The organism is Paraburkholderia xenovorans LB400, from assembly GCF_000013645.1.
GTDB classification, from domain to species: domain Bacteria; phylum Pseudomonadota; class Gammaproteobacteria; order Burkholderiales; family Burkholderiaceae; genus Paraburkholderia; species Paraburkholderia xenovorans.
Window position 1 is genome coordinate 3,215,196 of sequence record NC_007951.1, and the last position, 57,671, is coordinate 3,272,866.

At 64.1% G+C, this 57,671-nt stretch carries 47 protein-coding genes, 1 tRNA gene and 1 pseudogene (1 of these 49 only partly in view); 18 read left to right on the forward strand and 31 right to left on the reverse strand.

What is annotated here, in order from left to right; all coding sequences use genetic code 11:
• The first annotated feature begins 350 nt into the window (after positions 1-350).
• The 3 genes from BXE_RS14305 to folD all read left to right on the forward strand — a co-directional run bounded on the left by BXE_RS14305 (position 351) and on the right by folD (position 3,859).
• Positions 351-1,796 carry a DUF3300 domain-containing protein gene (locus BXE_RS14305; protein ID WP_038458694.1) on the forward strand — a complete coding sequence of 482 codons (1,446 nt, stop codon included), beginning with the start codon at positions 351-353 and terminating at the stop codon, positions 1,794-1,796.
• 20 nt (positions 1,797-1,816) lie between these two features.
• Positions 1,817-2,758 carry a DUF2950 domain-containing protein gene (locus BXE_RS14310; RefSeq protein ID WP_011488994.1) on the forward strand — a complete coding sequence of 314 codons (942 nt, stop codon included), beginning with the start codon at positions 1,817-1,819 and terminating at the stop codon, positions 2,756-2,758.
• 240 nt (positions 2,759-2,998) lie between these two features.
• Positions 2,999-3,859 carry a bifunctional methylenetetrahydrofolate dehydrogenase/methenyltetrahydrofolate cyclohydrolase FolD gene (gene folD, locus BXE_RS14315; protein WP_011488995.1) on the forward strand — a complete coding sequence of 287 codons (861 nt, stop codon included), beginning with the start codon at positions 2,999-3,001 and terminating at the stop codon, positions 3,857-3,859.
• Between the two features lie 184 nt (positions 3,860-4,043).
• On the opposite strand, the gene BXE_RS14320 is transcribed toward folD, so the two are convergent.
• Positions 4,044-5,159 (reverse strand): acyltransferase family protein, encoded by a 1,116-nt coding sequence (locus BXE_RS14320; protein WP_011488996.1) that lies wholly within the window; start codon positions 5,157-5,159, stop codon positions 4,044-4,046.
• A 323-nt stretch (positions 5,160-5,482) separates the two neighbouring features.
• Here BXE_RS14320 and BXE_RS14325 point away from each other — a divergent pair, with 323 nt between their 5' ends.
• Positions 5,483-7,591 (forward strand): M3 family metallopeptidase, encoded by a 2,109-nt coding sequence (locus tag BXE_RS14325; protein ID WP_038457679.1) that lies wholly within the window; start codon positions 5,483-5,485, stop codon positions 7,589-7,591.
• Positions 7,592-7,710: 119 nt separating this feature from the next.
• On the opposite strand, the gene BXE_RS14330 is transcribed toward BXE_RS14325, so the two are convergent.
• Positions 7,711-9,003, reverse strand: coding sequence for an amidohydrolase family protein (locus BXE_RS14330; RefSeq protein WP_011488998.1), 1,293 nt, complete (start codon positions 9,001-9,003; stop codon positions 7,711-7,713).
• A gap of 203 nt (positions 9,004-9,206) precedes the next feature.
• Between BXE_RS14330 and BXE_RS47240 the strand changes: the two are divergent.
• A pseudogene (locus BXE_RS47240) lies at positions 9,207-9,311 on the forward strand (aspartate racemase); the annotation flags it as partial.
• Between the two features lie 108 nt (positions 9,312-9,419).
• Here BXE_RS47240 and BXE_RS14335 read toward each other — a convergent pair.
• Positions 9,420-10,799 carry a hypothetical protein gene (locus BXE_RS14335; protein WP_011488999.1) on the reverse strand — a complete coding sequence of 460 codons (1,380 nt, stop codon included), beginning with the start codon at positions 10,797-10,799 and terminating at the stop codon, positions 9,420-9,422.
• Between the two features lie 393 nt (positions 10,800-11,192).
• Here BXE_RS14335 and BXE_RS14340 point away from each other — a divergent pair, with 393 nt between their 5' ends.
• The 3 genes from BXE_RS14340 (at position 11,193) to BXE_RS45860 (ending at position 12,918) form a co-directional block, all read left to right on the forward strand.
• Positions 11,193-11,891 carry an aspartate/glutamate racemase family protein gene (locus BXE_RS14340; protein WP_011489000.1) on the forward strand — a complete coding sequence of 233 codons (699 nt, stop codon included), beginning with the start codon at positions 11,193-11,195 and terminating at the stop codon, positions 11,889-11,891.
• A gap of 85 nt (positions 11,892-11,976) precedes the next feature.
• A complete protein-coding gene (locus tag BXE_RS47245) occupies positions 11,977-12,435 on the forward strand; it encodes a hypothetical protein (RefSeq protein ID WP_233518775.1) in 459 nt (152 codons plus the stop codon).
• A gap of 3 nt (positions 12,436-12,438) precedes the next feature.
• The gene (locus BXE_RS45860) at positions 12,439-12,918 is read left to right on the forward strand and encodes a hypothetical protein (RefSeq protein WP_011489002.1); all 480 of its coding nucleotides are present in this window, start codon (positions 12,439-12,441) and stop codon (positions 12,916-12,918) included.
• A gap of 79 nt (positions 12,919-12,997) precedes the next feature.
• Here the strand turns inward: BXE_RS45860 and BXE_RS14350 are convergent.
• Positions 12,998-13,074, reverse strand: a tRNA-Met gene (locus BXE_RS14350).
• 78 nt (positions 13,075-13,152) lie between these two features.
• Positions 13,153-13,440, reverse strand: a complete 288-nt coding sequence (locus BXE_RS14355) for a hypothetical protein (RefSeq protein ID WP_007181258.1) — start codon at positions 13,438-13,440, stop codon at positions 13,153-13,155.
• A 169-nt stretch (positions 13,441-13,609) separates the two neighbouring features.
• Between BXE_RS14355 and xth the strand changes: the two genes are divergently transcribed.
• Complete coding sequence (gene xth / locus BXE_RS14360) at positions 13,610-14,386, forward strand: exodeoxyribonuclease III (RefSeq protein ID WP_011489003.1); 777 nt, start codon at positions 13,610-13,612, stop codon at positions 14,384-14,386.
• 21 nt (positions 14,387-14,407) lie between these two features.
• Here xth and BXE_RS14365 read toward each other — a convergent pair whose 3' ends face one another.
• The 4 genes from BXE_RS14365 to glnA form a co-directional block, all read right to left on the reverse strand.
• Complete coding sequence (locus tag BXE_RS14365; RefSeq protein WP_011489004.1) at positions 14,408-16,492, reverse strand: prolyl oligopeptidase family serine peptidase; 2,085 nt, start codon at positions 16,490-16,492, stop codon at positions 14,408-14,410.
• Between the two features lie 153 nt (positions 16,493-16,645).
• Positions 16,646-18,163: a nitrogen regulation protein NR(I) gene (gene ntrC / locus BXE_RS14370; RefSeq protein WP_011489005.1), complete on the reverse strand. Its 1,518-nt coding sequence runs from the start codon at positions 18,161-18,163 to the stop codon at positions 16,646-16,648.
• A gap of 35 nt (positions 18,164-18,198) precedes the next feature.
• Entirely contained in the window at positions 18,199-19,341 is a 1,143-nt protein-coding gene (glnL, locus tag BXE_RS14375; RefSeq protein WP_011489006.1) for a nitrogen regulation protein NR(II), read from the reverse strand.
• 195 nt (positions 19,342-19,536) lie between these two features.
• Positions 19,537-20,952, reverse strand: coding sequence for a type I glutamate--ammonia ligase (glnA, locus tag BXE_RS14380; protein ID WP_011489007.1), 1,416 nt, complete (start codon positions 20,950-20,952; stop codon positions 19,537-19,539).
• A 441-nt stretch (positions 20,953-21,393) separates the two neighbouring features.
• Between glnA and BXE_RS14385 the strand changes: the two genes are divergently transcribed.
• Positions 21,394-21,858, forward strand: a complete 465-nt coding sequence (locus BXE_RS14385) for a rhodanese-like domain-containing protein (RefSeq protein ID WP_011489009.1) — start codon at positions 21,394-21,396, stop codon at positions 21,856-21,858.
• A gap of 397 nt (positions 21,859-22,255) precedes the next feature.
• On the opposite strand, the gene BXE_RS14390 is transcribed toward BXE_RS14385, so the two are convergent.
• The 4 genes from BXE_RS14390 to BXE_RS14405 all read right to left on the reverse strand — a co-directional run bounded on the left by BXE_RS14390 (position 22,256) and on the right by BXE_RS14405 (position 26,210).
• On the reverse strand, positions 22,256-23,095 hold the full coding sequence (locus tag BXE_RS14390; protein ID WP_011489010.1) for a competence/damage-inducible protein A: 840 nt from the start codon (positions 23,093-23,095) through the stop codon (positions 22,256-22,258).
• 30 nt (positions 23,096-23,125) lie between these two features.
• Positions 23,126-23,959, reverse strand: coding sequence for an EI24 domain-containing protein (locus BXE_RS14395; protein ID WP_007181250.1), 834 nt, complete (start codon positions 23,957-23,959; stop codon positions 23,126-23,128).
• A gap of 174 nt (positions 23,960-24,133) precedes the next feature.
• The gene (locus BXE_RS14400) at positions 24,134-25,132 is read right to left on the reverse strand and encodes a sterol desaturase family protein (protein ID WP_011489011.1); all 999 of its coding nucleotides are present in this window, start codon (positions 25,130-25,132) and stop codon (positions 24,134-24,136) included.
• 58 nt (positions 25,133-25,190) lie between these two features.
• Positions 25,191-26,210 (reverse strand): beta-propeller fold lactonase family protein, encoded by a 1,020-nt coding sequence (locus tag BXE_RS14405; protein WP_011489012.1) that lies wholly within the window; start codon positions 26,208-26,210, stop codon positions 25,191-25,193.
• 593 nt (positions 26,211-26,803) lie between these two features.
• On the opposite strand from BXE_RS14405, the gene BXE_RS14410 reads away from it, so the two are divergent.
• The gene (locus BXE_RS14410) at positions 26,804-29,236 is read left to right on the forward strand and encodes a YadA family autotransporter adhesin (protein ID WP_011489014.1); all 2,433 of its coding nucleotides are present in this window, start codon (positions 26,804-26,806) and stop codon (positions 29,234-29,236) included.
• A 232-nt stretch (positions 29,237-29,468) separates the two neighbouring features.
• On the opposite strand, the gene hrpA is transcribed toward BXE_RS14410, so the two are convergent.
• A complete protein-coding gene (gene hrpA / locus BXE_RS14415; protein ID WP_011489015.1) occupies positions 29,469-33,755 on the reverse strand; it encodes an ATP-dependent RNA helicase HrpA in 4,287 nt (1,428 codons plus the stop codon).
• Between the two features lie 23 nt (positions 33,756-33,778).
• On the opposite strand from hrpA, the gene argA reads away from it, so the two are divergent.
• The 3 genes from argA (at position 33,779) to proP (ending at position 37,772) form a co-directional block, all read left to right on the forward strand.
• Positions 33,779-35,167, forward strand: coding sequence for an amino-acid N-acetyltransferase (gene argA / locus BXE_RS14420; protein ID WP_011489016.1), 1,389 nt, complete (start codon positions 33,779-33,781; stop codon positions 35,165-35,167).
• A gap of 110 nt (positions 35,168-35,277) precedes the next feature.
• Complete coding sequence (locus tag BXE_RS14425) at positions 35,278-35,550, forward strand: oxidative damage protection protein (RefSeq protein WP_007181244.1); 273 nt, start codon at positions 35,278-35,280, stop codon at positions 35,548-35,550.
• Positions 35,551-36,269: 719 nt separating this feature from the next.
• Positions 36,270-37,772: a glycine betaine/L-proline transporter ProP gene (proP, locus tag BXE_RS14430; RefSeq protein ID WP_233518858.1), complete on the forward strand. Its 1,503-nt coding sequence runs from the start codon at positions 36,270-36,272 to the stop codon at positions 37,770-37,772.
• A gap of 79 nt (positions 37,773-37,851) precedes the next feature.
• Here the strand turns inward: proP and BXE_RS14435 are convergent, their stop codons facing one another.
• From BXE_RS14435 to BXE_RS14445, 3 genes are read right to left on the reverse strand one after another with little or no spacing between them, the layout of a single operon-like run.
• On the reverse strand, positions 37,852-38,340 hold the full coding sequence (locus tag BXE_RS14435) for a metallophosphoesterase family protein (protein ID WP_011489019.1): 489 nt from the start codon (positions 38,338-38,340) through the stop codon (positions 37,852-37,854).
• A gap of 27 nt (positions 38,341-38,367) precedes the next feature.
• Positions 38,368-38,784: a VOC family protein gene (locus BXE_RS14440; RefSeq protein ID WP_011489020.1), complete on the reverse strand. Its 417-nt coding sequence runs from the start codon at positions 38,782-38,784 to the stop codon at positions 38,368-38,370.
• Positions 38,781-39,329 carry a helix-turn-helix domain-containing protein gene (locus tag BXE_RS14445; protein ID WP_011489021.1) on the reverse strand — a complete coding sequence of 183 codons (549 nt, stop codon included), beginning with the start codon at positions 39,327-39,329 and terminating at the stop codon, positions 38,781-38,783. Before BXE_RS14445 ends, BXE_RS14440 begins: the two co-directional genes overlap by 4 nt.
• Positions 39,330-39,629: 300 nt before the next feature.
• On the opposite strand from BXE_RS14445, the gene BXE_RS14450 reads away from it, so the two are divergent.
• The gene (locus BXE_RS14450) at positions 39,630-42,059 is read left to right on the forward strand and encodes a glucose/quinate/shikimate family membrane-bound PQQ-dependent dehydrogenase (protein WP_011489022.1); all 2,430 of its coding nucleotides are present in this window, start codon (positions 39,630-39,632) and stop codon (positions 42,057-42,059) included.
• A 240-nt stretch (positions 42,060-42,299) separates the two neighbouring features.
• Here the strand turns inward: BXE_RS14450 and BXE_RS14455 are convergent, their stop codons facing one another.
• Genes BXE_RS14455 through BXE_RS14470 form a run of 4 tightly spaced genes read right to left on the reverse strand, consistent with a single transcriptional unit; the run spans position 42,300 to position 45,793 of the window.
• Complete coding sequence (locus BXE_RS14455; RefSeq protein WP_011489024.1) at positions 42,300-43,592, reverse strand: NAD(P)/FAD-dependent oxidoreductase; 1,293 nt, start codon at positions 43,590-43,592, stop codon at positions 42,300-42,302.
• Between the two features lie 7 nt (positions 43,593-43,599).
• Entirely contained in the window at positions 43,600-44,346 is a 747-nt protein-coding gene (locus BXE_RS14460) for an amino acid ABC transporter ATP-binding protein (RefSeq protein WP_011489025.1), read from the reverse strand.
• Positions 44,343-44,999 carry an amino acid ABC transporter permease gene (locus tag BXE_RS14465; RefSeq protein ID WP_011489026.1) on the reverse strand — a complete coding sequence of 219 codons (657 nt, stop codon included), beginning with the start codon at positions 44,997-44,999 and terminating at the stop codon, positions 44,343-44,345. The genes BXE_RS14460 and BXE_RS14465 overlap by 4 nt, the downstream gene beginning before the upstream one ends.
• Before the next feature lie 29 nt (positions 45,000-45,028).
• On the reverse strand, positions 45,029-45,793 hold the full coding sequence (locus BXE_RS14470) for a substrate-binding periplasmic protein (RefSeq protein ID WP_038458688.1): 765 nt from the start codon (positions 45,791-45,793) through the stop codon (positions 45,029-45,031).
• Between the two features lie 153 nt (positions 45,794-45,946).
• On the opposite strand from BXE_RS14470, the gene BXE_RS14475 reads away from it, so the two are divergent.
• The gene (locus tag BXE_RS14475) at positions 45,947-46,771 is read left to right on the forward strand and encodes an IclR family transcriptional regulator (RefSeq protein WP_011489028.1); all 825 of its coding nucleotides are present in this window, start codon (positions 45,947-45,949) and stop codon (positions 46,769-46,771) included.
• A gap of 48 nt (positions 46,772-46,819) precedes the next feature.
• Here BXE_RS14475 and BXE_RS14480 read toward each other — a convergent pair whose 3' ends face one another.
• The 6 genes from BXE_RS14480 to BXE_RS14505 form a co-directional block, all read right to left on the reverse strand.
• Positions 46,820-47,395 carry a TMEM175 family protein gene (locus tag BXE_RS14480; RefSeq protein ID WP_011489029.1) on the reverse strand — a complete coding sequence of 192 codons (576 nt, stop codon included), beginning with the start codon at positions 47,393-47,395 and terminating at the stop codon, positions 46,820-46,822.
• A gap of 134 nt (positions 47,396-47,529) precedes the next feature.
• A complete protein-coding gene (locus BXE_RS14485; RefSeq protein WP_011489030.1) occupies positions 47,530-47,880 on the reverse strand; it encodes a cupin domain-containing protein in 351 nt (116 codons plus the stop codon).
• A gap of 27 nt (positions 47,881-47,907) precedes the next feature.
• Positions 47,908-49,308 (reverse strand): FAD-containing oxidoreductase, encoded by a 1,401-nt coding sequence (locus tag BXE_RS14490; protein ID WP_011489031.1) that lies wholly within the window; start codon positions 49,306-49,308, stop codon positions 47,908-47,910.
• Positions 49,309-49,414: 106 nt separating this feature from the next.
• Entirely contained in the window at positions 49,415-49,603 is a 189-nt protein-coding gene (locus tag BXE_RS14495; protein WP_007181228.1) for a hypothetical protein, read from the reverse strand.
• A 235-nt stretch (positions 49,604-49,838) separates the two neighbouring features.
• Positions 49,839-52,148, reverse strand: a complete 2,310-nt coding sequence (locus tag BXE_RS14500) for a putative bifunctional diguanylate cyclase/phosphodiesterase (protein ID WP_011489033.1) — start codon at positions 52,146-52,148, stop codon at positions 49,839-49,841.
• A 263-nt stretch (positions 52,149-52,411) separates the two neighbouring features.
• Complete coding sequence (locus BXE_RS14505; RefSeq protein ID WP_011489034.1) at positions 52,412-53,347, reverse strand: SH3 domain-containing protein; 936 nt, start codon at positions 53,345-53,347, stop codon at positions 52,412-52,414.
• A 312-nt stretch (positions 53,348-53,659) separates the two neighbouring features.
• Here BXE_RS14505 and BXE_RS14510 point away from each other — a divergent pair, with 312 nt between their 5' ends.
• Positions 53,660-54,247, forward strand: coding sequence for a lysozyme inhibitor LprI family protein (locus BXE_RS14510; RefSeq protein WP_038458687.1), 588 nt, complete (start codon positions 53,660-53,662; stop codon positions 54,245-54,247).
• Between the two features lie 137 nt (positions 54,248-54,384).
• Here the strand turns inward: BXE_RS14510 and BXE_RS14515 are convergent, their stop codons facing one another.
• Positions 54,385-54,927 (reverse strand): nucleoside deaminase, encoded by a 543-nt coding sequence (locus BXE_RS14515; RefSeq protein ID WP_011489036.1) that lies wholly within the window; start codon positions 54,925-54,927, stop codon positions 54,385-54,387.
• A gap of 42 nt (positions 54,928-54,969) precedes the next feature.
• A complete protein-coding gene (locus tag BXE_RS14520; RefSeq protein ID WP_011489037.1) occupies positions 54,970-56,100 on the reverse strand; it encodes a BMP family ABC transporter substrate-binding protein in 1,131 nt (376 codons plus the stop codon).
• Positions 56,101-56,365: 265 nt separating this feature from the next.
• Here BXE_RS14520 and BXE_RS14525 point away from each other — a divergent pair, with 265 nt between their 5' ends.
• The gene (locus BXE_RS14525) at positions 56,366-57,115 is read left to right on the forward strand and encodes an SDR family oxidoreductase (RefSeq protein WP_011489038.1); all 750 of its coding nucleotides are present in this window, start codon (positions 56,366-56,368) and stop codon (positions 57,113-57,115) included.
• Positions 57,116-57,194: 79 nt separating this feature from the next.
• Here the strand turns inward: BXE_RS14525 and BXE_RS14530 are convergent, their stop codons facing one another.
• Positions 57,195-57,503, reverse strand: a complete 309-nt coding sequence (locus BXE_RS14530; protein WP_011489039.1) for a helix-turn-helix domain-containing protein — start codon at positions 57,501-57,503, stop codon at positions 57,195-57,197.
• A 19-nt stretch (positions 57,504-57,522) separates the two neighbouring features.
• A protein-coding gene (locus BXE_RS14535) for a PLP-dependent aminotransferase family protein (protein WP_011489040.1) crosses the window boundary here: on the reverse strand, positions 57,523-57,671 show its 3' end. Its footprint extends 1,285 nt past the window's final position; the window shows 149 of its 1,434 coding nt (coding positions 1,286-1,434); the start codon falls outside the window, past its right edge — the gene reads right to left on this strand; the stop codon is at positions 57,523-57,525.

A 57,671-nucleotide genomic window follows, 5' to 3' on the forward strand; every position in this document is an offset into this window, starting at 1 on the left:
CAAATGCTTACACTATTGCGCAACAATTTCTTTCCTCAGACAAGATTGACGGACTGATGCGCGCCCTTTAATTTACACAGAACTCCTTAGCGCATATCGCAGACGGCGATCAACGCGGGAATGACGTGCTGCGAAAATCAGCACGCGGTATCGCCTGGTGGTGCGAAACAATCGGATCGGCTCGAACGTTTCTCTCTCGCAGCATCGTGTCCGCCGGGGCGTTTGACTGCCAGCCGGACACCTGCTCGTCACTTCCCTGCCACTTCCTTGCCATCAACCGCGGCGGACCGACGCAGCCCGTGCTGCGCACGCACGTCGCGTCTTATAAACATTACCGGGAGGAAATCATCGTGAAACGATCCGGAGCACACCGCGCGCGTGTGTGGTTTGTCTGCGCCGCTCTTGCGGGAACGCCAATCTTCACCGGGCTGGCCACGCCGGGCGTCGTTCATGCGCAAGGCGTCTCGAAAATGTCGAACCAGCAACTCGATTCGCTGGCCGCGCCCATTGCACTTTATCCGGACGCCCTGCTCGCGCAGGTACTGATGGCCGCGACTTTTCCGCAAGACGTGCGGGCCGCCGCCGCATGGTCCAGATCGAACTCCAGACTGCAAGGCGACGACGCGGTCAGAGCGGTCGCGTCCGAACCGTGGGACCCGAGCGTGCAGTCGCTCGTCGCCTTCCCGCAGGTGCTCGCCACGATGGCTTCGAAATCCGACTGGGTCGCGCAACTCGGCTCCGCGTTCCTCGCCCAACCGGGCGACGTGATGGACTCCGTGCAGCGTCTGCGCCGGCAGGCCCAAGCCGCCGGCAATCTGAAAACGAGTGCGCAGCAAACGGTCGTGGTCGAGCAGAGCACGATCCAGATCGTGCCGGCCAATCCGCAGGTGGTGTACGTGCCGACCTACAACCCCACGGTGGTCTACGGCGTGTGGCCCTATCCCGCGTATCCGCCGGTGTATGTGCCGCCGCCGCCCGGTTACACCATCGCCACCAGTTTCATGGCCGGCCTCGCGTTCGGCACCGGCATCGCCGTGGCGAACGCGTTGTGGGGCGGCTTCAACTGGAACTCGCACGACGTCAATATCAACGTGAACCGGTACAACACGATCAATGTGAACAACCGCCTCAACGTAAATGGCAGCACGACGAACTGGAACCGCAACACTGACGTCAATCGAAATTTCAACCATGCAAATTTCGATCGCAACCTGAACAACGTCGGCGGCGTACAGCGCGATGCGTATCGCGGCCGCGACAACGCCCGCGCTCAGGCGCAGCAAACCCTGCAGAACCGCACGGGCCAGAATCTTGGCGGCACCGCGAGCCAGCGCGTGCAAGGGATCCACCAGGGCGGCACGGCAAACCCCGATTTGCAGCACCGCGCGCAGAACGTCAATCGCGACAATGCGCTGCGCGGCGCCGGCGACGGCAACACCGCGCGTCGGGACACGCAGCGCGGTCAGGCAAGCCGCGACGCATTCGCGAACCGCCGGACCCAGCAACACACGGGAAGAGATTACGGAACGAATGCCGGTGGCCAGCCACGCACACATGGCGGCCTTGGTGCAGACGGCGGCGGCCAGCAGCGGGCGATGGGCGGTATCGGCGCAAACGGCGGCGGTCAGCAGCGAGTGCCCGGCGGTATCGGCGCAGACGGCGGCGCCCAGCAGCGTGCGCCCGGCGGTATCGGCGCAAACGGCGGCGGTCAGCATGGCGGCGGTGCCGGCAATTGGGGCGGCGGCGCGTTGGGCGGTGGCGGCGCCGGTGAGCGCCACTTCGGCCGCAATCGTTGAACAATGACAAGGAGTCTCTGATGATGCGTTTACTTTCACTGCGCACGCTGCGCGCCCACGCCCTGACAGTCGCCGTGGCTCTCGGCACCACCGCCACGCTGCTCCTTGCGCCGGTGCTGCTCATCAGCACGATCCCGGCGCACGCCCAGGCGGTCTATCCCAGCGCGGACGACGCCGCCAATGCATTCGTCGAAGCCCTCGCCCGCAACGACAAGGACGCACTCAAACGCGTGCTCGGCAGCGATTTTCAACGCTTCATTCCCACCGATGGCATCGGCGAGGACGACATCTATCAGTTCCTCGGCGAATGGTCGAAGAACCACCAGATCGTCGAGGACCCAACCGCGGGCAGAGGGCGCGTCACCGCGCATCTGACAGTCGGCTACAGCGGCTGGAGCCTGCCGATTCCGCTCGTGCAGGCGGGCAATGGCTGGCGTTTCGATCTGCCGGGGGCGCGCGACGAGATGCTGACGCGCCGCATCGGCCGCAACGAGCGCGCTGCGATCCTGACCTCGCTCGCCTATCTGGATGCTCAATACGACTATCGCAACCTGACCCAGCGCTACGCGCAACGCTTCGTCAGCACGCCGGGACAGCATGACGGCCTGTATTGGGCCACGGCGCCCGGCCAGGCGGAAAGCCCGCTCGGCCCGCTCGCCGCCACCATGCCCAGCGGCACGCAGCCTCAGGATGCCTATCACGGCTATCACTATCGCATTCTCACTGCACAAGGGCCGCACGCGAAGGGTGGCGCGCAGAACTACCTCGAAAACGGCGTGCTGACCAAAGGGTTCGGGCTGATCGCCTCGCCGGCCGAATATGGCAAGACCGGCGTGATGAGCTTCATCGTCAATCAGGAGGGGCAGGTGTACCAGAAAAACCTCGGGCGGCAGACCACGCAGGCGGCGGCGGAGATCAGGTCGTTCGATCCGGACGCGGGTTGGCATGCGGTCCAGCCCTAGCGAGATAGGCCGATAACCGCGGCGGCAGTCAGCCGGGCTGGTCGGGCGAGCCGGGAATCAACACGCGGCGCGCGAGACAGGGCCGGTATAATGTCGCACTTTGCAGCGCTGCTTAACCCCGATTCGCGCCGCGCGCTTTTCACGTGCCGACCCATCCCCGCTGAAAAGCGCCATCGCGCGTGGCCTGCACGAGCGCCTGCGCGCTGCCCCGCTTTCCAAACTGCCCATCTCGACCCGACCATGACTGCCAAACTGATCGACGGCCTTGCCCTTTCCAAGACCCTGCGCGCCGACGTCGCCGCGCGCGCTGCCGCCCTCACCGCCCGCGGCCATCAGCCGGGCCTCGCCGTGGTGCTGGTCGGCGACAATCCGGCCAGCGAAGTGTACGTGCGCAACAAGGTCAAGGCGTGCCACGACAATGGCCTCGGCTCGTCGTTCGACCGCTATCCGGCCGACCTGCCGGAAGCCGAACTGCTCGCGCGCATCGACGAACTGAACCGCGATCCGCGCATTCACGGCATTCTGGTGCAACTGCCGCTGCCGCCGCATATCGACAGCCACAAGGTGATCGAGGCGATCGCTCCGGAAAAGGACGTGGACGGCTTTCACGTCGCCAACGCCGGCGCTTTGATGACCGGCCAGCCGCTGTTCCGTCCGTGCACGCCGTACGGCGTGATGAAAATGCTCGCCGCTTACGAGATTCCGCTGCAAGGCGCGAACGCGGTGGTAATCGGCCGCTCGAACATCGTCGGCAAACCGATGGCGCTGCTGCTGCTCGAAGCCGGCGCGACCGTGACGATCTGCCACAGCAAGACGCGCGATCTGGCTGCCCACACTCGCAACGCCGACGTGGTGGTGGCCGCCACCGGCTTGCGCAACATTCTCACGGCGGACATGGTAAAGCCGGGCGCGGCCGTGATCGACGTCGGCATGAATCGCGACGAAGCCGGCAAGCTGTGCGGCGACGTCGACTTCGCGGGCGTCAAGGAAGTGGCCGGCTACATCACGCCGGTGCCGGGCGGCGTCGGCCCGATGACCATCACCATGCTGCTCGTCAATACGATCGAAGCCGCCGAGCGTGAAGCGGCGGCGAACGCGTAAAACGGAGAACGCGTAAGTGTGGAAACCGTTGGGCGAAAGGCCGGTGGAGCGCGGAGCCATGCCGCCGGCATCAAAACCTTTCAGCCCCGGCGTCGCGCCAGGGCATCGACCCTGATCGGCGCCACATCGCGCCACCTACCCGCCACCTACCCGCCGCACACGCGCCGCACACGCGCCGTCTTTCTCAGCGCACGGCCTGATCGCTTGCCGGCATGCCTGCGGCTAGCGGCGTCGACCGGCGCGCGAGACGCCCGCGGCACCACTTCAGCACGGGCCGCTCCACGAAGTGCCACGACAGCGCCGCGCACAGCAGGATAAACGGCGCGGCGACCAAAACCGCCGCCACGTGGTTCAACTGCGGCGCGATATTCGCCACGCATTGCTGCACCATGAAGCCATACAGATAGATGCCGTACGAGTAATCGTGACGCGGCACGAAGCGCCGCAACAGCGGCGTCGTCCCGACCCACAGCACGCCGTACACGAAGGCCAGATAGAACAGCGGCTGCGCACCGGCCGTATCGCGGAACACCAGAAATACCATAGTGAGCGCCAGCGCCGTCAGGCCGTTGATATCGATCCGCTCACGCCAGCCGTACAACAGCATGCCCAGCATGAAAAACGGCTCCGGCCAGAACGAATAACCACCGGGCGTTTCGCTGAAATCGCGCAAGCCGACCTGCCAGTGCGACAGATTCACGCGCAGCATGAACGCAGCGCACCCGAGCGCGGCCGCAAGCGCCACGCCGCGCGAACTGGACAGCAATCCCACCATGCCGGTCGCGAGCACGATCAGATAGCAACGCACTTCGAGCGGCAGCGTCCAGAGCGGCGCGCAGATGTCGACGGGAAAGCGGTTGTGCTCGAACACGCCGGGCAGCGCCCAGCCGGTTTTCAGCACGATGGTCGAGAAGTTGTCGAGATTGCCCCACGTCATGCCGGAGGCGAAATACTCGCGCAGCGGCAGCGTCGTGAACAGCGGGCCGATGATGAACACCGTCACCAGCGAACCGGCCGCCACCGCCGGCCACAGGCGCGCAATGCGCAAGACGGCAAAGCGCGGCACCGAGCGTTGCCGGTCGAAGCTGGCGGTCACCAGCATGCCACTCAACAGAAAAAAGGCGTAGACGCCCAAGGCGCCGAAACCGTCGAAACCGAGCGCGTTCTGAACCCAGTCCGTGCTGCCGTCGGGCGCCTGGAGCAGATACGAATGGCCGTAGACCACGGCGACGGCGGCCAGCAACCGCACCAGATCGAAGTTGTTGCCCTTGCGCGATAGCGCATCCGAAAGCGGGTTCATCGATACCTCTTACGAAAAACGCCGCTGACCAACAGCGACGCTCCACATTGCCGCATAGCAGCAATCCGAACCGTTCGCTTTCGCACAAAGCACAACGGCGATTTTTTCGCTCGCGCGGCAGCGCCGCGCCCGCCTCACAGCGCGCACTATGCGGCGACATCTGATAATTTGTCTGTCGACGGATTGGAATCGGCACGTCCTGCCCCAATAATGTCCCTATCGGTTGCGACAGGGTGGCGCCGCGCGCGCCCGAAGACGTCCTCTCAAGGGACCGCCCGTCCATGCACCGATTACCCGTTCACCCGCGTCAGACAGGAAGCCTCATGTCCACCACCGCCTCGAATCACGACAATCCGCTCCTCGATTTCTCCGACCTGCCGCGCTTTGGCCAAATCCGCCCCGAACACGTCACGCCCGCCCTCGATGTGCTGCTCGCCGATGCGTCCGCCGCCGTCGAGCGCGCCGCCCAGCCCATCACGCCCGCTTCATGGGCCGACGTGGTCGAGCCGGTCGAGCGCGCCACCGAACCGCTGTCGCGCGCATGGAGCGTGGTCGGCCATCTGAACGCGGTGGCCGATACACCCGAGCTGCGCGCCGTGTATGGCGAGAATCTGCCGCGCGTCACCGAATTCTGGTCGAGCGTCGGACAGAACCTCGCGCTGTACGAGAAGTACAAGGCATTGCACGCCAGCAGCGATTTCGAATCGCTGACCGGCGAGCGCAAGAAGATCCTCGGCAATGCGCTCCGCGATTTCCGCCTGTCCGGCGCGGAATTGCCGGAAGACCAGAAGCCGCATTTCGCCGAATTGCAGGAACGCCAGGCGGCGCTCTCGAAAGCGTTTTCGGATCACGTGCTCGACGCGACCAACGCGTATGCGTATATCGTCGAAGCCGGCGCTGAAGCGCAACTGGCCGGCCTGCCCGAAGACGTGATCGAAGCCGCCAGGGAAGCGACCGAGCGCGAAGGCAAGACCGGCTACAAATTCACGCTGCACTTCCCGTCGTATTTCCCGGTGATGCAGTACTCGGAAAATCGTCCGATGCGCGAGGCGATGTATCGCGCCTATGTCACGCGCGCCTCGGAACTCGGCCCGCAATACGGCAATGGCAAGCCCGAGTGGGACAACACCGCGGTGCTCGCCGAGCAGTTGAAACTGCGCGCCGAAGAAGCGCACATGCTCGGCTACAACAACTTCGCCGAAGTCTCGCTCGCGCCGAAAATGGCCGAGTCGCCCGCCCAGGTGATGAGCTTTCTCGAAGATCTCGCCACGCGTGCGCGTCCGCATGCCGAGCAGGACTGGAAGGAACTGCGCGAATTCGCCGCGAACGAACTCGGCATGAGCGAACTGCAGCCGTGGGACATGACCTTTGCCGCGGAGCGTCTGCGTCAGAAGCGCTATTCGTTCTCCGAGAACGAGGTCAAACAGTACTTTCCGGAAGACACCGTGTTCAAGGGTCTTTTCAAGGTCACTGAAACGCTGTTCGGCGTGCGCATCCGTCGCGACAAAGCGGACGTGTGGCATCCGGACGTACGCTTTTTCCGTGTCGAGAATCAGGACGGCGGCCTCGTCGCGCAGTTCTACCTCGATCTGTATGCGCGCGAAGGCAAACGCGGCGGCGCCTGGATGGACGACGCGCGCGGCCGCCACAGGCACACGCACGGCGGCGTGCAAACGCCGGTCGCGTATCTGACCTGCAACTTCTCCGCGCCGGTCGGCGGCAAGCCCGCCTGCTTTACGCACGACGAAGTCATCACGCTGTTCCACGAGTTCGGCCACGGCCTGCACCACATGCTCACGCGCGTGGACGAGCTGGGCGTGTCGGGCATCAACGGCGTGGAGTGGGACGCGGTCGAACTGCCGTCGCAATTCATGGAGAACTTCTGCTGGGAGTGGGACGTGCTGAGCGACATGACCTCGCACGTCGAAACGGCCAGGCCGTTGCCGCGCGAACTGTTCGACAAGATGCTCGCGGCGAAGAACTTCCAGAGCGGTCTCGGCACGCTGCGCCAGATCGTCTTCTCGATGTTCGACATGCAACTGCATACCGACTTCGACGCGTCCGGCACGAAGAGCGTCACCGAACTCGCGAGCGAAATCAACGAGCGCTTCCACGTCGTGCCGCAAGCACCGTTCTCACGCTGGCCGAACACGTTCAGCCATATTTTCGCGGGCGGTTATGCGGCGGGCTACTACAGCTACAAGTGGGCCGAAGTGCTGTCCGCCGACGCCTACGCGGCGTTCGAAGAAGCCGCGCAATCGGCTAGCGGCAGCGTGCTCGATCAGGCGACCGGCATGCGTTACCGCAAGGAGATTCTGGAGGTGGGCGGCAGCCGTCCGGCGATGGAATCGTTCAAGGCATTCCGCGGCCGCGAGCCGAATATCGACGCCTTGCTGCGGCACAACGGCATGACGCCGGGCGCTGCGCATTGACCGTGAGCGGTAGAGGTTGATATACGCGTCGGCGCCTTGCATGGGCCGATGAAAGCCGGTGACCTGCTCGACGCAGGCACCGGCTTTTTTTGTTCTTGAGCGCTGACTGCGCTGCGCAATCAGCCGCGATGCAGCTTGAAATCCACCTCCGAAGGCCGCCCTTCGAGCGACAGCGCCGCGCGCGCCGCCGGCGCGCGGCTGACCACCTTGCCGCGGCTCACCACCGCGAGACGCGCGGCGCGCAGGCGGATCGCTTCCACCGGATCGCGCGCGTCGAGCAGCACGAGATTGGCCGCGCAGCCCGGCGCGATGCCGTAGCCCTCCAGACCGAGAATGCGCGCGGCGTTCACCGTCACCGCGTCGAAACAGGCGCGCATGCCGTCGACACCCGTCATCTGCGCCACATGCAAGCCCATGTGCGCGACTTCGAGCATGTCGCCCGAACCGAGGCTGTACCACGGGTCCATCACGCAATCGTGGCCGAACGCGACGTTGATGCCCGCCGCCATCATCTCCGGTACGCGCGTCATGCCGCGCCGTTTCGGATAGGTATCGCTGCGGCCTTGCAGCGTGATGTTGATCAGCGGATTCGCAATCGCCGCGACACCCGCCTCGCGCATCAGCGGCAGGAGCTTGCTGACGTAGTAGTTGTCCATTGAATGCATGGAGGTCAGATGCGAGCCGGTCACGCGCCCTTGCAAACCCAGCCGATGCGTTTCGGCAGCAAGCGTCTCGATGTGGCGCGACATCGGATCGTCCGATTCATCGCAATGCATGTCGACGCGCAAGCCCTGCTCGGCCGCGTACTCGCACAGGAGGCGCACGGACTGCGCGCCGTCGGCCATCGTGCGCTCGAAATGCGGTATGCCGCCGACCACGTCCACGCCCATCGCGATCGACCGTTTGAGGTTTTCGAACGCGCCCGCGCTGCGCAATACGCCGTCTTGCGGAAAGGCTACCAGTTGCAGGTCGAGATACGGCGCGACACGGCGTTTCACTTCCACCAATGCCTCCACCGCGAGCAGGCGCGGATCGCACACATCCACGTGGCTGCGGATAGCCAGCAGCCCGCGCGCGACGGCCCAGTCGCAATACTGCAGCGCGCGCTCGATCAGCGCCTCCTGCGTCAGGTCAGGTTTCAGTTCGCCCCACAATGCAATGCCCTCGAGCAGCGTGCCGGACGCGTTCACGCGCGGCAAACCGTACGAGAGCGTCGCGTCCATATGGAAATGCGGATCGACGAAAGGCGGCGTGACGAGCGAACCCGCGGCATCGATTTCTTCGCGCGCGCCGGCGGCCAGATTGGGCTCGACGGCGACGATGCGGCCCGCTTCGATGCCGATGTCGACCGGCTCTTTGTGTTGCGGCGCGGCGCCCGCAGGCAGCATCGCGCGGCGGATGATCAGATCCATGTATCGCTCCCTTTGACCCTTGCTGATTGATGACGATTCTATCGGCGTCAGAAAGCGCTTGCCGACGTTTTTATCCGGCGCGTTGCGTCCGCCCGTACCGGCGAGCGACGCGCGATCCGTATCGGCTGCGAGTCCCGCCGCCCGCCCATACTCGCCTGACAGACGGTCGACGCCGCGCCGTCATTCACTCATGGAGCAGGTACATGAAGACAATCGGCGTGATCGGCGGGATGAGCTGGGAATCGTCCACCGAGTATTACAGGCTTCTGAGCCGCCATGCGAAGGCGCGCCGCGGCGGCCACCACAATGGAGGAGTTCCACTGAAGCGGAGCTCCCCCTTTGTCGCTAATGCTTCGGCACGGTAACGCCGCAGGCGATCTCGCAACCTTCGGCCCCGCACGCCGTCAGACAACCCGTCAGGCTATAGGGGAACCCGTCGCCTCCGGCGGCTGCAACGTAAAGTCCTGACCACGCTTGCCATCCTTATCGACTATATGGCTGGTCTGGGAGCCGTCGGCATTGACCGTTGCGACTGTCCGGCTGCCGTCCTTCTCGTATTTCACGAGAAAAGTGGCCTGTCCATTCTCGTCCCGATCAACCGACAATAGTGGGCGCCCGTCGCGATCGTATTGGAACTCTGAACGAACGCGTCCCTCCGCATCACAGTTGGACACCGTGTGTCCGCCGTCGGCGGACTTGAAGTCTCTCACCGCGAACTTTCCCGTATCCGGGACCATATAATCCGCCGCAGTCTTCTCCCCTTTGGCGTCGAATTTTACGATCCGCGTGGTCTGGTTTTTCGCGTTGGACGAAGTGACCTGAGACGAGCCATCGGTCGCATAATCGCGGACCGCCCCTGACCAGTCCGCGTTGAACTCGCCACGTTTGGTTACATGTCCCGCCCCATCCCGGACGTCGACCGAATACCCGCCTTTTCTTGCATAACTGTAGGCCGCTGTGGAGATTATGTTGCCTTGGGAGTCCTTCATTTCTGAAGACTGAATCCTGCCTTCGTTGAACGTCTGCGTGCCGATGTCACCGGACGCCCAACGCTCGGTCATCGAATTGATGTTGCCGAGTTTGTCGCCGGTGAACTCGACGTTCTTCACATGTCCTGGTTCCGGCGCCGACATGCCGACACCTTTCCCGTAATACTGATAGTAAGTCTCGTCCAGCGCATTGGTGGGAATTCCATTGACATAGAAGTTCATTCCGACGGCCGTAAGTCTGTTGCGATCCTCTGTGTCCGACTCCCCGGCGTTCACATCGGCTGCATGCTGGCCATCGAGATGTTCCTGAAGGGTGCTCCGTCCACCCACATCGATTTGCGTTCCGGGTGTGTTGTCAGTGGCGGTGTTTTTCCGGATTTCCTGTTGAACTTGCCAGTTGTTCACGACTGCCTCCCCTTCGCCATGAGAACCGATAAGTGCCGCCACGTTGAAGGCTTCGGGATCGCGCCAATTAACCGCATAACGCGCCATGAACGCCTTGTCGTTCGCGCGATTCTCGTAGTGACCAATTTCATGCGACAAGGTCCCCAGCATAAATGCGTCGCCACCCGGGTTAGACGTACCGAGCACAATGTGCTTACTGTCGAAATACGTGGCAACGCCGTCACCACTCTCCATCGGCTTCATTTGGCCCGAGTTCACGTCGTTGCCGTAATCGCGCAGCTGTGATTGCAGCATGGGACTTGCGTTAATGAGCCTGATCTGCTCGGGCGTCAGCTTCACATTGCCAAAGTAGGATTCCCGACCGGTAATCGGGTTCGTTCCAATACTCACGTTCGACGCCATATTCAACCATCCGTTAACGATTGGTGGACCCGTCGCGATCCGCCCGTGCGAAAGCGTAGCGCGAGAGGGCCGCGCGTTCAGCGCGGCGAGATAAAGTTTGGCTATCCGTTGCTGGAGTTGGTGGTGTTAGCTCACGGGCGTCGATTTCAAAGCCTGGTCGCGCCTTCCTGAACGCAACGGCGGGCGGCGTGTAGCGTGCAACCTGCACTGCGCGCACGAAACAGGCAGTCAAATGAGCCGTGTCACGTGCGAAAAATGGGCAGTGTTGACCGTTGCGTCCGCCCGTACCGGCGAGCGACGCGCGATCCGTACCGGCTGCGGGTCCCGCCGCCCGCCTATACTCGCCGGACAGACGGTCGATGCCGCGCCGTCATTCACTCATGGAGCAGGTACATGAAGACAATCGGCGTGATCGGCGGGATGAGCTGGGAATCGTCCACCGAGTATTACAGGCTTCTGAACCGCCACGCGAAGGCGCGTCTCGGCGGCCATCACAATGCCCGCAGCCTGATGCTCACCGTCGACTTCGCGCCGGTCGAAGCGCTGCAGCGCGCGGGCGACTGGGACGCGCTCGGCCGGCAGATGGCCGACGCCGCGCGCCAGCTCGAACGGGGCGGCGCCGATCTGGTGATGCTCGCGACCAACACGATGCATCGCGTGTATGAATCGATCGAAGCGGCAATCGACGTGCCGTTCCTGCATATCGCCGACCCGACCGGCAACGCGCTGCGCGCGGCAGGCGTCGAGCGGGTGGGCCTGCTCGGCACGCGCTATACGATGGAGCAGACTTTTTACACGGGACGTCTGCGCGAGCGCTACGGCCTCACAACGCTGGTTCCCGACGAAGCCGAACGCGCGGACGTGCATCGCATCATCTACGACGAGTTGTGCCACGGCAAGGTGAACGGCGCTTCGCGCGCGGTCTATCAGCGCGTGATCGAAGCGCTGGCCGCGCGTGGCGCGCAGGCGGTGATTCTCGGCTGCACGGAAATCACGTTGCTGATCAAACCGGAGGATTCGGCGCTACCCGTGTTCGACACGACCGCGCTGCATGCGCAGGCGGCAGTGGAGTGGGCGATTGGAGTGGAGTGAGCGCTGATGGACAAGTGAACTGGAACGCGTGGGGAGCGTGGCAGCTATCGCGAGAAGATTGTTTTGAGACGGACTTTGCGGCACATTGGAAAACGAATATGCGAATTATGCTGCTATTCATTTTATCCAATTGATCGAACGATTCCGAACTACATCAATGTCCAGCCAGAACGCTCATCTACATCGCCCCATCAAAACCGCAAAGCATGCATGGCGTGAAAAATCTTCCAGCGTTGTACCCCCCAGCGTTCAAAGCGCATTAAGAGAGGCCATGCGTGCTGAAAACGTTTCGGACGCGGATTTCAACGATCTCCTGTGGATCATGGCGCAAGAATCGGCGGGCATCATCAACACGCGTAATGGTGCATCGACGGCACGCGGCCTGTTTCAACTACTGCGGGCGCAGTACGGCCTGAATCCACGCGGGGAAGCATCCTTTGGTGATGCGAAGGAAGAATGTCAGGGCGGCATACGCTACATTGATGGCCGTTACCACTCGGCCCATTCCACCAGGTCATTCTGGCAATACCATCACTGGTATTAAACAATGCGTCTATCCCACGCCCGGTTTGCCGCCTTAATACTCGCTGCGCTATCCAGTTTGAGCCATGCGGAGCCACTTCCCAAGTTTGAGAATTGTTCCGTACCGGTTGAATCAAAACAGACCACCGTGCCGCGCCTGAAGTTTGCCGACGCCCCAGCGCGGAAATACAGGACCGTGATTCGTGATGCGGCCAGTCAGCCGGTCAACTTTGCTGGACACTATGTCCTTGCGACCTGGGGTTGCGGGTCCGGCTGCATTATGGCGGCAGCAATCGACTCAAAATCAGGTCGGGTCAACTCACTGCCATTCACGGTTTCCAACTGGCCGATGGACGTCACCGAACCGCTTTCCTACCGCACGAATAGTTGCCTTCTCGTCGTGCGCGGCAGCCGTAACGAGAGCACCGACCGCGGAACCTACTACTACGCGTTTGACGGCAAGGCGTTCACGCTGATCGGGAGTAAAAACGGGCCCATGCAGTAGCCAATCAAGATTGCAGCGAAGCCGCGCGCACAAGTTAAAAAGCCCGCGTGGCTTGCGCCAGCGGGCTTTCAACAATGCTTGGTTGCGGGGGTAGGATTTGAACCTACGACCTTCGGGTTATGAGCCCGACGAGCTGCCAGACTGCTCCACCCCGCGTCAGAGAAAACGGATTGTATAGAGATGTTCGCAATACGTCAAACAATCGCGCGAATTATTTCGTGCGCGTGAAACGACTCAAAGATCCTGGACCGTTGCGCCTTCCACCTTGCCGTCGATGATATCCGCGCCGTACTGGCTCGCGCTGCGTTTGGCCACGCCGAAATCGGAGAACGTGGCCGGCAGTACGAGACGAAACACGCGGCTCGCCGTCGAGCCGCTGATTGCGCCGGGCCGGCAGACGCGCACCGCGACGTCGTAGCCTTCAGCGTGACGCTTGTGGCCGTCGAATTTGTCGAATGTCCGCGAAAACACCAGCGGGTGCACTTCGAAGTCCTTATAAAGAGCTGGGTAAAGTTCAGCCATGATGCCTCCCCGATGCGCAAGAATGCGAGTGTGTGTGATCCCACTATACGCCGCGGCACGCGCGATTCGCCCTTTTATTTTCGATGCCGCGGCGGGGCCATTTTCACGGCCCCTCTTCGGCGCGATAAGATGCGGGACTATCGGAATTACGCAAGCTTGTGAGAACGTCATGAAAATCGCTACCTGGAACGTCAACTCCCTCAAAGTCCGTCAGCAACATGTGATCGACTGGCTCGAAACCAGCGGCACCGATGTGCTCTGCCTGCAGGAACTGAAGCTGCCGGACGAGAAATTCCCGCGCGCCGAACTCGAAGAGAAAGGCTACCGGAGCTGGTTCGCCGGGCAGAAGACCTATAACGGCGTCGGCATTCTGGTGCGCGGCGGCCTGACGGTGGACGAAAGCAGCATCGTGCGCAACATTCCCGGCTTCGAAGATCCGCAACAGCGCGTGATTGCCGCGACCATCGACGGCGTGCGCATTATCTCCGCCTATTTCCCGAACGGCCAGGCGCCGGGCACCGACAAGTTCGCGTACAAGCTGCGCTGGCTCGCCGCGCTGCATGACTGGATCGCGAGCGAAATGGCGCTGCATCCGAAGCTCGCGCTGCTGGGCGACTACAACATCGCGCCCGAAGATCGCGACGTGCACGACCCGAAAGCCTGGGAAGGCCAGAACCTGGTGTCGCCCGAAGAGCGCGCCGCGTTCGTGCAGCTGATCGGGCTCGGCCTCGTGGATGCGTTCCGCCAGTTCGAGCAGCCGGAGAAGATCTACTCGTGGTGGGACTACCGGATGATGGCGTTCCGCCGCAATGCGGGATTGCGCATCGATCACATTCTGCTGTCAAAAGCGCTGGCTGAAATCTGCTCGTCGTGCGAGGTCGACAAGGTGCCGCGCAAGTGGGATCAGCCGTCGGACCACGCGCCGGTGGTCGCGCAACTCGGCTGACGGCCGCCGGATCGCATGCGCTCAGGCGGTGCGCCGCTCACCGTCACCCAGGCAAGACCACAGGAACTCGAAGACGAGAGCGCCCTGACCCACCATGTGCAGCCCGTCTGCGGCCCCGTGGCCGCCCTCCTGCAGGTCCTCGAAGTACCAGACCTTGCCGGCGCCGAGCGCCTGCATTCGCGCGGCCATCTTGCGCGCATGGCCGGGATGCACGCGGTCGTCGCCGGTGGCTGTCGTGAATAGCACGGGCGGGTACGCCCGGCTGGCCGACACCTGGTGGTAAGGCGAATACGCAGCGAGCACCCGCGCGTCTTCGAGGATATCCGGATCGCCGTATTCTTCCAGCCATGACGCCCCTGCATGCAGGAGATGGTAGCGGCTCATATCCAGAAGCGGCACCCGGCTTACCACGGCGCCGAACAGATCGGGCCGTTGCATCATGCATGCCGCCACCAGTAAGCCGCCGTTGCTGCCGCCCTGTATGCCGAGCTGCGCAGGCGTCGTCACCCCCGTGTCAATCAGCGCCTGCGCGACCGCGATGAAGTCGTCGAATGCACGCTGGCGGTTTGGACCCACCGCCGCAGTATGCCAGGCGGGTCCGAACTCCCCGCCGCCACGAATATGCGCGACCACGTAGACACCGCCGGCCGCCAGCCATCCGGCGCCGGTCCCGCCCAGGTAGCCTGGCGTCAGCGGAATCGCAAAGCCGCCATAGCCGGTCAGCAGACATGGCCGCGTTTGCGGTTCTGGCTCACGTGGTCCGATCATCGTGTAGGGCACTCGGGTGCCGTCTGCCGACACCGCGTGAGCGCGCGTCACCGCGAAGGGCGTCGCATCGAAATCGGCAGGGTAACGGTCGATCAATTCCCACTGCGTGAGATCGTCCTGCGTGAGATCCACGATCCAGCAGCAACCGGGCTGAAGATAGTCTTCGACGCTGACATATGCCTCGTCGCCTATGGCCGGCTCGATCGGCGAAACATTGACTTGCGCGTTCGCCTGCAATGGAAACTCGCGTGACCCCCACTGCCAGGTGCCGTCGCCCGACGGTTTTGCCTGCCACAGAACGGTGCGCTGCTGAACGTCGTCGAGATACGAAACGATCAGCAGGTGCCGCGTGAACGAGTAGCCGCAGCCCGACGTTGTCGGCGTGGGCACGAACAGAGGCACGCAATCCCGCTCGCCGCGCAGGAATGCCGCCTCGCGAATGGCCAGCAGCGCGCCGCCCGCGTAGGTCGCTTCACCGCAATCCCAGGGAAGGCGTGGCTGGAGAAGCAGCCACCCGTGCCACGCGCAGATTGCTACGTGTGACGGTACGTCGAAGCGCTGCCACCGCTGCGCCGCGTCGAGATAGTAGGTGTCCGAATCAAATGCGTCGATGCCGACGGACAGCGTATGACGCTGGTCAATCGGATCGTAAAACGCATCGACCGAAATGTCGGCGAATTCAGCGCGGAACACGACCGGCGCGTCCGCTACCGGTGTGCCGCGCGTCCAGCGCCGCACTTCGCGCGGGTAGCCGGAGCGCGTCAGACTCGTCCCGCCGTTGTCCCAACCGAGATAGACGGTGTCACGGTCGATCCACGAAATCGAATGCTTGCCCGGCGCGGGAAGCACGAATCCATCGTCGACGAAACGCTGCGCGTCGAGATCGAACTCACGCACGATGACCGCATCCGAGCCGCCGGACGACAGCGAAATCAGCGCCCGGTCGCCATCTGGATAAAGGATCTGCCGTTCGACGCACACCCACGGCATCTGCTCGTCTTCGCCGAGCGCGTCGAAATCGAGCAATGTCTGCCACACGGCCTGACCGGCACGCCAGTTGGCCCACGAGGCGCGGCGCCAGATACCTTTGGGATTGTGCCCGTCCTGCCAGATGTCGTGCGCCCACTCCCGCCAGCGCGTGGGAACGACCGGCCGGTCGCGCGGCAAGTAGACGGAAGCGAGCCGGTCCTTGAGCGTGTCGAAGCGCGCGCCGCTCGCCCATGCCGCAAGCGTGCGCACGTTCTGCCGTTCCACCCATTCGAGCACCAGTGGATCGTCGAGCGCCTCGAGCGCGATGAAGGTATCGGGGGAAAGCGGCCAGCAGAACGGCGTCGACATAACGGTGCCCGCAATAGGAAGGACAACCGATTATGCCGCTCCCTCTGCATGCGGCCTCGTTAAGGTGACACCATGCCGCACCATGCGTGCCGGACACACAGGGTGCGAAGCATCGGGATCAGAGAAAACAGCATTGCCAGCCCGGCAATGCCTTCACGGCTCGAGATTCAATTCCTGAATCTTGCGCGTAATCGTATTGCGGCCAATGCCGAGACGTTCCGCCGCTTCCACCTTGCGGCCGCGCGTGAAATCGAGCGCTTCGCGAATCACCGCCGCTTCGAAGCGGCGCGCGAGTTCGTCCATCACGTCCGCCGCGTTTTCGCGCAACATGCGCGCGACTTCGGTACGCAAGCCGCCTTCCCAGGCACTGACGGCGGTCGCGACCGGCATGCCGCCCGCTGCGGCCGGATGCACCGCGGCACTCGTGCCGTTGACCGGCGCGCCGCCGGCGAGACCCGCCTCACCCGTACCGATCACCCCGCTGCCGCCGCCGGTCAGATCGCTCACGCCGGCTTGCGCGGGCCCGAGGTCGGGCGGCAGGTCCTTGATCTCGATGGTCTGCGCGGGCGCCATCACCGTGAGCCAATTGGCGAGGTTCTCCAACTGACGCACGTTGCCCGGAAACGGCAGCGACGCGAGATAGGCCAGCGCTTCTTCAGACACGCGCTTCGGTTCGACGCCGAGATCACGCGCGCTCTTTTGCAGGAAGTGACGCGTGAGCAGCGGAATGTCTTCGCTGCGCTCGCGCAAGGCGGGCAAACGCAAGCGGATCACATTGAGGCGGTGATACAAGTCCTCACGGAACAGCCCCTGACGTACGCGCGATTCGAGATTCTGGTGCGTCGCCGCGATCACGCGCACGTTGGCGCGCAACGGATTGTGTCCGCCGACGCGATAGAACTGTCCGTCCGACAGCACGCGCAGCAGACGCGTCTGCAAATCGAACGGCATGTCGCCGATTTCGTCGAGAAACAGCGTGCCGTTCTCGGCCTGCTCGAAACGCCCCTGGCGCATGGCCTGTGCGCCGGTGAAGGCGCCGCGCTCATGGCCGAACAATTCGGATTCCAACAGATCCTTCGGAATCGCCGCGGTGTTCAGCGCGATGAAGGGACCGTTCGCGCGTGGGCTATGTCGGTGCAACGCACGCGCGACCAGTTCCTTCCCGGTGCCTGATTCGCCGGTAATGAGCACGGTTGCCGCAGAATGGGACAAACGGCCGATCGCACGGAACATGTCCTGCATGGCCGGCGCCTGGCCGAGCATTTCCGGTGCTTCGGTAACGCGCTCGTCCCACGTCTGTTCGCCGCGCATGCTTTCGTCCACCGCGCGGCGAATCAGTTCGACCGCCTTGTCGACGTCGAACGGCTTGGCGAGGTATTCGAACGCGCCGCCCTGGAATGCGGCGACCGCGCTGTCCAGATCCGAGAACGCCGTCATGATGATGACGGGCAAGCCCGGCACCTTGTCACGAACGGTTTGCAGCAATTCGAGTCCGGAGCCGCCGGGCATCCTGATGTCGGACACCAGCACCTGCGGACTGTCGTGATCGAGCGCGGCCGACGCCTCGCGCACGTTCGCGAAGCTGCGGGTCGCGAAGTTTTCGCGGGCCAGTGCTTTTTCGAGCACCCAGCGAATCGATTGATCGTCGTCTACTATCCAGATCGGCTTCATATAGGTCGGTCAGAAGTCTTCAAATACGCGTGGGGTTAGCAGTCGAGCGGCAGCAGAATCTGAAACTCGGTGTGACCCGGGCGGCTATCCACTTCGATCAGACCGTCGTGTTGTTGCACGAAAGTCTGCGCAAGCGTCAGTCCGAGACCGCTACCGTCCTCGCGCCCCGACACGAGCGGATAGAAAATGCGGTCACGGATTTCTTCGGGAATGCCCGGGCCGTTGTCTGTGATATGCAAGTCCAATGCCAGCTTACATAAGCGTTTCGACACCGTAATCTTGCGGGCAACGCGGGTGCGCAATTCGATCCGCGCATCGCCTTGCGAAATACGTTCGCGCAACGCTTCGGCCGCGTTGCGCACGATGTTCAGGAGCGCCTGGATCAGTTGCTCCTTGTCGCCGCGCAGGTCCGGCACGCTCACGTCGTAATCGCGCTCGATGGTGAGGCCGCGCGGAAACTCCGCGAGAATCACCTGGCGCACGCGTTCGCACACTTCGTGAATATTCACGTCGCCGACGATATGCGGATGACGGTGCGGTTCGAGCAAACGGTCAACCAGCGTTTGCAGCCGGTCCGATTCCTTGATGATCACCTGCGTGTACTCGCGCAGTTCGTCACGCTGACGCTCGCCGAGTTCGAACTCGAGCAGTTGCGCCGCGCCGCGAATCCCGCCGAGCGGGTTCTTGATCTCGTGCGCGAGATTGCGGATCAGTTGCTTGTTGACCGCCGTGAGGTCGTTGATGCGCTCCTCGCGGTCGGTGCGTAAATGCCGTTCGTTCTCGAACAGTTCGAGCAGCACATAGTCTTGCGCGCTTTCCAGAAAACCCACGATCGCGTGCACATGCAGCGGTTCGTGGCCCGGACGTTCGAGCACGGCGTCCAGATGCGTGGCATGAAAGCGGTGAGCGGCGATCGCGGAAATGGTCGCGACCAGTTCGTCGGCATTCGAGAAGATGTGCGGCCACGCCATTTGCGTCAGTTGCCGGCGCGAGAGCTCCAGCATCGACTCCGCCGACGGGTTCGCAAACGCGACGCGCAGCGTGCGCTTTTCGAGCACCAGCACGACTGTCGGCAACGCCTCGAAGCCCGGCAGCAAACCGGAGCTGACGAGTTGGGCGTCGTCCGAGAGTGTCGGCTCGTGCGTTTTCCTTGCCTTGATCAGATTCTTAAGAACCATCTTGCAGTCTGGCCGATATGAGATGGTGATAAATCAGGTAGTCCGCCTGCTGTCCTGCTTGATAACGATAACAATACGACGCAAACGTTGTGCTCGGCCTTAACGAAAAAGGGACGGCGCCGCCGTCCCTTCGTGACCGATCGCGAGCGTCGGGCAAAGCACTTCGCCGTGTAAAGGGCGAAGCGCCATTGCCGCTTACAGCGAGTAGTACATTTCGAATTCGATCGGGTGCACCGACTGACGATAGCGTTGCAGCTCGCCCGTCTTCAGTTCGATGTACGCGTCGAGCATCGAATCCGTGAACACGCCACCGCGCGTCAGGAATTCGCGGTCCGCGTCGAGCGAGTCCAGAGCCTGGTCGAGGCCGGCGCACACGGTCGGGATCTTTGCATCCTCTTCCGGCGGCAGGTCGTACAGGTTCTTGTCGGCGGCTTCGCCCGGGTGAATCTTGTTCTGCACGCCGTCCAGACCCGCCATCATCAGCGCGGAGAAGCACAGGTATGGATTCGCCATCGGATCCGGGAAGCGCGTTTCGATACGGCGGCCCTTCGGGTTCGACACGTGCGGAATACGGATCGAGGCCGAGCGGTTGCGAGCCGAGTAAGCCAGCTTGACCGGTGCTTCGAAGTGCGGCACGAGGCGCTTGTACGAGTTGGTCGACGGGTTCGTGATCGCGTTCAGCGCGCGAGCATGCTTGATGATGCCGCCGATGTAGAACAGCGCGAATTCCGACAGACCCGCGTAACCGTTGCCTGCGAACAGGTTCGTGCCGTCTTTCCAGATCGACTGGTGAACGTGCATGCCCGAACCGTTATCGCCGACCACCGGCTTCGGCATGAACGTTGCCGTCTTGCCGTACGTGTGCGCGACGTTGTGGATGATGTACTTCATCTGCTGCAGCCAGTCGGCGCGTTGCACCAGCGTCGAGAACTTCGTGCCGATTTCATTCTGGCCCTGGCCCGCGACTTCGTGGTGATGCACTTCGACCGGAATGCCGATCTGTTCGAGCAGCAGACACATTTCCGAACGGATGTCCTGGAACGTGTCGACCGGCGCGACCGGGAAATAGCCGCCCTTCGTGCCCGGACGGTGGCCGGTGTTGCCGCCTTCGAAGTCGAGTGCCGACGACCACGGTGCTTCTTCCGAACCGATCTTGACGAACGTGCCCGACTGATCCGTGCCCCACTTGACCGAGTCGAAAATGAAGAATTCGGGTTCCGGACCGAAGAATGCCGTGTCGCCGAGGCCCGTGCTCTTCAGGTACGCTTCGGCGCGCTTTGCCAGCGAGCGCGGGTCGCGCTCGTAGCCCTTGCCGTCCGCCGGTTCAACGACGTCGCAGGTCAGCACGAGGGTCGATTCTTCGTAGAACGGGTCGATGAAGGCCGTGTTCGCGTCCGGGACCAGCAACATGTCCGATGCTTCGATGCCTTTCCAGCCGGCAATCGACGAACCGTCAAACGCATGGCCGCTTTCGAACTTGTCTTCATCGAATGCCGACACCGGCACCGAAACGTGTTGCTCCTTGCCGCGCGTGTCGGTGAAACGGAAGTCGACAAACTTGACGTCTTCGTCTTTGACGAGTTGAACGACGTCGGCCACGGATTTACTCATAACCTATCTCCTGATTAACGAATTCGGCGGATTCAGCCGCCGCCCAATCTAGCTGACCCGTCCCGGCACGTCCACCCCTCAATGGGTGAGGACGAAGATAAAAGTCTGCCCGGACAAATCGATCGGCACCAATAAAGCAGCTTCTGTGCCATGCATGCGCCAACCCGGCGCAAGACCATGCTGCGCGCGCGTTTGCGGGGAACGGGCGCACCGAACGGCATGCAGCCCCGAATTCTTCGAGGCGGTTCGCGCACCAGATTTGTGCATTCGCCAAATCGACCCTAGTCACCCTCCTTATTTTGGTGCACATCAGATGTTTTGCACCAAATTTGCGCATTTCTCCGGTTGCGCCGTTCGCCCGTTCGCCGCCGTTCGCGGCATGCGTGCGCGCTTCACGCCGCGCGCTAAAATGGTCATTTGGTCCGAAGGAGAGATGCGCTCATGAGTACGCTCGAACAGTTATACGCAGCCGCGGACAAGCGCCGCGCCGAGAACCAGTTGCCGTACGCGGGCGCGGTATCGCCCGCGGAAGCGTTCGAACTGTTGCAACTCGATCCACGGGTACGCCTCGTCGACGTGCGCACCCGCGCCGAACTCGACTGGGTCGGCCGGCCGGTGATCGGCGACGGACAGTACGCGCACGTGGAATGGACGCGCTATCCGGGCGCGGTGCCGAATCAGGAATTCCTCCAGCAATTGAACCAGGTCGCCACACCCGACACACCGGTTCTGTTCCTGTGCCGCAGCGCGGCGCGCTCCAAGCTCGCCGCGATCGCGGCCACCCAGGCCGGCTTCAACAAGGCGTACGACCTGCTGGAAGGCTTCGAAGGCGACAAGGACGGCCAGGGGCATCGGAAGACGGTGTCGGGATGGTGCTTTCGCGGGTTGCCGTGGATTGGCGCCTAGGCGCGTGGCGGCTTGATTGCGGCTTGATTGCGGCTTGATTGCGGCTTGATTGCGGCTTGATTGCTGCTGGTCGTTGCCTGGTCGTTGCCTGGTCGCTGCCTGGTCGCTGCCTGGTCGTTGCCTGGCTGCTGCCTGGTCGTTGCCTGGCTGCTGCCTGGTCGCTGCCCGGTCGTTGCTTTGCCTCTGCCTGGCTCCTGCCTGATTGCCGCGTGCCGCCCGGCTCGTCGAAAACCGGTTCAAGAACGCCTTGTAGAGGCTCGCGCGTGAAGACGAGAACATCGTCTGCGCCGAATGTGACACGTCGATGATGCGCCGATGCCACCTCCAGACGGACGACGGGCGCGATGAAAAACGGGCGCCGCAGCGCCCGAACAGATCTGAACGTATGCCGCGCGGTTCAGGCGCGCGGTTTCGCCGCGGCGGCTGCCGCCGCCTCGGGTTCCACGATATCGCCGCCCAGCAGATGCACGCCCTCGCGCAGTTTGACGAATGCCGCCGCCACTGCTTCGGGTTCGCCCTTCACGCCCAGGTCGATGTGATGCCGCGCATACACGCCGCCGCGTTCCGCATCGCCCACGCTCGGCAGGCTGAAGACCCGCACGCCCGGGAAATCACGTTCGATCTTTTCCATCAGCGGCGTGAGGCGTGACTCCGGCAACTCGAACACCAGTAGCGACTTCTCCGCGTGCGGCATGGCGTGATGCAGATGCGCGTATTGCGTATCCAGCACCCACTCGATCATCGGCCACGCCATGACCGGAAAACCCGGCACGAAGTGATGCTGCCGGATCGAAAAACCCGGGATCTTGTTGTAGCCATTCGGAATGATCGACGCGCCCTGCGGATAGGTGCCCATATTCAGGCGATGCCGGTTTTCCGGCGAGTCCAGATCGAGCGGCGCCGCGGCGTTCGCCGGATGCATGTCGCGGATGCGCTCCTGAATCAGCTTCGCGGCCTCCGGATGCAGTTCCAGCGGCACGCCGAGCGCGGCCGCCGCGCATTGACGCGTGTGGTCGTCCGGCGTGGCGCCGATGCCGCCCGTGGAGAACACGATGTCTCCCGAGGCGAACGTGCGCCGCAGCGTCGCCGTGATGCGCTCGGGGTCGTCGCCGATGTACTCCGCCCAGCCGAGCGGCAGCCCACGCGCGCCGAGCAATTCGATAACCTTCGGCAGATGCTTGTCGATCCGCCTGCCCGACAGGATCTCATCGCCGATGATGATGACGCCAAATGCCATTGCCGCCTCTTTCGCTTAGTCAGTAATTCATCAGTAGGGAACCGGCGCCGCGTGCCGCACGCCGCCGTGCTCTTCCGCGCGCATGCGTTGCAGCGCGCGCAGACAGTAGTAGCCGAACCACAGCGCCGAAAACACGAGGATGAACGCATAGATCCAGATCGTCACGGCCGTGACCACCGGAAACAGCACGATCAGCCAGACCGACGACGCCCACAGCAGCGTGGGCAACGAACCCAGCAGTCCGCTGGCAATGCCGATCAGCAGCAGCGGCAGGCGGAAGCGCCGCACCAGCGCGCGCCGCTCGTCACGCGTGGCATGCAGCGCGAGCGCGTCGTAGCTCATCACGCGATAGGTGAGCCAGCCCCACAGCAGCGGCGGAATCAGCGCGAAGAACGGCGGTACGAGCCACAGCGGCAGCGTGACGATCAGCAGCACCAGACACACCAGCGTGGTCCACAACGCCTGCGCGAGGCTACCGTACCACGTTCCGCCGCGGCGCATTTCCAGGCTGGGGAACTGGCGCGCCGACAGGAAGCGGATCACGGCGGGCATCGACAGCGTGGCGATCAGCAGCAGCACCGTGACGACGATCAGCGGAATCGCCATCGCGATCACGATAAACGGCGCGATCGCCGCGTGCAGCGCCGCAAAACCGAGCCAGTCGAACAGATGATAAAGCGTCAGCGTAAACGACCAGCCTTCGAGCCAGGTGCGGGTCGCGCCGATCAGCGTCTGCCAGGAAAACCACAGGATCACGCCCCACCCGACCGTTGCCGCGAGAAACGGCATGAAGGTCAGCCAGAGCATGCGCGGGTGGAGCGCGCTTGCGAGCGCGCGTCCGAACGAGCGCAACAGATCATTCATGCGAGCTAGTGCCGGTAAACGAAACGATGGAACAGAAAGAGCCGCGCGACGAACCGGCGAGGCGGCCCGGCGCCCGTCCCCCAAGGGGACTTTCTGCGCGGCGTGCGCAAAAGTGAACAGGATAAACCACGTGACGCGCCGCCGGGGAAACCGGCGGCGTGGGAGGATGCGCGCTCAAACGGCGGCGGCGTCGTTACTTTCGGTGCGGCGCTTCGGCGACAGGCGCCCGGCAATGCGCACGAAGGCGAGCCAGTGCTGCGCCCAGAAACCCTCGCCGTAGCGGCGGCCTTCGAGTTGATCGCTGATGCCGGTCGGCTCCATGTCGCGGCTCCAGGAGACGCTGCGAAACAGCATGTCCCACCACGGAAACAGCACGCCGAAGTTGCAACCGTATTTCAAGCCTTCATGGCCATAACCGATTGCATGATGGCGGCGATGGAAGGTCGGGCTGACCAGCAGACGCTCGCCCAGCCAGCCGAAGTACAAGCGGATATTCGCGTGCTGCACGCTTTGCGCGAGATTCGTGATCGCCACCAGCACGACGAACTGCGACGGCGGCACGCCGATCACCAGCGCGATCACCGCGAAAAACGAAGCCTGTAGCAGATCGTCGAGCAGATGGTTGCGGTCGTCGGACCACAGCGACATCTGCTGCTGGCTGTGGTGCACCGCGTGCAGTTCCCACCACACGCCGATCCGGTGTTCCCAGCGGTGATACCAGTAGCCGGCGAAGTCGAGCACGAGCAGATACATCACGAACGTGACGAGCGGCTGTGTGGTGACGCCCGGCCACAGATTGTCGAACTCGATATTCGAAATGTTGTGCAGCCGCAGCCACGCCTGCACGTTGTCGAAGAACGGCTGCAGCGCGAAGAAAAAGAACAGGTTGAGAATGCCGAGCTTGGCGATCCACGTGTAGATCACGTCGACGCGCACCGCCTTGCGGTTCTCCCACTGCTCCACCGGACGCAATGCTTCGAGCGGGCGCAGGATCGCGTACATGGCCAGCACTTCGAAGACGCCCACGATCACCCAGTACAGGCTGTCGTAAGTGTCTTCGTCGTAGTCCATCAGATTGAAGCGGAACAGCAGCGGCTGCACCACGTCGACGTACAGCAGCGTCTGCACGGCTGAGACAAAGCTGTCGAGGGAGGAAAAGATCAGATGGAACATGGTGCTGGTCTGTTACTTCATCCGTGACGGTTCGCCTGGTGCGGCATGAGTCCCTGCCTCAGGCGCCGTTCGGCGCCGTGACCGGCGCGCGATTGAAGAAATAGATGCCGTGCGGCGAGCGGCCCACGGCAATCGTCTGGATCAGCTTACGCGTTGTCAGGTCGATGATGCCGACATGCTTCGCGAAGCGGAAGGTAACCCACAGATAGCGTTTGTCCGCGGAAAGTTCCATGTCGTCGGGTCCGGGCATCAAACCCGTGATGTCGCCGACGTTGGTAAGCGCGTCTTCGTCGATGATGCTGATGGTGCTCGCCACCCGGTTCGACACCGCGACATGCTTGCCGTCAGCCAGCGAGCGGAAGTTATGCGCGCCGTTGCCCGTGTGGATCGTCTTGATGACCTTCTGGTTGCGCCAGTCGACCACCGCGACGTAATCCGCGCCCGTCATGCCGACCAGCAGGTATTTGTCGCCCGGCGTCATCCACAGGCCTGCCGGCACCTTGCCGACTTTCATCTTCCACTTGACGGTCTGCGTGGCGAGATCGATCGCCGCCAGTTCGCCCGACACCTGCAACGTGACGAAAACCGTCTTGCTGTCGGTGGTGAACGCCATGTGGCTCGGCATGACCGCGAGCGGCAGGCGCGACGCCAGCGTCATCTGGTTCTTCTGGCCGTCGTAGTGATAGATGTCGAGACGGTCCAGACGCAGGCCGGTGGTGACCAGCCATTTGCGGTCAGGCGAAAAACCGATCTGATACGGATCTTCGATATTTTCGACCCAGCGCTGCACCTGGCCGGTTTTCGGATCGACGAACATCAGATTGTTCGACACCGAATTCGCCACGATCAACGACGAATTGTCCGGCGTGGCCATCAGATGGTGCGGTTCCTTGCCCGTGGGCACCGTGCCGACCACCTGACGGGTGGTCTCGTCGATCAGGCTCAGCGTGGCTTCGCCGGAATTGAGCACGATCACGTTGTTGGCGTGGGCGGCCGGAGAAAAAAAACCTGCGGCGGCAACCAGCGCCGCACCCGCGGCGAACGTGGCAGTCAAGCCGGGAAGAAAAAATTTGCGCATGAAAACTCACTTCGGAGAACAGCTGTCATTGTAGAACGTTTGCCGGGGCCAGCGGTTGACGTAGGTCGCTGTTCGCACACAAGAGAAATCAGGGGCACCATGACCTCGGGCGCCGCGTGGCTAGCGGCCCGGCGCGATCCTCGCTCACGTCGTTCTGAAACGGCTGGCAATGATCACCACGCCTGAAGTCTCGAATCTCATTCGAGATAGGCGAAATACAAGAATACGCTCAAATTAAAAACATAATTGCCAGAATAACTGCGACCATTCTTTGTTTAATTTATTTTCCCACACCGCTGAATCGACAGTTACGCGCACAAAAAGAATTTTCCTCGCTGACTTCGGATTTGACTGATCTCTTTGCCTTTCACGGGATTGGACAATCCCGCAGCCTCATCGCCCACGTAACCAACCCCGTGGACGCAGGCATGACGCGGGCGATTCATGCGCGCAAAAAATACCAGGGCGCCAGCAGGAAAACCGAATCCCGCGGGCGTCTTATTTTTGCGCAATTTATCAGGGCGATGAATTCTTATTAGCTCCCCGCATTGATGCGCCGTCCATTCACGCAATACCGCGGAGTTTCTAAAACAATGTATTTCAATCACCCATTGGTCTGGTGTAAAGCGACGGAAACGTGGCTGGCGGAAGCGGCGCCGGCAGAATTGAAAACAAGGCGAACGGCGGGTCGCAGGAAAGCCATCGCGCGGGCGGTGCTGACGCTGGCGGTGTTGGCGGCGGCCGCACCCGCGGCCCATGCCACCATCTATTTCGCCGCGGCTCCGTTCAATCCTGCTACGGACGCGAATGCCACGGCTACAGGCCGCGGCTCGATTGCAGAGGGTATCGGCGCACAGGCGGCGGGCGATTATTCCATTGCGCACGGCATGCAGGCGCTCGCCTCAGGCGTCCATGCGATAGCACTCGGCATGAACGCGCAAGCGCTGAGCGAAAGCTCGATTGCAACGGGTTTTCAGGCCACGGCGGCAGGCACCTTCTCGATTGCGACGGGCGTGCAGTCGAACGCGCAGGCCTTCGGCTCGATTGCGACAGGCGTGCAGGCGACCGCGCTGGGCGACAGAGCGACCGCGACAGGCCTTCAGTCCGACGCCGAAGGCGACAATGCGGTCGCGACCGGCGCGCAGGCAAGGGCGATCGGCACGAGTTCGGTCGCGATCGGCTACCTGTCGAGCGCGCTCGGCACCGGCGCCTTCGCGGGCGGCAATCTGGCCCTTGCGGCGGCCGACTACAGCACCGCGATCGGCAATCGGGCCTTCGCGAACGGCGTGGGAGCAATGGCATTGGGGGCATTCGCACAGGCCACCCTCGACAACGGCACGGCTCTCGGTGCCAATTCCGCGGCCACGGGAACCGACGCCACCGCGCTCGGCGCGTATGCATCCGCAGCGTCGGCGGGCAGCATCGCTGTCGGTTACGCCGCCGTCGCCAACAACGCCGACTCGCTTGCGATCGGCCGTGACGCCAACGCATCCGCTGACGGTTCGGTTGCCTTGGGCCAGGGTTCGGTGGCTGACCGCGCCAATACCGTCTCTGTCGGCTCCGCGGGCCACGAGCGTCAGGTCACGAACGTCGCAGCCGGCACTGAGGCGACCGACGCCGTCAACCTGAGCCAGTTGCAGGCTGTTAGCACAAACGCTTCGCGCTATGTCAAGGCGAACGGCCTGAACGACGGAACCGACGACGCATCGGCCACCGGCGCCAACGCGGTCGCCATCGGCAGCTCGGGGCTCGCTGCGGGACAAGCGAGCGTTGCCGTCGGCACGGGTTCGCAGGCGAACGGCAACTTCAGTACGGCGGTTGGCGGCTTCGCGATCGCTCAGGCGGACGGTTCCACCGCCGTTGGCTATCAGGCGGGCGCAATCGCCGCCAACTCCACCGCGCTCGGTTATCAGGCCGGCGCCGGTGCTGCGAATTCCACCGCGCTCGGCAGTCAGGCGAACGCGGTGGCCGCCAACTCAGTCGCACTCGGCCAGGGCTCGGTGGCCAACCGCGCGAACACCGTCTCCGTGGGCTCCGCCGGCAAAGAACGCGCGATTACGAACGTCGCGGCCGGTGCCGCCGATACCGACGCCGTCAACGTCGCGCAGTTGAAAGCCGTGAGCGCCCAAGGCGCGGCGACCGCCGCGAAACTCGACGGCGCGGTCATGTACGACCGGAACGCCGACGGCAGCGTGAACCGCAACAGCGTCACGCTTGGCGGCGACAACACGGGCGGCGGCACCGTCATCCCCAGCTTCGCCGCCGGTCTGAACGCGGCGAGCGGCGGCACCATGATTCACAACCTCGCAGCCGGCGTCGCCGGAACCGATGCGGTCAACGTGGATCAGTTGAACGAGGCCATCGCCGGCGCCGTCAACAACGCTGCGGTCGATGCGGCCGATCCGTTCTTCAGCGCACAAGGCAATCGCGATACCGAAGCCGCCGTGTCATCCGGCACGCACGCCGTCGCGATGGGCGCCAGCGCGCAGGCCACCGGCGTCAACGCCATCGCCATCGGCGCGGGTTCGCTTGCCGGCGGCAACAACGCCACCGCGCTCGGCGCGGCGGCGAATGCCGGCGCCGACAACTCGGTCGCGTTGGGCCAGGGCTCGATCGCGGATCGGGCGAACACGGTATCGGTCGGCGCGGCGGGTCAGGAACGCCAGATCACCAATGTGGCAGCCGGCGTGCAAGGCACCGACGCCGTCAACGTCAACCAGTTGCAGCAAAGCGTCAGCGGTGCGCTCAGCCAGGCGAACAGCTATACCGACGACCAGATCCGCTCCGCCCGCCGCGACTCATATGGCGGCACGGCATCCGCAATGGCGATGGCCGGTTTGCCGCAGGCGGTCCTGCCGGGTCACGGCATGGTCGCGATGGCCGGCGGCACGTATGCCGGCCAGTCGGCATTCGCCATCGGCGTGTCGCAGCTATCGGAAACGGGCAAGTGGGTCTACAAGCTGCAAGGCACCACGGATTCGCGCGGCCAGTTCGGCGCGTCGATCGGTGCCGGCATGCACTGGTAAGCCGAACCAGGCCGAACTGACACGACGAGCCCGGGCCAAAGCCGCCCCTGCCGTGGCCCGGGTATCGGTGAAGCGAGTGTCCCGGGCGCGGGTCCGAAAAAGGCCCACGTCTTTCGCGCGCGGCGTCATTCTCACGAGGCATGGCGTCGCGCGCTTTTTTTATCCGCGCGGGTGAGAGAGCGTGTTTGCGCGCCGCGCGAGCCAATCCGCTCGCCACGGCGATCAGCGGCGATCAGCGCTGCATCGACTCCCACACCTTGTAGAGGCGCTTCACCGAAACCGGCATCGGCGTGCGCAATTCCTGCGCGAACAGCGAGATCCGCAGTTCCTCCAGCAGCCAGCGGAATTCCGACAGGCGCGGATCCAGCACGCCGCCGCGCTGCGCCACCGCGCGCTGATAGTTCTGGAGCAGCGGCTGGAACTCGGCGAATTGCCGGGCGTCGCGTGCAGGGTCGGCCTTCAGCTTGTCGATGCGCAGCGCGATCCCTTTCAGATAGCGCGGGAAATGCGCCAGTTGCGGGTACGGCGTGTCGACCACGAAGCGCTTGCCGATCAGCCCGTCGAGCTGATTCTGCAGGTCCGCATGCGCCGCCGTGAACGACTTCGCCTGCACCAGCTTTTTCGTCACGCTCGCGTATTCGCCGAGAATCTGCCCGACCAGCCGGGCGATTTCCTGGGCCAGCAACGTCAGGCGGCTGCGGCCCTCGTCGCGGCGCGTGTGGAAACCGGCGTCGTCGTCGGGTAGCGGGTCTTGCAGACAGGCGCGGTCGAGCGCGGTATCGATCAGTTGATCGCGCAACTCTTCCTGGGTGCCGCGCGGCATGAACTGCATTGCCATTTCGCGCAAGCCCGGCAGATTCTTTTCCAGATACTTGATCGGCTCCTTCAACTGCAACGCGAACAGCCGGCGCAATCCCGCGCGATGAATCCGCGCGGCTTCGTCGGGCGAATCGAACACCTCCACGTCGCAATGCGTGCCGCGATCCACGAGCGCCGGATAACCGAACAGCGTCTGGCCGCCACGACGGATTTCAAGCAGCTCGGGGAGCTTGCCGAAGTTCCACGTCGTCAGCTTTTCATACAATGCGGTGCCCTGCGCGCCGGCTTGCGGCGCGCTCTGCGGACCCGGCAGCGCAGCACCGCCCTTGCCTCGCTGCGCCGCTGCGCCTGCCTGGCCGGACGCCTGCGACGGCGTTGCGACACCACCGCCGCCCGCGTCCGCCAACGCCGCGCCCGCCGCGCTCGACGCGATCTTCTGAAAATGCTGCTGCGCCTGGCCGCCGAGTTCGGCGCGCAGTTGTGAGAGATTGCGGCCCATCGCGAGCTGACGCCCATGCTCGTCGACGATCTTGAAGTTCATGAACAGATGCGGCGGCAGCGTTTCGAGCTTGAAGTCCGACTGCTTCATCGCGACCTGGGTCTGCTCGCGAATATCGGCGATCAGCGACTCGAGCAAACCGCCCGCGCCGAAGCGCGCACCGCCATGCCGGTCGACGAAACCCGCCGCATACTCCGGCACCGGCACGCAGTGACGGCGCAGCTTTTGCGGCAAGGACTTCAGCAGCAGTTGCGTCTTCTCCTTCAGCATGCCGGGCACGAGCCATTCGCAGCGCCGCGCGTCGACCTGATTCAGCGCATACAGCGGCACGCCGAGCGTCACGCCGTCGCGCGGCGAGCCCGGCTCGAAGTGATACGTGAGCGCCATGTCGACGCCCGCCATCGTCATGCGTTTCGGGAACAGGTCGGTCGTCACGCCGGCGGCTTCGTGCCGCATCAGATCGTCGCGCGACAGATACAGCAGGCGCAGCCTGTCTTCCGGCTGGCCGCTCTTTTTCACCTCGTCGCGATACCAGCGCTCGAACGACGCGCCGGTATAAATGCCCTTCGGCAGCGCCTGATCGTAGTACGCAAAAATCAGCTCGTCGTCGACTAGCACGTCCTGGCGGCGCGACTTGTGTTCGAGTTGTTCGATATCGGCAAGCAGCTTGCGGTTGTGCGCGAAGAACGCGAGCTTGGTATCGAACTCGCCTTCCACCAGCGCACCGCGAATGAACAGCTCGCGGGCGCGCGCCGGATCCTGCTTGCCGAAGCTCACGCGCCGCCGGTGATAGATCGGCAGACCGTACAGCACCGCGCGCTCGAATGCCGACACCTGCGCCGCGCGCTTCTCCCAATGCGGCTCGGAAAGCGACTTCTTCAACAGATGCGGGCCGATCTTCTCGATCCATTCCGGCTCGATCTTCGCGATGCAGCGCGCGTACAGCCGGCTCGTCTCGACCAGTTCGGCGGCCATCACCCACTTGCCGGCTTTCTTCACCAGCGCCGAGCCCGGCCACAGATAAAATTTGATGCCGCGCGCGCCGAGGTAATACGGTTCGTCGTCGGCCTTCAGGCCGATATTGCCGAGCAAACCCGTCAGCAGCGCGAGATGGATCTGCTCGAAAGTCGCTTCCGCTTCGTTCAAACGCCAGCCATGTTCACGCACCACCGTCAGCAGTTGCGAATGCACATCGCGCCATTCGCGCAGACGCAGTTGCGACAGGAAGTTCTTGCGGCATTCCTCGTGCAACTGCCTGTTCGATTTCTTGTGCGTGATCGCTTCTTCGAACCAGTTCCAGATTTTCAGCCATTGCAGGAATTCCGAGCGCTCGTCGGCGAACCGGCGATGCGCCTGATCGGCCTGCTCCTGCGCCTCGATCGGCCGGTCGCGCGGATCCTGCACGGACAACGCGCTCGCGATGATCAACACTTCCTTCAGCGCCTGCTGGTCGCGCGCGGCCAGAATCATCCGGCCGACGCGCGGATCGAGCGGCAGGCGCGCGAGTTCGCGGCCGAGCGGCGTGAGCTGGTTGTCGTCGTCGACGGCGCCGAGTTCGTTGAGCAACTGATAGCCGTCGGCGATCGCGCGGCCCGGCGGCGGCTCGATGAACGGGAACGTTTCGATCGCCGTCAGATGCAGCGACTTCATGCGCAGAATCACCGAGGCCAGCGACGAACGCAGAATCTCCGGATCGGTAAAACGCACGCGGCCCTGGTAATCGCTCTCCTCGTAGAGGCGAATGCAGATGCCGTCGGCGACCCGGCCGCAACGGCCGGCCCGCTGGTTGGCTGCGGCCTGCGAAATCGACTCGACCTGCAACTGCTCGACCTTGTTGCGATACGAGTAGCGCTTCACGCGCGCAAGTCCGGTATCGACCACGTAGCGAATGCCCGGCACCGTCAGCGAGGTTTCGGCGACGTTAGTCGCGAGCACGATGCGCCGCGCGTTCGAGGTGCGGAACACGCGCTCCTGTTCGGCCGCGGAAAGACGGGCGAACAGCGGCAGAATTTCCGTGTGCGGCGGATGGTGCTTGCGCAGCGCCTCGGCGGCGTCGCGGATTTCGCGCTCGCCGGGCAGGAACACGAGCACGTCGCCCGGACCTTCACGGCACAGTTCGTCGACGGCGTCGACGATGGCTTCCATCAGATCGCGATCGGTTTCGCGCTGGGTTTTCGGCCGGTCGCCGCCGCGTTGCGCAGCAGGCCCATCACCTTGCGCCGCTTTCACGGCGGGGCTGTCTTCCGCGACGGGCCGGTAGCGCACCTCGACCGGATAAAGCCGGCCGCTCACCTCGATCACCGGCGCGGGCTTGTCTTCGCTGCCGAAGTGACGCGCGAAACGGTCCGCGTCGATTGTCGCGGAGGTCACGATCAACTTCAGATCGGGACGCTTGACGAGAATTTCCTTCAGATAGCCGAGCAGAAAGTCGATGTTCAGACTGCGCTCGTGCGCCTCGTCGATGATCAGCGTGTCATACGCTTTCAGCAGCGGATCGGTTTGCGTTTCGGCGAGCAGGATACCGTCGGTCATCAGCTTGACCGATGCACCCGGCGACAGATTGTCGGTAAAGCGCACCTTGTAGCCGACCACTTCGCCAAACGGCGTGCCGAGCTCTTCGGCAATGCGGCGGCCCGTCGCCGACGCGGCGATCCGGCGCGGCTGCGTGTGGCCGATCAGACCGGAGCCGCCCGCGCCGAGCCCGCGGCCCAGTTCGAGGCAGATTTTCGGCAACTGGGTGGTTTTACCGGAGCCGGTCTCGCCGCAGACGATCACCACCTGATTCTGTACGATGGCTCTCGCGATTTCCTCGCGGCGGCCCGAAACGGGCAACGCTTCCGGATAGGTAATCGGCGGAATCGGATTGGGCTCGACGAGACGCGGGGCGCGCGGCGCGCGTGGCGGACGCGGCGACTGCGGCGACTGCGGCGGCTGCGGTTCGCGGCGGTTCGCGCCGCGCTCGGCGTCGCCTGCTCCCGGCGATTTTTTCGCCGGCGCGCCGCCGGACTCGCGGCGCGGATTATTTCTCTGCGCCGAGGCCGGCGCATTTTCCGCGGCGCGCCGCGGCTCGCGCGCCGTTTGCGGCGCGTTGCGTTCGGCGTCCTGCGCATTGCGGCGCTTCGCTTCGCCGGCCTTTGCCTGATCGGCGGCCGGCGCCGGATTCTCGTTCGCCGCAGCGGGACTTTTGGGTACATTCGACATGGGGGCGCATTATAATCCCCGGCATGAATTCCCAAACCGACCTCGTCCCCGCGCCCGCGAGCGCTCCGGCCCCCGCCGCAGCAACGGAAAACCTCGCACAGCACGCGCAATTCGTCGACTGGATGCGCTCAGTCGCCCCTTACATCCATGCGTTCCGTAACAAGACGTTCGTCGTCGGTTTCGGCGGCGAGGTGGTGCATCAGGGGCTCCTGAATGCGCTCGTGTCCGATATCGCGCTGTTGCAGGCAATGGGCATCCAGATCGTGCTGGTGCACGGCTCGCGGCCGCAGGTCGAAGAGCAGATGAGCCTGCACGGCGTGGAATCCGAGTTTTCGCACGGCATGCGCATTACCGACGCGCGCGCTTTGGAGTCCGCGAAAGAAGCGGCCGGCGAAGTACGTCTGGATATCGAGGCCGCGATCAGCCAGGGGTTGCCGAACACGCCAATGGCGCACGCGCACATCAGCGTGGTGTCGGGCAACTTCGTGACGGCGCGGCCGGTCGGCATTCTCGACGGGGTCGATTTCGCCCACACCGGCGTGGTGCGCAAGATCGACGCCGATTCGATCCGCCATTCGCTGGCAAGCCGCAAGCTGGTGCTGCTCTCGCCGCTCGGCTTCTCGCCCACCGGCGAGGCCTTCAATCTGGCTATGGAAGACGTGGCGTCCGCCGCGGCAATCGCGCTGCGCGCCGACAAGATCGTGTTCCTGACCGAAACGCCGGGCCTGATGCAAGCCGGCGAAGACGGTCCCGAACTGGTGCGCGAACTGTCGCTCGACGACGCCTACAAGCTGCATGAAAGCGGCGAAGTCACCGGCGACGCCGGCTTCTACCTGAAACACTCGATCCGCGCCTGCCGCGGCGGCGTCGCGCGGGCGCACATCATCCCTTACGCGCTCGACGGCAGCCTGCTGCTCGAGCTGTTCCTGCACGACGGCGTGGGCACGATGATCTCGTACGAGAATCTCGAAAGCCTGCGCGAAGCCACGCCGGACGACGTCGGCGGCATTCTGGCGCTGATCGAGCCGCTCGAATCGGACGGCACGCTGGTGCGGCGCGGGCGTCACCAGATCGAACGCGACATCGACCATTTCTCGGTGATCGAGCACGATGGCGTGCTGTTCGGCTGCGCGGCGCTGTATCCGTACACGCAGGAGCGCATCGGCGAAATGGCGTGCCTGACGGTCGCCCCCGAAGCGCAAGGCACCGGCGACGGCGAGCGGCTGTTGAAGCGCATCGAGCAGCGCGCGCGGGCGCGCGGCCTGACGCGCATTTTCGTGCTCACCACGCGTACCGAACACTGGTTTCTCAAACGCGGCTTCGTCAAGGTCACGGTCGACGACCTGCCCGAAGACCGCCGCAGACTCTATAACTGGCAGCGCAAGTCGCTCGTGCTGATGAAACAGCTCTGAGCGGCCCTATATAGCGGCTGCCCGTCACGGCATCGACACAACAACCCTTTTTTACGGGACCGGAGGAAGTGCTGAAGCACTCACTCCGCTCGACACAGGAGAAGCACAGCATGACTCGTATGGTTCAATGCGCGAAGCTCGGCAAGGAAGCCGAAGGCCTCGATTTCCCGCCGCTGCCGGGCGAACTCGGCAAGCGGATCTACGAAAGCATTTCCAAGGAAGCCTGGCAGGCCTGGTTGAAGCAGCAAACCATGCTGATCAACGAAAACCGCCTGAACATGGCTGATCCGCGCGCCCGTCAATATCTGATGAAGCAGACCGAAAAGTTCTTCTTCGGCGAAGGCGCGGACACGGCGCAGGGGTACGTGCCGCCGTCGGCGTGATTGGACGCCTTCGCGTTTCAGGCTGCATCACCGGAATCCGCGCCATGTGCGCGGATTTTTTTCGCCCCGCGCTGCTGGAAGGTCAACCCGTAAAAAGGCGGCGTTCGGCTCGCCACTCGGTCGCTGCGGGAAAATTCTCCGAACGGTACATTTCGGGCCTTTTCAAGCCACTTCTTCAGACCGCGAGGATCGCCTCGATCCTACGCCCCGTAAGGGATTGAATGCCCTTGCCAAGGCCTCCGCCCGGCGCCGGGTTTGCACGATCCTCCGTCATCGTGCTATCATGTGCACCGTTCCAACAGCATTTCACCTTCATTCACGTTCGCTTCAATCTGGCGCGCAGTGCGTATCGCAATGTGTTGCCAAGCCGAATCGAACAGTTTTTATACAAGAAGGCTTGTCGGTCGTTTCCCGTTTCATGTCACCACATGAACGGCGAATACAGCACCGGCCTTTTTCGTTTCAAGCCTTCCAGCGGCGCGCGGGCCAGCTTTCAGCCACCCGGTGTCCTCATGCATCTGCCCCCCTTCCACGGCCACGCAGGTGCAACAGTCAGCACAATCTAGACGAGTGTTTTTTCGCGAGCTGTCTCGCGAGGCACGGGCGTTCTGTTTTCCATCGCGCCCAACTCTGTCGCCTTTGAATGGCGAGGGAGACGCTTTCGCCCCGCTCGCGACACGGCACTTCCCAGCAACCGTGGCGGAACGTTCATGCGCATCATGAGTTTCGTCGCAGTCATTGGAGTTTTCACCTTGACCGCTTCCAGCAACGGCTTCTGGCGACACCACAAAGAAGAACAACGCCTCTCTCTGGACGACATCACCGTCGTCGACAAATCTCTCCTCAAGCGGGCCGTCGGCGCGATGGCGCTCGGCAACGCAATGGAATGGTTCGATTTCGGCGTGTACAGCTATATCGCCGTCACGCTCGGCAAAGTGTTCTTCCCGTCGTCGAGTCCGTCGGCCCAGTTGCTCGCCACCTTCGGCACGTTCGCCGCGGCGTTTCTCGTGCGGCCGGTCGGCGGCATGGTGTTCGGGCCGCTCGGCGATCGCATCGGCCGTCAGCGCGTGCTGGCCATGACCATGATCATGATGGCGCTCGGCACCTTCGCGATCGGCCTGATTCCGGGCTACGCGACCATTGGCATTTTCGCGCCGGTGCTGCTGCTAGTTGCGCGTCTCGTGCAAGGCTTCTCCACCGGCGGCGAGTATGGCGGCGCGGCGACCTTCATCGCCGAATTCTCGACCGACAAGCGCCGCGGTTTCATGGGCAGCTTTCTCGAATTCGGCACGCTGATCGGCTACGTGCTCGGCGCGGGCACGGTCGCCGTGCTGACCGCGGCGCTGCCGAACGACGCGCTGCTGTCGTGGGGCTGGCGCGTGCCGTTCCTGATCGCGGGTCCGCTGGGCCTGGTGGGTTTGTATATCCGGATGAAGCTCGAAGAAACGCCCGCGTTCAGGAAGCAGGCCGAGCAACGCGAAGCGGAAGACAAGGCGTTGCCGAAGCAATCGTTCGGTCAATTGCTGGCGCAGCAATGGAAGCCGCTGCTGCTGTGCGTCGGCCTCGTGCTGATCTTCAACGTCACCGATTACATGGCGCTTTCGTATCTGCCGAGCTATCTGTCGGCCACGCTGCACTTCAACGAAACGCACGGCCTGTTCCTCGTGCTGCTCGTGATGGCGCTGATGATGCCGATGACGCTCGCCGCCGGCCGCCTGTCCGATACGATCGGCCGCAAGCCGGTGATGCTGTTCGGTTGCGTGGGTCTGTTCGCGCTGTCGATTCCCGCCCTGCTGCTGATCCGCATGGGCACGGTGCTGCCGGTGTTCGGCGGCCTGATGATTCTCGGCGTGCTGCTGTCGTGCTTTACCGGCGTGATGCCGTCGGCGTTGCCGGCGCTGTTCCCGACCAGAATCCGTTACGGCGCGCTCGCCATCGGCTTCAATATTTCGGTGTCGCTGTTCGGCGGGACGACGCCGCTCGTCACGGCGTGGCTCGTCGAGCGCACCGGCAATCTGATGATGCCCGCGTACTATCTGATGGGCGCGTCGCTGATCGGTGTCGTCTCGGTGATGGCGCTGCGCGAAACCGCCCGCAAGCCGCTGCCCGGCTCGGGCCCGAGCGTGGCGACGCGTGCGGAAGCGCATGCCGTGCTGCGCGGCGAGCGTGAAGCCGAGGAGATGGACGAAGGTTATGCGGCAACGGCCACGGCGCGTGCCTGAGCATGGGTTGAATCACGGTTGGCGCACGAGTTGTCCGTGATTGCGTGAGAGCGGGCCGGCAAATCTGTCGGCCCGTTTTTTATGGCATCAGCGAATCGAAGCCTGCGGTGGCGCTCGCCCCTTCCACGATCAGGATTCCAGCCGAAACCGGCAGTTTGAAGCGCCGCGGCCCGGCGCTGCCGGGATTGACGAACAGCACGTTGTCGCGCTCGCTGATCGACGGCTTGTGCGAGTGGCCGGTCACCACCACGCCGATACCCTCGCTGCGCGGATCGGCGCCCACTTCGGCGATGTCGTGCACGACGAGAATCGTCACCTGCTGCACCGTCAGCGTGACGCGGGTCGGCAGCGATGCGGCCCAGTCGCCGGTGTCGTTGTTGCCGCGCACGGCCGTGACCGGCGCAATCCGCCCGAGCGCTTCGAGCACGGCTTCGTTGCAGATATCGCCTGCGTGGATGATCGCGTCGCAACCCGCCAGATATTGCAATGCCTCAGGGCGTACGAGGTTGTGCGTGTCGGAGATCAGGCCGACTCTCGTGCGTGGGGATGGTCGATTGCGCGAAGTCATGTTGGGAGTATCGGGCAAACGCCCGCATTACGTCGCGCTTCCCGCAGCCTGGATCATCTTCCAGCCGTTGCCGGCGGGGTCGCGGAAACCGGCATCGACGCTGCCGAAGCGTTCCACCGGCTCCTGGGTAAATTCCACACCGCTGGCTTTCATCCGCGCATAGCTGGCGCGACAGTCCTCCACCGCGAGGACCAGCGGCGGCATGGCCCCCTTGGCGACCATCGCGCGCAAGGTTTGCGCGGTGGCCTCGTCGTGGATCGGCGGCCCGGGTGTGAACAGGCCGAGCTGAAACGACGGCTGTCCGGGATGCTGGACCGTGAGCCAGCGATAAGCGCCGTTGCGCACGTCCGTATGCACGCGGAATCCGAGCTTGTCGACATAGAACGCCAGCGCTTCGTCCTGGTTATCGACATACAGGCCCACCACATTGATACCCTCGTTCATGACACCTCCCTGGTTGATGGCAGGACTGTATCTTCGACCGTGCGGCGACGCTTCTCCAAAACTGCGATGGTGAGATCCGGGCGCTGCGCGGCCTTCAGCACACAGGCGGGCACGCGGTCGAGTTGCGCGGTGCTGGCCTGGGCTCGGGCCTGGACGCGCATGGCGCCGGGGCTCTGGCCGGTGATGTCGCGAAAGATGCGGCCGAAGCTCCCCAGGCTCTCCCAGCCCGTGGCAAAAGCAATTTCCGTGATGCTGAGCCCGGTGTCGCGCAACAGGGTGACGGCCTGCTCGATGCGGCGTGTCAGCAGGTAGCGGTGCGGCGGCACGCCGAAGGCGCACTTGAAGGAGCGCGCGAAATGCGCTTCGGTCACGCCGCTGACGCCAGCGAGGCGCTTGACGGGCCAGGCCTCGTGGGAGGCGGCGTCCATGCGGTCTTTGGCGCGTAACAGCCGGCGCAGCAGGACCGGATCTTGCAACGCCGGAGCGTCGACCTGTGCAGAGGCCGGGACAAGCGGCTGGTCGTGATGGTCTTTGCGAGGAGGCATGAGTCCGGGGGCGCTGGGGGAATGCGTAGTTTAGGCTCGCGCGAGTGCTTCGTGGGCCATACCGCGCGTGCCCATCAAGCCGCGCGCTTTGAGTTCGCCGATGAAACCCGCCCACGGCGAATCGCAAACCGCCGCAAACATCTGGATAATGCACCAGGTCACCTCACGGTTTTACCGGCCTGACGAGCCCAGCGAACCGGCCGGATGCCGCGCTGGCCGTCACGCCGGCGTACGAGCGCCGCGGGCACCGCGTGACAGGCGGCGCGAGCGGCACCCTTAAGAAAAAAGGATGAGGTCATCATGTCCAGACAATCGGCATCGCCGGGTTTCATCGCCGTCATCACACTCCTGTTTACTGCGCTAACCGCCCTCTATCTGCTGATAGGCGGTGCATGGCTGCTCTCGCTCGGCGGGTCCGCGTATTACGTCGTGGTCGGGTTCGTGCTGCTCGGCGTGACCTGGCTGCTGTACCGCCGCAGTCCGGCGGCGCTCACACTCTACGCACTCGTGCTGGTCGGCACGGCGGTCTGGGCGCTGTGGGAGTCGGGTCCCGACTTCTGGGCGCTTGCGCCGCGCTCCGGCGTGCTCGTCGTGTTCGGCGTGTGGCTGCTGCTGCTCGTGAGCTGGCGCCTCGATGCGCCGCGCAAGCTCGGCGTAACGTCGCTAGTCGGCGCGCTCGTGATCTGGGCCGGCGTGCTGGTCTACGCGAGCTTCAATGATCCGCAGACGATCAACGGCACGCTGAGCTCAGTGGCCGCCACGCCCGCCGCCAATCCCAACGGCATCGATCCGTCCGACTGGCCCGCCTATGGCCGAACCCAGGAAGGCACGCGCTACGCGCCGCTGCAGCAGATCACGCCCGAAAACGTCAAGAACCTGCAGGTGGCCTGGACCTTCCGCACAGGCGATATGAAAGGTCCAAACGATCCGGTCGAGATCACCAATGAAGTCACGCCGATCAAGATCGGCAATCTGCTCTATCTGTGCTCGCCCCACCAGATCCTGTTCGCGCTCGATGCGAAGACCGGCGAACAGAAATGGAAGTTCGACCCGAAACTGCGGCCCGATCCGTCGTTCCAGCACGTGACCTGCCGCGGCGTGTCGTATGTCGATCTCTCGGCAAGCGCTGCGACCGCGCAACCCAACGCGCCCGCCGCACCCGCGAGCGACACCGCGCCGGCGGCATCGGCCGCATCGGCGGCCAGCGGCGCCTGCCTGCGCCGCATCTATCTGCCCGTCAACGACGGCCACCTCTACGCGCTCGACGCGCAGACAGGCGAGCGCTGCGCGGGCTTCGGCAACAACGGCGATCTCGACCTTCAGCACGCGCAGCCGGTCACGACGCCGGGCATGTACGAGCCGACTTCGCCGCCGATCGTCACGAACACGACGATCATCGTGGCGGGCGCGGTGGAAGACAACTTCTCGACGCGCGAGCCCTCGGGCGTGATCCGCGGCTTCGACGTGCGCACCGGCCAGCTGCAGTGGGCGTTCGATCCCGGCGCGCAAGACCCGAACAGGATTCCGGGCGCGGGCGAGCACTACACCATCGGTTCGCCGAACTCGTGGGCGCCCTCCGCCTACGACGCGAAGCTCGACATCATCTATCTGCCGATGGGCGTGACCACGCCCGACATCTGGGGCGGCAACCGCACACCCGAGCAGGAGCGCTATGCGAGCGGCCTGCTGGCGCTGCATGCGTCGACGGGCAAGCTGGCCTGGTTCTACCAGACCGCGCACCATGACCTGTGGGACATGGACCAGCCGTCGCAGCCCACACTGGCGGACATCACCGGCAAGGACGGCAAGACCGTGCCGGTCGTGTATGCGCCCGCCAAGACCGGCAACCTGTTCGTGCTCGATCGCCGCACCGGCACCCCGGTCGTACCCGCGCCCGAAATGCCGGTGCCGCAAGGCGCCGCGCCCGGCGATCACGTTTCGCCCACGCAACCGTTCTCCGATCTCACATTCCGCCCGAAGAACCTGCTCACCGACGCCGACATGTGGGGCGCGACGATGTACGACCAGCTCGTATGCCGCGTCATGTTTCACAAGCTGCGGTATGAAGGCACGTTCACGCCGCCGTCGCTGCAGGGCACGCTGGTGTTTCCGGGCAACCTCGGCATGTTCGAGTGGGGCGGCATTGCCGTCGACACCGACCGGCAGATCGCCATTGCCAATCCGATTGCACTGCCGTTCGTCTCGCGCCTGATCCCACGCGGCCCAGGCAACCCGATGCAACCCGAGCCGGGCGCAAAAGGCAGCGGCACCGAAGCGGGCATCCAGCCGCAATACGGCGTGCCGTACGGCGTGACGCTGAACGCGTTCCTCTCGCCGTTGGGCTTGCCGTGCAAACAGCCGGCCTGGGGCTACATCTCGGCGGTCGATCTGAAGACCAACGAGATCGTGTGGAAGAAGCGCATCGGCACGGTGCGCGACAGTTCGCCGATTCCGCTGCCGTTCAGAATGGGCATGCCGATGCTCGGCGGTCCGATCGTGACGGCGGGCGGCGTCGTGTTCATCGGTGCGACGGCGGACAACTACATCCGCGCGTTCGACGTGAACAACGGCAAGGAACTGTGGCGCGCGCGTCTGCCGGCGGGCGGCCAGGCCACGCCGATGAGCTATTCCATCGACGGCCGCCAGTACATCGTGATCGCCGCGGGCGGGCACGGTTCGTTCGGCACCAAACTCGGCGATTACGTGATGGCTTACGCGTTGCCGCAGTAACGGCTCGATCGGGCGCGGCGTTGCGCGCCGCGCCCGATGGAAGCCCATCGGCGTTTTGTTCGGCCCCGGCTCACGCCGTCGAGCACACTGCGTGGCGGCAACCCGCTCCGCTGGCTGGGGTGAATGTGCTGAACATCGACGCGCTGATACGCACGAGCGCTTGTGGGCTTCGTCGCGGGCTTCGTTGCCGGCTTTGTTTTTGCCGGCTTCGCTTGCCCGCGAGTGCGATCCTCAACGCTGTCACGACAGCGCATCGAGCAGCCCATACCACGCCACGCCGGCACTGATATAGAACCGCTGCAACGCGTGAAACGGAATCGGCTCGATCGAGGTCGGCGGCAGCGGCAAGCCGCGTGTCGTCCCGCCGATCAACGCGGCCAGATGCCTTCCCAACGTCGTCGCCATTGCAATGCCGCGTCCGTTGTAGCCAAGCGCGATGGTCATGCCTTCAGCCGGCACGTGCACGTGCGGCAAGAAATTGCGTGTGATGGCGATGCGGCCGGCCCACCGGTATTCGTATCCGATGTTCTCCAGCTGTGGAAACATCAACCGGGCGGCACGCTCGAGATGCATCCAGTCCGCGGCGCCGCGAGGCTCGCGAAAAGGACCGCGCCCGCCCATCAGCAGACGCCCATGCACGTCCTTGCGGAAATAGAGCAGCAGCCGCCGTGAATCGGAAGCCACTTCGCCGCCGGGCAGAATCGTTGCGCCAACGTCGTCGGGCAGCGGCTTCGTTGCGACGATAAAGCTGTTCGCGGCGATCACTGATTGCGCGAGGCGCGGCCAAAGGCCATCGGTATAACCGTTGGTTGCCAGCAGGATCTGTTTCGAATCGATGAGCGGACCCTGCGCCGTGCGAATGCGCCACCCTTGCGGGCCGCGCTCCACGCTCGCGGCGCGGGTTCCGCCGTGGATCGCCGCGCCGGCCGTCTGCGCGGCGCGCGCGAGGCCGCGTGCGTAGCTCAACGGATGCACGCTGCCCGCGCGCAGATCGACCCAACCGCCCACGAACGCGTCCGTGCCAAGCCGCCTCGATATCTGCGCACGGTCGAGCAGTTCGACCGGCGCGCCGCGCGCCGCCCACTGCTGCGCCCGGCTGTGAAGCGTGCCGAGCAGTTTGGCCGAATGGGTCGGCTGGATCCAGCCGGCGCGCGTGGCGTTGCACTGAATATCGTGACGCCGGATCAGATCGAAAACCGAATCCGCGGCGCCGCCGGCCATCTGCACGAGCGCATCGCCATCGCGTGCGCCGAAGCGCCGGATGAGTTCGTCGGGATCGTATTTCAGGCCGGGAATCACCTGGCCGCCGTTACGGCCGGACGCTCCCCAGCCGGGCTCGTTGGCGTCGATCACACAGACCCGCAGGCCTTGTTCCGCCAGATGCAAGGCCGTCGACAAACCCGTGTAACCGGCGCCGACGATCGCCACGTCCGCCGTGACCGGGCCATCGAGCGGCGGCGTATCGACAGCGGGTTCCGCCGTTGCCGCCCACAGAGAGGGAGGCAGCGGTTCTGCAACTTCAACCAGGCTCATGGTGTATTCAAATCCGGGGGGCTTCGGTAAGCGCGGGCATCCTGCCGAGAAATTCGCGTGTGCGAGGATTGCGCGGACGTTCGAACAGATCGGCGGCGGACCCTTCCTCATGGATCGTGCCGTCATGAAGAAAACACACACGATCGGCCACTTCACGCGCAAAGCCCATTTCATGCGTGACGACGATCATGGTCATGCCGTCGTCGGCAAGCCGGCGCATGACCCCGAGCACTTCGCCGACCAGTTCCGGGTCGAGCGCCGAGGTGGGCTCGTCGAAGAGAATCGCCTTCGGCTGCATGGCCAGTGCGCGCGCAATCGCCACGCGCTGCTGCTGTCCGCCCGACATTTCGGCCGGGTAGGCGTTCATGCGGTGCGCGAGGCCGACCTTGTCGAGCAGATGGCGAGCCCGCTCGCGGGCTTGTGTCCGCGCTTCCTTCCTGACGAACACGGGACCCTCGAAGACGTTTTCCAGCGCGGTTCGATGCGGAAACAGATTGAAACGCTGGAACACCATGCCGACCTGCGCGCGCAGATCGTGGATCTGCTTCGACTTCGCGTCGACGGCATGGCCTTCGACCGTGATCGTGCCGGCGTCATGCTGCTCCAGTCCGTTGATGCAACGAAGCAGCGTCGACTTGCCCGATCCGGACGGACCGATCAGACACACGACCTGGCCGCGTTCGACATTCAGACTGACGCCTTTCAGCACGTGCTGATCGTGAAAGCGCTTGTGAATCGCGTCGACCTTGATCATCGTTTTCCCTTCAATCCGAGGCGGCGTTCGATCCGCCGCAATCCATAGACGAGCGGCAGGCTGAGCCCGAGGTAAAGCAGCGCGACCAGCGTGAAGACCGTCATGTTCTGGAACGTGGACGACGCGATGAGCTGTCCGGCGCGCGTCATCTCGGCGACGGTGATGGTCGATGCGAGCGACGAGTCCTTGAGCATCATCACGAGCGTATTGCCGTACGCCGGCAGTGAGATCCGGAACGCCTGCGGCAACACCACGCGGCGCATGATCATCGCGCCGCGCATGCCGATGGACTGCGCCGCTTCGATCTGCCCGTGATCGATCGCCTGGATGCCCGCGCGAAAGTTTTCCGCCTGATACACCGAGTACGCGACGCCGAGACCAATGGAACCGGCCTGGAACGCCGACAACTGCACGCCGAGATCCGGCAGCACGAAGTAGATGTAGAAGAGCTGAACGATGATGGGCAGCCCGCGGATCACGTTGATGAAAGTCGCGGCAGCGTTCGATACGACGCGGTTGCCGGACACGCGCATCAACGCGAGCACGAGGCCGAGCGCCGTGCTCAGAACGAACGAGCAGAAGGTGATCTCGATCGTGACAACCGCGCCTTTGAGCAGGATCGGCAGAAACTCGATGGCGTTCTGGAAGAACATGGCGGAGCGTCCTTATTCGGAAAACAACGTCATTCCACCTGCCACTTCTTGATGATCTGCGTGAGCGTACCGTCGGCCTTGATCTTTCTGATGCCGGCGTTCAGCTGCTCCAGCGTGGCCGTGTCGCCCTTGCGCACGACGAAACACACCTGCCCTTTCACCGACGGTTGATATCCGCTGACAAGCCGCAATTGCGGATTCGGATTGTGCTGAAGCTGATACGCCAGAATCGGATGGTCGCCGAAGCCCGCCTTGATGCGGCCGAGCGCGACGTCGCGCATGATGTCGGCGACCGAGTCGTAGGTGCGCACTTCCTTGAAGATGCCCTTCCTGTTCAACGCGTCGACGAACGCGGTGCCGACCTGCGCGCCGACCACCTCGCCCTTGAGGTCGTCCATCGAGGTGTACTGGCCTTTGTCGTCGGCGCGCACGATCAGGCCTTCGCCGTACGAGTACACGGTGTCGGAGAAATCGACGATCTGCTCGCGCGCCGGCGTTTTCAGCATGGCTGCCGAGATGATGTCGATCTTCTTCGTGGTCAGCGAAGGAATCAGCGCGGAGAACGTGGTCTGCTCGATCCTGACGTCGAAGCCCGCCGCCTTGCCCGTCGCGGTAATCGCATCGACCAGAAGGCCCTGAATCGAATTGGTCTTCACATCCAGAAACGTGAACGGCACGCCGGTGGCCGTTGCTCCAATTTCGTACGTGGTGGCGGCCACCGACAAGGCCGGCGCACCGGCGAGCAGCAATCCTGTTGCAAAGACACTGGCAAAGCGTTTGGCGAACTGGAACATGAGTCTCTCCACGAGTTGAAGACGGCCGATCGGAATATCGGTACCCATCATTTGAATCATGATATTCGAATCAAAAATATCGACAAACGAAATTTGCATATCGATATTCGATATGTTAGAGTCGACAGCAGGCGAAAACAATTGGGTGATTCCATGACACGCAAGCAGCTCAGCCCGCAGACGGAAGCGCCCCAGGAGCCGGAAGAAACGCCGGACGCACTGTTCAATCAGTCGCTGGAAAAGGGAATCGCGGTGCTGCGCGCGTTCAGCGCCCAGCGCAGGTCGATGACACTGCCGGAAGTCGCGGAGGCAACGGCGATCACCAAAAGCTCCGCGCAGCGCATGATCTACACGCTGGAAAAGCTCGGCTACGTGAGAAAGCATCCGCGTACGAGGCGCTATCAACTGGCGCCGCGCGTGATGCAGATCGGCTTCAACTACCTTGCCGCGGACACGCTGATCGACGTCGCCAATCCGTTCCTGTCCGAACTCACCAATGTCACCGGCGAGACGACCAATCTGACCGAGCCGGATGGCGTCGACATGGTCTACGTGGCGCGGTTCGTGTGCATGAAGTTCGTGCCGATCCACATGCCGATCGGCAGCCGCATTCCGATGTACTGCACGGCGTCGGGACGGGCGTATCTCGCGGCGCTCCCGGACAGCGAGTCACGCACGCTGCTGCTGGCGAGCGAGCGCGTCGCGCATACGCAATACACCGTGACGGATCTCGACGAGATCGAGACGCGGCTCGCGCTCGGACGGCTCAACGGCTATGCGTCGAACCGCGAGGAACTGTTCATCGGCGATATGACGATCGCGGCGGCCGTGCTCGACGGCGAGCGCCGGCCGGTCGGCGCGGTTCACGTCGTCGCGCCGACAAGCCGCTGGACGCCGGCGGAAGCGGAGGCACGGCTCGCGCCCGCGGTGATCGATTGCGCACGCGGCATCAGCAATTCGATCAGGACGCTTGCCTGAGGGCGCGCGCCCCCGTTCTGCAGCCAGGCGGCAGCGCGGGCACCGCGCTCAGGCTTCCAGCACGTGTTCGATGCGCCGGTCCGGCACCAGCCACCAGGCGGCGGCAAGCGTATAGAGCGCGGCCGAGGCCCACGGCACGACAAAAGCCAGCGCAATGCCCGCCAGATAGATCACCACCGAGACCTTGCCCTTGAAGTCGTTGCCGACCGCTTTGGCGATGGTCGAGTCCTTGCCGTGCTCGCGAATCAGCACGCTCGTCAGGATGAAATACGCAATCGCCGACATGAACAGCACCACGCCGTACAGGGCGGTCGGCCAGGAGGCCAGATGGTTTTCGCCGACCCAATGCGTGACGGCCGGCAACAGCGACAGCCAGAAGAGCAGATGGAGGTTGGCCCACAACACGGCGCCGTTGACCTTCTGCACCGCATGGAACATGTGATGATGATTGTTCCAGTAGATGCCGACGTAGATAAAGCTCAGCACGTACGCGCAGAACACGGGAAGCAGCGGACGCAGCGCCGCGAGATCGAAGCCCTCGGGCACCTTCAACTCGAGCACCATGATCGTGATGATGATGGCGATCACGCCATCGCTGAAGGCTTCGACACGTCCTTTGCCCATCGGCTGGATTCCTGATGATGAATGCGGTTGAGCGCACCATTCGCCCGCGCCCCGCGGACGATCGCGCCGCTGCCGATTATCCGCGATGCCGCGCCGCTTTGTCGATGCGCCCGGGATCGGCCGGTGTGCCGCGTTCAACCCGGAGCGTCGTCCGGGTAGTAGACGGCGAGCCACACGCTCGGCTCCCGGTCGCTCGTCCATGCCACCCGGTGGCGACAATGCGCTTCGATCAGCACGTGATCGCCGGGCTTCATCGGATGCGGCTCAGCCTCGCCTTCGAATTCGAGCGCGGCCGCGCCGCTCAGCAACGCGACCCACTCGGCGCGAGGACTGTCGTACCAGAAACGCGGCGGGCTGGCGTGCCCCATCGAGACGATCCGCTCGATGCTCACGCCGCCCTGCTCCACCAATGTGTCGATCTGCTCGTCCACGCCCGCCGGCGCGCCGGGGTCGAACAGATTGCCGCTTCTGATTGCGCGCTTCATCGCAGGTGCTCCGCTCGTGCGCGCCGCTCACTGCATGGGTTTGAGCCCGTCGAGCAGGGTCGGCACCAGTTCACTGATGGTGGGATGAATATGCATGGCGTACTGCAAGGTCGGATACGGCGCGCCCGCCGCCATGATGTCGATGAAGGTATGAATCGCCTCGTCGCCTTCGATGCCGTGAATGGCCGCGCCGAGAATCTGCCTGCTCTCGCGGTCGACCATCACCTTCATGAAGCCGTCGGTCTCGCCGCGTTCGCGGGCGCGGCCCACCCGCGACATCGGCATGGTGGCGATCAGCGCGGGGCGCCCCGCTTTGCGCACCTCGGCCTCCGAAGCCCCCACGCGTGCCAGCGGCGGATCGACGAACACCGCATACGCCATGATCCGCGTATCGACACTGCGCGCGCCGCCGTCGAGCAGGTTGGCCGCGACGATCTGAAAGTCGTCGTAGGACGTGTGAGTGAAAGCGCCACGCCCGTTCACGTCGCCGATGGCCCACACGCCTGGCACGTTGGTACGCAACTGGCCGTCGACCGGAATCGTGCCGTGCCGGTCCGTCGTGATGCCGGCGGCCGCGAGGCCGAGGTCGTCGGTATTCGGCTCGCGGCCGGTGGCGAACAGCAGGTGCGACGCTTCGAGCGCGGGAATGTTCTGCTCGAAGCCGATGCACACTTCGTCCGGATGATGCGGATGCGGCTCGACCCGCGAAGGCTGCACGCCGAAGCGGAACTCCACACCCTCGCGGGCGAGCACCTTCCGCACGGATTCGGCAAAATCGGCGTCCTCGCGAGTGAGCACGCGTTCGCCGCGCACCAGCACGGTCACACGGCTGCCGAAGCGGCGAAAGATCTGCGCGAATTCGAGTGCGATATAGCTGCCGCCGACAATCACCAGATGATCCGGCAATTCCGTCAGTTCAAGCAGGTTGGAGTTGGTGTAGTAGCGAATCCGCCCGATGCCTTCGAGCGGCGGCACGACGGCGCGCGTGCCGGTGTTGATGAAGATTTCGTCGGCGCTGATCTCTTCGAGCACCGTGCCGTCCGGCCCGCTGATGGCGAGCGTATGCGCGCCGGTGAAGCGCGCGTGGCCGTTGAACACGCTCACGTTCTGCGCGCCGCGCAGCCATTTCTCGACGCCGTCGCGCGACTGCCCGATGATCCTGTCCTTGCGCGCCTTGACCGCGGCCAGATCGACGCTGATCGCTCCGCTCACCTGCACGCCGAGTTCCGCGCAATGGCGCGCGACATGCGCTGCGCGAGCGCTGGCAACATAGGATTTGGTGGGCGTGCAGCCCACGTTCACGCACGTGCCGCCGAAGGCCGCGCGTTCAATGACCGCGGTTTTACGGCCGCTTTGACCGAGACGCACCGCCAGCGGCGAGCCGCCTTGTCCTGTACCGATTACGACTGCATTGAAGTGCTGTGGCATGGCAACGCTCCCGAGGCTGGAGTGCAGGTCGTAGCATCTTACCCTCCACGCCTCGAATCACCATGCCGGGTTGTCGATTGCCTCAGTTGGTTGCCGTGCGCGACGCTCAGTCGTGGCAATGCGCGGCGCAGATCAATTCACGCGAGCGTTGCAGCGCGGCCTGCGCGCCACGGGACGCCATGACCCAGCCGACCTGGCCCAGGTTGAAATCCTGCGACACCATCACCTGCATGAGGGCGACCATCGGCAAGACCACCGACGGCCGGTAAAGCTGGTTCCTGATCAAAGCTGGCATGACAACCACTCCCGTAGCACGGCGCCGCTTCGGCTTCGCGCTCATTCACGTTTCGATGGGAGGATTGTAGGGAGACTGTCGTTGCGGATAAATACCGCTAACGCGAAGGCACTTGTTTGTCAAACCGAACAATCAAATCCGGACGCGGGCGGCCAAGTGCAGCGGAGCGCGGCGGATTCCCGCGTGCGCGAGGCCAGGCAAGGCGCCGGGCCTGCGCGCGTGGCTGCCGGCCGGCTCAGGAGGCGTCGGCGAGACCGACCTGCGCGTCCCACAAACTGCGGGCATACGCACTGGCGCCGACCGGGCGGCTGTAGAAATAGCCCTGCTGCTTGTCGCAGTCGATCGCGCGCAGGAAAGCCGCCTGTTCGGCGGTTTCCACCCCTTCGGCGGTGACGTTCATGCCGAGCGAGTGCGCCATCGCCACCACCGCCTGGGTGATCGCAATGGAATCGCGATGATCCGGCAAGCCGGCGACGAACGAGCGATCGATCTTCAGGTTATGCAGCGGAAAGCGCTTCAGATACGACAACGACGAGTAACCGGTGCCGAAATCGTCGACGGAAATACGTACGCCCATCGCATTCAGCGCGCTCAGCATGGGCAGCACCGTTTCGCTGTCGCTCATCAGCAGCCGCTCGGTGATCTCCAGTTCCAGCGCCGCCGGTTCGAGCCCGGTTTGCAGGAGGCAGCGTTGGATGCGCTCCACGAGGCCGTCGTTGAACTGCCGGGGCGACAGATTCACCGCGACGATCAGCTCCGGCGCCAGCGTGCGCCGCCACTGCGCCACCTGTTCGCAGGCCCGCGTCAGCACGAAGTTGCCGATCTCGACAATCAGCCCCGCATCTTCGGCCACGGGAATGAATTCCCCCGGCGACACGTTGCCCAGCTCGCTGTTGTACCAGCGCAGCAGCGCCTCCGCGCCGATCGTGCGGCCGTCCTGACTGTCGACGATCGGCTGATACACGAGGCTCAGTTCGTTGCCGGCGAGCGCGCGCCGCAGCGACTGCTCGATCGTGAAGCGGCGTTGCAGCTGCCGGTTCAGCTCGGCGGTGAAGAACTGGAAGTTGTTGCGGCCGCGCTGCTTGGCGTAGTACATCGCCGAATCGGCGTTGCGCAGCAGCGTGGCCACGTCCTGGCCGTCTTCGGGAAAACGGCTGATGCCGATCGACGCGCCCAGGTAGTACTCGTTGTCCGCCACCGCGAACGGCACGGCGATCATGTCGAGAATGCGCTGCGCGAGGCCGATCAGATGCCCGGTGTTTTCATACGCGCTGACCACGATCACGAACTCGTCGCCGCCTACGCGCGCCAGCGTGTCTTCGGGCGAAATGCACGCCGCGAGCCGCTCCGCCACGCTGCAGAGCAGGGCGTCGCCGGCCTCGTGACCGGCGGTGTCGTTGACCTTCTTGAAGCCGTCCAGGTCGACGAACAGCACCGCGACGCTCACCAGTTCGCCCATACCGGACGAGGTATCGAGCGAAAACAGATCGCGCAGCCGCTCCGTGAGATACGCGCGGTTGTAAAGGCCCGTGAGCGAATCGCGGGTGGCGAGGAACTTGAGCTGCCGTTGCGCTTCGCGCACGGGGCCGATGTCGGTGAACGAGATCAGCACTGAACTCGGCTCGCTCTCGCCCGCCTTGATGATCGGCACCACGTTCTCTGTGATCCAGACGATGTCGCCGCCAATCAGCTCCAGGCCGATCGTGACGCCGAGCATGGGTTTGCCGGTTGCCAGCACCTGGTTGGTCGGGCGGACCGCCTCGGTGACGACCGAGCCGTCCTCGTGATAGGCGCGCACCATCACCGTCTGGATACTGCGGCCGACGATCTGCGGCGTGGCCCGCAGAATGCGCTGCGCGCTCGGATTGCAGGCCAGCACGATACCCGCCCGCGACTGCACGACGATCCCTTCGATCAGATGATCGACTACCAGCCGGTGATGTTCCTCGCTGTGCGCGAGCCGCTGCGCCATTGTGTCCTGATGCACGGCCAGACCGACGCTGCGGCTGATATCGCGCAGCATGGCTTCTTCTTCGGCGCTGGGACGGCGCGACTTGCGGTAATACACCGCGAAGGCGCCGAGCACCACACCGGCATCGTTTTCAAAAGGTACCGACCAGCAGGCCCTGAGGCCGAGCGGCAGCGCGAGGTGCCGGAAGTCGGCCCACAGCGGATCGGTTTCGATATCCTCGACGACGACGAGCCGCCGCTCGAACATGGCGGTGCCGCACGAGCCGGCCCGCGGACCGATCGCCACCCCGTCGATCGCCGCGCTGAAGTGTTCGGGCAGCGACGGCGCGCCGCCCACCCTGGCGCGCACGCCTTCGGCGTCGAGCAACAGGATGGAACAGGACGCGCCTTCGCCCAGCAGCGCTTCCGCGCGGCGGCATACTTCGTCCAGCAATTCCGGCAGCGGCGTGTTGCGTGTGATCAAACGCAACACCGTGCGCTCCGACGCGAGCACCCCTTCGGCGAGATTCGCGCCGTAACGGGTGCCATCAGGAGCGGCTCCGATCGTGTTTTCTGATGTCGCTTCGCAAGTCATTTGTGCGCCCCCTAACCCGACATCGGCAACTTAGTGTACGCGGCGCACCGGGGTTTACGCGAGGGGTGCGAGGTTATTCTTCGCACATCGCGGACCATTCCGGTGATCTGGCCTCGCCGTTGTCCGACCAGATATTGCCGTTGCCGGGACAGGATGACGGTATCCGTTCGGATCCGCTATCGGCTGATGGAAAGTTGAAATTCGAACCACGCTCCGGCTTGTCACGACGACTTCTCGTGGTAAGGCCGGCGGCGTGGGCGCGCTCAGCCGTGCTGGTCCGGCGGGCGTCCGCCACCACCACCGCCGTTTTCACCGCCTGGCGGCCTGCCTCCGCCGCCTTGCGGCGGCTGGCCGCCCGGAGGCCTACCGCCGGCATTGCCCGGTTGGCCGCCCGGAGGCCTACCGCCGACATTGCCCGGTTGGCCGCCCGGAGGCCTACCGCCGGCGTTCCCGGGCTGGCCGCTTGGCGGTCTGCCACCGACATTCCCCGGCTGGCCGCCTGGTGGTCTGCCGCCGACATTCCCCGGCTGGCCGCCTGGCGGTCTGCCACCGACATTCCCCGGCTGGCCGCCTGGCGGTCTGCCACCGACATTCCCCGGCTGGCCGCCTGGCGGTCTACCGCCAGCATTCCCCGGCTGGCCGCCGGGTGGTCTACCGCCGACATTCCCCGACTGGCCGCCCGGCGGTCTGCCGCCGACATTGCCCGGCTGGCCGCCTGGCGGTCTGCCGCCGCCATGTCCCGGTGGCGGCCCACCCGGCGGCCCGCCCGCGCCAGGGCGCGGCGCAGGCGGCGGCGGATGATGCGCCCAGCGCCCCTGCTGGCCGTACCACGGCCGGCCGCGATAATAGTTGCCCCAATACGTGCCGATCGAAAACGTCACGATCGGCAGGCCGATCACCGTGCCGTAGGTCATCACCGGCACGTTGCTGCCCTGGTAGGGATAGCTGAGCCGCCCGGCATAGACCCAGCCGCGCAGGTTCGGCGCGGCAACATCGCACCACTGATAGGTGCTGATGCACCCCATCACGCTCACCGGCACGCCGCCCGGCAGTTGCGTCACGACCGGGTAATCCGAGGCCGGACCCGCCCGCACGTTGACGGTGCCGTTGGTGTAAGCCTGCGACTGGGCAAAGGCTACGGCCGGCAACGCCAGCACGCCCGCCACCGCATAAAGACATCGAACGAGGTGTTGTTTCATTCTTTCTCCCGATTCAAGGCCGCGTCGCGCGCTGTCGGCCCGCCTCGCTGGTGTGTCGCCGGTGTGTCATGAGTGCTGTTTTTTCCTGGACGGCTCGCGGTATTGCCGCGTGATACATCACATCCATAGAAGGCAGGTCGCACGGTGCATGCCTGAACGCGTGCAATCCCACTTCCCCGACTTCCGCGCCGCCTCCGTCAGGCAAGATCTGGTAACCACCTGGCCGAAGTCATGCGTTTTTCGGGGGTCCGGGTTCAGGCAATCCGGCCGATCATCCGTTGCATGAAAAAATCATGCAACGCCGCGACTGCGATGAACCGCCTCCGCCCGCTTCTAATTGCCGTGCTGATGCTCGCGCATCCGCTCGCCCACGCCGCCAGCTTCGACTGCAACCGGGGGCGCTCACCGACCGAGAAGATGATTTGCGGCGACCCCGCGCTCTCGAAGCTCGACGACGCGCTGGGGCAACTTTACTGGAAAGCACGTCGAAGGGTTACCAACCGGCGCGCCTTTCTTACCGACAGCGACGGCAAATGGGCATGGCGGGAAGCAAATTGCCGCGATGCGGCGTGTCTGGGGACGTGGTACGCAACGCGTATCGAAGAACTGCGAAAGCTGGTGGAGAGCCTGCAAGCGGTGACGCCGCCGGCCGTAACACCGTCCGCGCCGCCGGCCGAACCCGACACGCGGCGCGCGACGCTCGCGGCGCCCGTGCAAGCCGCCGCTACGGCGACGCATCAGTGCACGGCGGCCGATCCAGGGATCGTGGTGAACGAACAGTGTTCCGCCGTGCTCAAGAAGAACGGCAGTCGATGGAAATACACGCCGCACGACGGCGACTGGTTCTGCGGCGTTGCCACGCTGGCGCCCGCGGAATTACAGGTTGACGCCGCGCAATAGGAAGCTGGCGCGCAGGCCTGCGGCCTGGCGGCGTTGCAGGCATGCCTGGTCGCCGTTTGCGCGAGACCGGCGTGGGACGCCGCCTCGATACCGTAGCAACGCAGAAGCGCCGCTTTCACGAAATCACGAAACAGCCGCTACCGGCCGCTCCAGAATCGACGCTGAACCTCCATCACCTCGGCCTCCACCTCGGCGACCGGCCCGATCACCTCGACCGGTTTCTGGCAATGATCGAAGACATACCGGCAATCCACGCTCATGGTCGGATTCTCGGCGTGAGCGCCGGTCGCCTCCAGCAGGCGCTTTTCGGTCATGCCGAACACCACCCGGCCGATGTTGGCCCAATACATGGTCCCGGCGCACATACAGCAAGGCTCGACCGACGTGTACAGCGTGCAACTCCACAAATACGCCGGCGTGAAGTTCAGCGCGGCCACGCGCGCCAGCACCGACTCGGCGTGATTCACCGTGTCGACGTTGCCCTGCTCCATCAGCACCGTCTCCTGGTCCGGCCCGACCAGCACCGCGCCAAACGGATGATGCCCCAGCAGCGTCGCCCGTTCGGCCACCCGGCTCGAATGCCGCAGATGCCGCACGATCTGCTCGTGCGTGGGCGTCAAACCCTGCGGCGGATAGTTCGCGGCTGCTGCGGCGGCCTGCGTCGGGACGGTCAGACTCACGGGCGATCTCCTTGAACAATAGTTAGCGTAGCGAAGCAAATTCTACTTCGGCAGCGAACCGTCCACGCCCTGCACGAACCAGTTCAAACGCAGCAGTTCCGGATCGCTCAGCGACTTGCCGGCGGCGACCTTCACCGCACCGGACTGATCCATGATCGGACCGGCAAACGGATTGAACTTGCCGGAAATGATGTCGTCGCGCTTCTGGCTCAAGGCTTTCTGCGCGGCCGGCGAAACGGCTTCGGTATTGATGTCGGCGAGATCGATCGCCTTCTCCTTGAGCCCCCACCACACCGGCGAGTTGTTCCATGTGCCCGACATCACCTGCTCCACCAGATGCGTGTAGTACACGCCCCAGTTGCTCACGCATGCGCCCAGTTGCGCATTTGGCCCGAACTTCTTCATATCCGAGTCCCAGCCGAACGCATGCACTTTCTTCTGCTCGGCGGTCTGCATGGTCGCGGTCGAATCGGTGTTCTGGATCAGCACGTCGGCGCCCTGGCCGATCAGCGTTTCAGCGGCCTGCTTTTCGCGGCCCGGATCGAACCAGCTATTGATCCACACCACCTTCACGCGCGCTTTCGGATTGACCGAACGCGCACCCATAGTGAACGCATTGATGTTGCGCACCACTTCGGGCACCGGAACCGAGCCGACAAAGCCGAGCGTGTTCGACCTGGTCGTGTAACCCGCGACGAGGCCGGCCAGGTACGCGCTCTGATAGGTGCGCACGTCATAGGTGGCAAAGTTGGCGGCTTTCTTATAACCGGTTGCATGCTCGAACACGGTGTCCGGGAAATCCTTAGCGACCTTCAGTTCGAAATCCTGAAACCCGAAGCTCGAACCCACCACGATCTTGTTGCCCTTGGACGCCAGATCGCGGAACACGCGCTCCGAATCCGCCGACTCCGGCACGTTCTCGACGCGCGTCACCTTGACCTTGTCGCCGAATTTCGCCTCGACCTCTTTCACGCCCTGTTCGTGCGCGTAGGTCCAGCCGGCGTCGCCCGGATTGCCGAGATAGACGAAGGCGATGCCGATCGGCTGCGTGGTGGCGGCCGCCGCGCCCGCGGCGCCGAACGCCAGGGTCGCGCCAAGCGCCGCGGCGAGTACAGTTCGAACGGTTCTGATGCGCAGTGAATGATGCAGCGCTCGCGCCAGCGTGGTTTTCATGGTTTCTCCGAAGATGGTTGAAGGTGCCTGCCCCAGCGCTCGGGATGACCCGGGCAAGGCTCCAGCATAGGGGGCCATATTCGAAGGCCAATTTCAGCGGAAAAATTATTATTCGTTATCCCGCCCATAACGAAACCCATATTCTGGTCCCCAGCAACATGTTCGACGCTTTCGAACGAGTGCATCGGCGAAGTGGTATGGCAAGCGCCTTCCGCAAGCGCAATATCGCTGTCACCAACCCATGAAACTCTTTCGGAGAAACAAAATGACCCGTTTCCAGAACAAGTCGGTTCTCGTTACCGGCGGCAGCAGCGGCATCGGCTTCGCCGCGGCCAAAGCATTCGTCGATGAAGGCGCCCGCGTCGTCATCACCGGCCGCGACGCCGCCGCGCTCGAAGCCGCCAGAACGGCGCTCGGCGCCAATGCCGTCGCGGTGCGCAACGCGGCCGGCTCGGTGGCCTCGGCGCATGAACTGGCAGCGGCGGTCCGCGCGGCCGGCATCCGGCTCGACGCGGTTTTCGTCAACGCCGGCACGGCGAAATTCGCGCCCTTCGCGGACGTCGACGAAGCCTTCTGGGACGCCATGTTCGACACCAACGTCAAGGGCGCCTACTTCCAGATTCAGGCACTGTTGCCGCTGCTCAATCGCGGCGCGTCGATCGTGATCAATGGTTCGATCAACGCCCATATCGGCATGCCGGCGTCGTCCGTGTATGCGGCGAGCAAGGCCGCGCTGATTTCGCTGGCGAAGACGTTGTCGGCGGAGTTGCTGCCGCAGGGCGTGCGCGTCAACGTCGTGAGCCCCGGCCCGGTGCAAACGCCGCTGTACGGCAAGCTCGGGCTGGACGCCGCCGCGCTCGAAGCCACCGCCGCGCAGATTCTCGGCCAGGTGCCGGTCGGCCGGTTCGGCACGCCGGAGGAAATCGCCTCGACCGTGCTGCATCTGGCTGCGCCGGAATCGGCGTTTATCGTCGGCACGGAAATCATCGCGGACGGCGGTATGAGCCAGCTTTGAGGGCACGCTCAGGCAAGGCGGCCGGCGCGCGCGGCGCCGGCCCGGCCCACGGCGCCGGCCCGGTAAAGCCGGGCGCAATTCAATGAAGCTTCGGCGGCGGGCCCGGCGGGTTGTCGTCGGGCGTCTCGCCGTCGCCGAACAGTTCGGCGCACAGACTTTCGCCGAGTTCGCTCAGCCGCGCCGTCCCGGTGCCCTCTTCGCTGAACGTGGTATGCACCAGATCGCCGTCGACGAGCGCCGTCAACTGCCGCCGCAAGCCGCTCATCGGCACGCCCGCCTGCTTCGACAGTCTGGCGAGCGACCAGGCGCCGCCCGGCGTTTCCCGATGCGCGCGCCATAGCTGCTCCAGCACGGCGACCAGCACCGGATCGAGTTCGTCGTCTTCCATAGCGAGTGTCTCCTCGTTGTCATGCCATCTGCGTGACCAGTTCGCCGAGCGTCTTCAAGGCCGCCTCGGTCTGCGCCGTCCACGGATAGCTGTAGTTGAGCCGGATGAAATGCCGAAAATCATTGCGCGTCGAAAACATCATGCCCGGCCCGACCGTGATGCTGCGCG

Bases quoted from the DNA above. Each gene is read 5' to 3' on its own strand.
- BXE_RS14340 (WP_011489000.1), top strand. From the start codon at position 11,193: ATGAAGACAATCGGCGTGATCGGCGGGATGAGCTGGGAATCGTCCACC.
- BXE_RS14510 (WP_038458687.1), top strand. From the start codon at position 53,660: ATGAACCGCCTCCGCCCGCTTCTAATTGCCGTGCTGATGCTCGCGCAT.
- folD (WP_011488995.1), top strand. From the start codon at position 2,999: ATGACTGCCAAACTGATCGACGGCCTTGCCCTTTCCAAGACCCTGCGC.
- BXE_RS14470 (WP_038458688.1), bottom strand. From the start codon at position 45,793: ATGTTCCAGTTCGCCAAACGCTTTGCCAGTGTCTTTGCAACAGGATTG.
- BXE_RS14425 (WP_007181244.1), top strand. From the start codon at position 35,278: ATGACTCGTATGGTTCAATGCGCGAAGCTCGGCAAGGAAGCCGAAGGC.
- BXE_RS14475 (WP_011489028.1), top strand. From the start codon at position 45,947: ATGACACGCAAGCAGCTCAGCCCGCAGACGGAAGCGCCCCAGGAGCCG.
- BXE_RS14435 (WP_011489019.1), bottom strand. From the start codon at position 38,340: ATGACTTCGCGCAATCGACCATCCCCACGCACGAGAGTCGGCCTGATC.
- BXE_RS14445 (WP_011489021.1), bottom strand. From the start codon at position 39,329: ATGCCTCCTCGCAAAGACCATCACGACCAGCCGCTTGTCCCGGCCTCT.
- BXE_RS14455 (WP_011489024.1), bottom strand. From the start codon at position 43,592: ATGAGCCTGGTTGAAGTTGCAGAACCGCTGCCTCCCTCTCTGTGGGCG.
- BXE_RS14395 (WP_007181250.1), bottom strand. From the start codon at position 23,959: ATGAATGATCTGTTGCGCTCGTTCGGACGCGCGCTCGCAAGCGCGCTC.
- proP (WP_233518858.1), top strand. From the start codon at position 36,270: ATGAGTTTCGTCGCAGTCATTGGAGTTTTCACCTTGACCGCTTCCAGC.
- BXE_RS14460 (WP_011489025.1), bottom strand. From the start codon at position 44,346: ATGATCAAGGTCGACGCGATTCACAAGCGCTTTCACGATCAGCACGTG.
- BXE_RS14325 (WP_038457679.1), top strand. From the start codon at position 5,483: ATGTCCACCACCGCCTCGAATCACGACAATCCGCTCCTCGATTTCTCC.
- hrpA (WP_011489015.1), bottom strand. From the start codon at position 33,755: ATGTCGAATGTACCCAAAAGTCCCGCTGCGGCGAACGAGAATCCGGCG.
- BXE_RS14320 (WP_011488996.1), bottom strand. From the start codon at position 5,159: ATGAACCCGCTTTCGGATGCGCTATCGCGCAAGGGCAACAACTTCGAT.
- BXE_RS14485 (WP_011489030.1), bottom strand. From the start codon at position 47,880: ATGAAGCGCGCAATCAGAAGCGGCAATCTGTTCGACCCCGGCGCGCCG.
- BXE_RS14330 (WP_011488998.1), bottom strand. From the start codon at position 9,003: ATGGATCTGATCATCCGCCGCGCGATGCTGCCTGCGGGCGCCGCGCCG.
- BXE_RS14465 (WP_011489026.1), bottom strand. From the start codon at position 44,999: ATGTTCTTCCAGAACGCCATCGAGTTTCTGCCGATCCTGCTCAAAGGC.
- BXE_RS14385 (WP_011489009.1), top strand. From the start codon at position 21,394: ATGAGTACGCTCGAACAGTTATACGCAGCCGCGGACAAGCGCCGCGCC.
- BXE_RS14450 (WP_011489022.1), top strand. From the start codon at position 39,630: ATGTCCAGACAATCGGCATCGCCGGGTTTCATCGCCGTCATCACACTC.
- BXE_RS14525 (WP_011489038.1), top strand. From the start codon at position 56,366: ATGACCCGTTTCCAGAACAAGTCGGTTCTCGTTACCGGCGGCAGCAGC.
- BXE_RS14400 (WP_011489011.1), bottom strand. From the start codon at position 25,132: ATGTTCCATCTGATCTTTTCCTCCCTCGACAGCTTTGTCTCAGCCGTG.
- argA (WP_011489016.1), top strand. From the start codon at position 33,779: ATGAATTCCCAAACCGACCTCGTCCCCGCGCCCGCGAGCGCTCCGGCC.
- glnL (WP_011489006.1), bottom strand. From the start codon at position 19,341: ATGGTTCTTAAGAATCTGATCAAGGCAAGGAAAACGCACGAGCCGACA.
- BXE_RS14405 (WP_011489012.1), bottom strand. From the start codon at position 26,210: ATGCGCAAATTTTTTCTTCCCGGCTTGACTGCCACGTTCGCCGCGGGT.
- BXE_RS14530 (WP_011489039.1), bottom strand. From the start codon at position 57,503: ATGGAAGACGACGAACTCGATCCGGTGCTGGTCGCCGTGCTGGAGCAG.
- xth (WP_011489003.1), top strand. From the start codon at position 13,610: ATGAAAATCGCTACCTGGAACGTCAACTCCCTCAAAGTCCGTCAGCAA.
- ntrC (WP_011489005.1), bottom strand. From the start codon at position 18,163: ATGAAGCCGATCTGGATAGTAGACGACGATCAATCGATTCGCTGGGTG.
- BXE_RS14440 (WP_011489020.1), bottom strand. From the start codon at position 38,784: ATGAACGAGGGTATCAATGTGGTGGGCCTGTATGTCGATAACCAGGAC.
- BXE_RS14335 (WP_011488999.1), bottom strand. From the start codon at position 10,799: ATGGCGTCGAACGTGAGTATTGGAACGAACCCGATTACCGGTCGGGAA.
- BXE_RS14365 (WP_011489004.1), bottom strand. From the start codon at position 16,492: ATGTCGACGCCGTTCTGCTGGCCGCTTTCCCCCGATACCTTCATCGCG.
- BXE_RS14410 (WP_011489014.1), top strand. From the start codon at position 26,804: ATGTATTTCAATCACCCATTGGTCTGGTGTAAAGCGACGGAAACGTGG.
- BXE_RS45860 (WP_011489002.1), top strand. From the start codon at position 12,439: ATGCGTCTATCCCACGCCCGGTTTGCCGCCTTAATACTCGCTGCGCTA.
- BXE_RS14480 (WP_011489029.1), bottom strand. From the start codon at position 47,395: ATGGGCAAAGGACGTGTCGAAGCCTTCAGCGATGGCGTGATCGCCATC.
- BXE_RS14520 (WP_011489037.1), bottom strand. From the start codon at position 56,100: ATGAAAACCACGCTGGCGCGAGCGCTGCATCATTCACTGCGCATCAGA.
- glnA (WP_011489007.1), bottom strand. From the start codon at position 20,952: ATGAGTAAATCCGTGGCCGACGTCGTTCAACTCGTCAAAGACGAAGAC.
- BXE_RS14355 (WP_007181258.1), bottom strand. From the start codon at position 13,440: ATGGCTGAACTTTACCCAGCTCTTTATAAGGACTTCGAAGTGCACCCG.
- BXE_RS14495 (WP_007181228.1), bottom strand. From the start codon at position 49,603: ATGCCAGCTTTGATCAGGAACCAGCTTTACCGGCCGTCGGTGGTCTTG.
- BXE_RS14310 (WP_011488994.1), top strand. From the start codon at position 1,817: ATGATGCGTTTACTTTCACTGCGCACGCTGCGCGCCCACGCCCTGACA.
- BXE_RS14500 (WP_011489033.1), bottom strand. From the start codon at position 52,148: ATGACTTGCGAAGCGACATCAGAAAACACGATCGGAGCCGCTCCTGAT.
- BXE_RS14390 (WP_011489010.1), bottom strand. From the start codon at position 23,095: ATGGCATTTGGCGTCATCATCATCGGCGATGAGATCCTGTCGGGCAGG.
- BXE_RS14490 (WP_011489031.1), bottom strand. From the start codon at position 49,308: ATGCCACAGCACTTCAATGCAGTCGTAATCGGTACAGGACAAGGCGGC.
- BXE_RS14505 (WP_011489034.1), bottom strand. From the start codon at position 53,347: ATGAAACAACACCTCGTTCGATGTCTTTATGCGGTGGCGGGCGTGCTG.